Here is a 43,335-nt window from a genome sequence, read left to right on the forward strand (position 1 = left end):
AAACCCCGGAAATCTCAAATTAGGAACATTAGTAACTTTTTTCCTTTAAAATCAAATATTCCTTTCTTTGAGGTTATTAATCCATTTTAAATAAAATAAAATAAAAAAGATGAAACAAAAAACATTTTCGCAAATCGTAGTTTTATGGAAAACTGATAAAAAACAGTATGTTAAGAAATCTAGTTTTTCCGCTTATTCCTTGTTACTAGAAAATCATTTATTACCTCACTTTGGTCGTCATATTTTGATAGAAGAAGCTGAGATACAAGCGTTTGTTTTTGTAAAATTAGAACAGGGTTTAAGTCAAAAAACGATTAAAGACATCTTAATTGTCTTGAAAATGGTGCTGAAATATGGTGCAAAAAACAAATGGATTGAAAATCATTCGTTTGATGTGCAATTTCCTACTGAAAGAGAAAAAAATCAACTTGAAGTTTTAAGTCGTTCGCATCAAAAGAAAGTTATGCAACATATTCAGGAACATTTTACGTTCCGTAATTTAGGCGTTTTTATTTGTCTTAGTTCCGGTATGCGAATTGGTGAAGTCTGTGCCTTAACTTGGGAAGATATTGATACTGATAATGGAATCATTCATATTCGTAAAACTATTCAACGAATATATGTTATAGAAGAAGATGTTCGCAAAACGGAGTTGCTTATTGATACTCCTAAAACCAAAAATTCTATACGCGAGGTTCCTATGAGTAGGGATTTATTGAGGTTGTTGAAGCCTGTAAAAAAAATTGTAAATCCTTCTTTTTTTGTGCTTACCAATGATGCAAAACCAACAGAACCTAGAACTTACCGCTCTTTTTATAAAAACCTAATGCAAGAACTTGGAATGCCTGATTTAAAATTCCATGGCCTTAGACATAGCTTTGCAACCCGATGTATTGAAAGCAAATGTGACTACAAAACAGTTAGTGTTTTATTAGGACATTCTAATATTAGCACAACTCTAAATTTATACGTCCATCCCAATATGGAACAAAAAAAGAAAGCCATAGATCAAATGTTTCGAAATTTAAGGTAATTCTGAAAATACGATAACAGAAATACAAGATTCCACTAATATTTTTCTAATTTTAGAACCAATTTTGCACTATGTCTAAACAATCTGAACAAATACTAGAAGAAAAACTGATAGCTCAATTAAAAAAATTGGGCTATCAGTATGTTTCATTAGCTGATGAAGAAGCCTTAACCAGGAATTTGAAATCGCAATTAGAGAAACACAATCAACTTGTTTTTTCAGCTACAGAATTTGAAAAAGTACTAAACATACTCCGAAAAGGTTCTGTTTTTGAAAAAGCAAAACTACTTAGAGAAAAACAACATATTATAAGGGATAACGGAGATAATTTATATTTTGAATTTCTAAATACAGAGCATTGGTGTCAAAATCAGTACCAAGTAACGAATCAAGTTACTCAAGATGGAAAATACAAAAACCGATATGATGTTACTCTTCTGATTAATGGAATGCCCTTGGTTCAGATAGAACTAAAGCGTAGAGGTCTAGAATTAAAAGAAGCTTTCAATCAGGTTAATCGCTATCAACGACATTCCTTTGGAGAAAACTCAGCTTTATTTCAGTACATTCAAATTTTTGTCATTAGTAATGGTGTTAACACAAAATATTATGCTAATAATAGAAACCAGAGTTTTAAACAAACGTTTTATTGGACAGATGTAGAAAATAAACGCTTGACTAACATACTAAATGGTTTTACGGATGCTTTTTTGGAGCCATGCCATATTAGTAAAATGATTTGCAAGTATATAGTTCTAAACGAAGCCTACAAAATACCAATGGTTCTTAGACCTTATCAATTTTATGCTGTTGAAGCTTTAATTGAACGTGTTAAGAATTCTACTAAAAATGGTTATATATGGCATACCACAGGCTCAGGTAAAACTTTGACTAGTTTTAAAGCCAGCCAAGTTTTGATGAGTTTTCCCGAAGTGCATAAAGTAGTTTTTGTAGTGGATAGGAAAGACTTAGACTATCAAACTACTAAGGAGTTCAACAGTTTTAGTGATGGGTGTATTGATGGAACTGACAATACTTCTAATTTAGTTAGACAATTTACAGGTAATTACATTGATAAAAAAGGCGAAGCGAAAAACTCTAAATTAATAGTTACCACTATACAAAAACTTAACACCGCAATTAGTAAGCTCAATTATGAAAAGAAAATGAGTGAGTTGAAAAATAAGCGGATTATTTTCATTTTTGATGAATGCCACAGAAGTCAATTTGGAGAGACACACAATCGTATAAAATCTTTTTTTACTAATGCACAACTTTTTGGATTTACCGGAACTCCTATTTTTGCTGATAACGCCAATAAAAATGAGTTAGGTAAACGAACAACGAAAGATCTGTTTGAAGATTGTTTACATAAATATGTAATTACAGATGCCATAAAAGATGAAAATGTATTAAAATTTTCTGTAGAATACGTTGGTCGATATAAACAAAAAGGTACAGCAAAAGAAATAGATATTGAAGTAGAAGATATAGACATTCAGCAATTAATGGAAGATAATGGAAGGTTGGAAAAAATTGCCGATTATATTATAGCTCATCATAATCGAAAAACCCATAATCGAGATTATTCAGCTATGTTTTGTGTTGATAGTGTGAAATCTTTAATTAAGTACTACGATATTTTTAAGCGAAAAAAAATATTGGGTGAACATAATCTAAATATAGCTACTATTTTTAGTTATGCCTCGAATGAAGATGATCTAGACGCAAATGGATTTATTCCTGAAGAAGTTTCTGTTGTGGAAGAACCAAAAGCGTTGTATGGACTACAAGCTCACAGCCGTGAGAAACTGGATGAATATATAGCTGATTTCAACATGCTTTATGATACAAAATATTCAACCAAAACGAGTGAGGATTTTTATAATTACTATAATGACATTTCTAAAAAGCTTAAAGATCGGGAGCGATATCCTGAGAATACGAATAATAGGATTGATATTCTATTAGTAGTTAATATGTTTTTAACTGGTTTTGATGCGAAGAAAGTTAATACCCTTTATGTAGATAAGAATTTGAAATATCACGGATTGATTCAAGCTTTTAGTAGGACCAACAGAATATTAAATGAGCAAAAATCACAGGGAAATATTGTTTCTTTTCGAAACCTAAAAGACAAAACAGACGAGGCGATTACGCTATTCAGTAATAAAGATGCTATTGAGGTTATAATTATGAGGCCTTACGAGGATTATACTGTGAAGTTTAATGAAGCATTTAATTTACTTCTTGAATTAACACCTACAACTGATGATGTAAATGATTTAGAAAGTGAAGAAGATGAATTGAATTTCATCAAAGCGTTCCGAGATTTGATGAGAATAAAAAACACACTGACTACTTTTTCAGATTTCAATTGGGAAGATTTGGAAATGGATGAACAACTTTTTGAAGACTTCAAAAGTAAATATCTTGACTTATATGATAAGGTAAAAAGCAATCATCAGAAAGAGAAAGTATCCATTTTGGAAGATGTAGACTTTGAGTTGGAATTGATACATCGTGATGAAATTAATGTTACTTATATTATTCAGCTTTTGATAAAGTTAAAATCTCAATCAAAAAAAGATACTAGTAGTGCAGAGAAAGAAATTTACAATCTATTGAATACGGAGGCTACCCTGAGAAGTAAACGTGAGCTAATTGAAAAATTTATTTTGGAAAATCTTCCTTTAATAAACGATTCCAATGAGATTGCTACGGCTTTTGATCAATTTTGGAATCAAGAACAGCAAACAGAATTTTTGAAAATTGTGACAGAGGAAAACCTTTCTGCCGATAAAACAGAAAAGTTAATTGAAGATTATTTGTTTGCAGAGAGAGAACCTCTTAGAGATGAGGTTTTAGAACTTATTGAAGGAGAAAAACCAAGTTTATTACAGCGGAAAAAATTGGGTGATAAAATTTTACAACGTATAAAAGATTTTGTTGAGACTTTCATTAATGGTATGACTGGTATTAACTAGAATAGACATTTTTTTAATAGTGGCTATTACTAAATCAATAGAATTTAATTTGGTGATTTCCTTTTGTGTTAATTATCTTTTCAAAATAATGTAAACAATTGAATTTATTTGGTTTTATAGTTTTGAATTCTGGGATTGGAGGTGTGTGATTCTAGAATCAGCACTATAATTTTTAACTTTTTAATGTAGATTGTTTTTTTGATTTGATTCCGGTTTTTTTTAGTGATGAATTTCTGAATTTGATGTATGAAATTCGGGAATTTACTACTCTATCATTTGCTTTTTTCAAAAGAATGAAAGCTGTTGGATTTACTGGGTTTTACAGTGTTTGATTCTGGAATTGGAGGTGTTTAATTCTGGAATGCAGTAGTATAGTTTTTAACTTTATCTGATTGAACTAATTATCTGGAGTGTTACTTTTTTTGAGAACTAAATTCCCGAATTTAGACTGTTCAATTCGGGAATTAATTACTGTACTATTTGTTTTTTCAAAACAATGTAAGCGATTGAATTTACTTGTTTTTACAGTGTTGGATTGTGGAATTGGAGGTGTTTGATTCTGGAATCGAATGTTAAATTTACAGACTTAGTCTTTAACTTCATCAAGTGTAATAAACTCATTGACTAAAGCACACACTATAACTCCGATGAAGTTTTTTGAACACGTTTTTTCCATTAGATTTCTTTTGTGCTTTTCTACCGTTTTTGGACTAATGTTTAGTTCATAAGCTATTTGTGTTCCGCTGTACTCTTTTAAAGTTAGACGAACAATATCCATTTCCCTCTCGGTGAATACTAATGACTTTTGCGTATTAGTAATTATAGATGAATCTACAAGAATGTGCTGTATTATATCTGAGAGGCTTTTTTCGAAATAAAAACCACCATCGCTTAACTTTACAATTGCGTTTTTTAATTCGGATGGGTCCGTATTTTTGGTAAAGTAGCCGTGTACTCCTTGATCCATTACTTTTTTTATCGCTTCTTCTTCCTTTTGAAGTGTTAGAATCAATATTTTTATATCGGGATATAGATCGTTTATTTTTAGCGAAGTTTCAAAACCATCCATTTCGGGCATTTGTAAATCGAGTAATACTATATCTACTGGTACTGATTGCAATTTTTCAAGTAGCTCTTTTCCATTTGCCGCTTCTACTACTACTTGCGTATTTTCGAAACTACCCACAAGAAGACTCAGGCTTTTTCTAAAGAGTGTATGGTCGTCTGTGATGGCTATTCTTATCATTGGTGTTTTTTTAATTGAATTTGTATTTTATTTCCTTTTTCGGCATGAATTTGTATTAGTGATGCATTTATAAGTTTAGTTCTGGATAGAATGTTTTTTAATCCCATTCCGGAAGCGTTTTTAAGGTTTTCATAATAATCAAAAGGGATTCCGTTGTCTGCTATGTTTATTTCAATTTTATCGTTATTTTCCTGAAAGGAACAATCAACGGTGCTACTATTTCCGTGTTTTATGCTATTGGAAATAAGTTCTTGAATTATACGGTAGATTTCATAGGCATTTGATGCGGAAATAGGTATGTCTTTTCTGTAATAGCTGGAAGTTACAGTTATATTATTCCACTTGCTTACCTTGTTGAAATATTCTTCTAAAGTGGGTATGAGACCGAGATCTTCGAAGGTGGGAGGCATCAAATTATAACTAATATCTTGTACATCTGTTAGTACATTATCTAAAGCTGACTTGATTTCATTGAAAACGGGTTTATTGTTGGTGTCTTTTTCTTTTTGATCTAAAAAAGTTACATAATTACGGATTGCATTCAAATCTCCGCTGATTCCATCGTGAATATCAGAAGCAATTCTTTTTCTCTCTCTTTTTTCGGATTCCATGGAAGCCTTTAATAAGTTTTCTGATTCCGCTTGCTTGATTTTATGAAGTTTCTTTTGATATATAATCGTTAGAAACACCACTAAAAGTGTCATGAGTAACATTATTGCAGTGCCTATCCAAAAAAATACTTTTAGTCCTGTTTCATTTTCCATACGCCAATACTTAAAAGAATCCTTAATATCAATGAGGCTATTATATTGACAATCCAAAAATCGAAGAAATAAAGATTACTGTTGTAAATAAAATTACTCGCTATAAATAAAAATAATGTACTTGAATAATAAATGATTAAACCTGTAATAAAATAGAAGTTATCATTTTGCCATAGATTCTGTTCCTCCATTTTTTCAAATAAGTTTTTAAACCATAACGCAATAAAGGTAAAGACAAAGATGGTGATGGGAATTCTGTTTAATGCCGTTGTAATGAATTTATTTTCTTCACTAAAAAAATAGAACGATACAAGATAAACCGATATAAACAGAATGAAAAGCACTCTGAAAAGATTTTTGTAATCATGCTTTAATAGTTTAAAAAAGAAATAATACAATGCTATAAAACTCAAAAAAGGATACAGTTGAAACCAATACAATGTATTAATCTTTAAAAGCCCAGAACCAATAAATTCATATAGTGTACCTATCGCTGTTAGCCATAAAAGAGGAATAGCAGGATGGTTCTTATCATAAGCTTTCTTCTTTAGAAACAAAAAAAGTAAAGGAAGTAATCCAGCAAAAAGGGTTATATAGAAAACGATTTTATACAAAGTTTATTTTTATCAGATTGTGGTAAACCAATTCTTAATTTATGCGTTTATTCTTGAATTTTGTTGTCTTTTATTTTGCAAATTAAAGGCTTTATTTATCAATTCAAAATGCGGGTTTTCCCGTATTGTCTTGAGTAGTATATCTTAATAGATTTGTTAGCTAAATTATATTAAACAAATTAAAATGAAAAAGTATTTATTTGTTGTGTTACTATTGACTGTTTTTACAGCAACTTATGGTCAAAAAAAGAAAGTTGCCGTGGTCACGTTTTATGCAAACAAGATGGTTGAATTTAAGGAGCTTGGCATAGGAAGTGAGGAACTAATCAAGGATATACTTGATTTACGAGACAATCCTGATTTTAATCTAGCTCCTCTTTTAGAGCAATATCATTCTAATTTTTTTACTGATTATGCCACTACCTTTCCTTTTGAGTTGTTGCCTGAATCTTCTGTTGTTGACTCTGAAAAATATAAAAATTTTGAACCAAAATTTGAACTAAGTCAATATGATGCCAATAATTATTTGAATTATGGCAACTATAAATACATCTATGAAGGTTTTGCAGGAAAATATAATGAAGAAGGAATCACCAAATTATTTGCTGACAAAGCTGATGGCGTTTTATTTGTAAATATTGATTTTGCTTTTGAGAAAGGATTTGGCGTTGGCAAAACAATGTCTATTAAAATGAGGGCTACAACACGTATCGCCTTGTATAATAAAAAAGGAGAGAAAGTGTTTGCTTTTTCTGAAAGTGAGCGTTCTAAGAAAACCGGAGTCATGGTAGGTGGTATTCCGGTGGTTAAACCCGAAAAGATTTTACCAATGTGTGAAAGTGCTTTGGAAGAATTGATGGGAGATTTGAAAAAGCGTTTAACCAAAATTATTTCAAAAGCTGATAAAAAGTTATAAATGAAAGATATAGTAATTAAAAAAAATACCTTTTTTAAGGCATTGTTTAAAAGGAACTTATCTTTGTCGGAACTTATTATGATGGTACAAGCTACGCAATAAACGATAATTTATTGCTATTGGTAATGTTTGAAATTGAGCGTATTATTATACTATTTTATTAACTATTAAAATTTAATTATGAAAAAAAGAATATTTTTATTCTGTTTTATACAATTTTCTACTATTCCAAGTTTTGCACAATGTTGGGAGTCTGTTGCTGTAGGCTATGCTAATGTTTTTGCTATAGCCGATAACGGTACATTGTGGGCATGGGGCAAAAATACTTTTGGAGAGTTAGGTGATGGTACCAATGTTCTAAAGAATTCTCCTGTTCAAATTGGGACAGACAATAATTGGAAAGAGGTTTCACCTAGCATGGACGGCATTTACTCTTTTACACTTGCCGTAAAAACAGATGGCACTTTATGGTCATGGGGAAGTAATAATAGAGGACAGTTGGGAGATGGTACAACTGTGTTTAGAAATTATCCTATGCAAGTGGGTACAGATACTGACTGGAGTACCGTTGCTGCCGGTCTTAGTCATTCCATTGCTATTAAAGAAAATGGCACACTATGGGGATGGGGATGTTCTGAAAGGTTTGCTTTAATAGGGTTTCCAAGTGGACCAAATATTTTAGTTCCCGAGCAAAGAAGTCCTGATACCAATTGGAAGGAAGCTTCTGCCCATGATCGCGTGACAGTTGCGGTAAAAACAAACAATACAGTTTGGGGATGGGGTTGGAACCAAAGTGATATGTTGAATGCTCCGCCAGGTGCAACAATTGCAGGTGATGTTCAATATCCAGTTCAAAAAGTATCAGGAACAAATGTTAAACACACTAGAACAGGAAATAAAAGGAGCATGGATATTAAAACCAATAATAATGTCGGGCCAAATAATGAGCCTTATTATGTTAGAGATGCTGATACCGGTGTGAACACATCAGCCTATATTAGGTTTGACAATAATACTTTGTGGTATGGTGGGATAATGCTAGGAAGTACTAATCCAAATAATCAAGCACTAACGCAACTTTGTACTGCTACTAATTGGGTAGCAGTAAGTATGGGAAGCCAATGTGCAGCTGCCATAAATTCAAACGGTGAAATATGGACTTGGGGAAGCAATTTTCATGGTGGATTGGGCATAGGTGTTAATAGTACAGCGAGTAGTTCAACCGTTCCTGTGCTTATTCCTTGTCCAAGTATATTGAGTACTTTCGAGCATGAATTAAAAATGGCGTTGCAACTCTATCCTAATCCTGTTCAAAATACATTTACTTTAGAATCTGACGCGGTAATAGATCGTTTGGTAATTGTTGACATTACAGGTAAAGAACTTTATCATCAATCATTTGCTACTAATGTAGTTAATGTGAATGTTAGTCAGTTTAGTAAAGGATTGTATATTGTTCAGGCTTTTTCAGGAGGTTCTCAAAGTCAGATTAAATTTGTGAAGGATTAAGTTTGATGCATAAATTATAAATGAAAACAGGCTCAATCATCTAATGAGTTACGGAAAATTTCAAAAAGAAGCAGGTGTATATACTAGTTGGAGGAGAAAAAACAATCTTCCTAACTTGGATTGGAAAAAAGTTGATGAAATTATTCGGGACAAATGGATAAGTGACAAACGTTATAAAGAACTTATTGCTTTTATCAATGAAAATTGGGAATCTGGGAACGGTGAGGATTTTGTTCGCCCTTTGAGTAAACACTTAATTGACAACAAAGAGTTGAACTTTTACAAAAGATTGTGGAAGGGTATTCTTCGAAACAGACTTGAAAAACTATGGAGTCAAGTTGAATACCAAAGGTCAAATTACCCTAGTATCACATTAAATGACATTATAAATACGGACATCAAAAATTTTAATCAATTTTCCTCTGACGAATCATTAGAAAGAACACTCGCTTGGAGTAGACTCTATATAATTCAAGGAATTAATGAATTTATTACAGGTCTTAAAGAGTTAAATGATTTTGAAGAAGTTGAAAAGCAAAAATCGTTATTTTCAATCGTTTCTAATCTTGACAAACCCAAACCAAAGCCAACTACAGATAAAAGGAAGATTGATGAATGCTTATTTTGGCAATTGATTGACGAATCACGTAAAGTCTCAACTGACCAATTCAATTTTCTTGACAATTTGAAATCAACATTAGAAGCATTTCACCCCAAAGAATTGAGAAACTTTGACAAGTTGCTGATAACAAAAGCTAATGAATTAAATACTTGGGAACATTGGGCGTTAGTTTATATTGTTAGAGGCGGTTGTGGAGACGATGAATTTGATTATTTTAAAGTTTGGGCTGTTTCCAAAGGGAAAAATGCGTTTGATGCGATTAAAGATTTGAATGAAAGACAACTTTTGCAAATCTTTGACGAAGACCCGCAACTTGAAGAATTATATTATTTAGCAGAAATAGTATATGAGGAAAAAACTTCTGATTTAATGCCGCCTGTAAAAGTTAAGGCTACTAAGTTGACTGGTAAACAGTGGGAAGAAGATAAACTACATCAAACTTTTCCGAGACTATGTAAACTTTTTAATTATGGATGACAATAGAAAAACAAATCAGTTGAAGCAATGAAAATTATATTTACCATAGTAATAATACTACTTTTAGTCAGTTGTGATAAAGAACAAAGGCAGAAAGGTGATATTGATTTACAGACAATAGATACCATAAAAATTACCAAGAAAGAAACAAGCTATACCGATCAGCAACTGGAAATATTTTTAGACAGCATAGGTAACTTTACACCTTCTTATTTTGCAGACAATGTTTCCTTTGTTGCAGATTCTATTTTTAAGAATCAATTGCAAATGAATAAAGTCATTTCCCAGTCTGACTTTTCTAAACTTAAATTTGCAATCAACGAAGAAGATGAAATTTTAAGGACTATTGACATTAAAACCGCAAAAAATATTTTTGGTGAAATTCAGGTTGACAGTTCTTTTGTAGCTGATGGGAAAATACCGATTACATTTTTTTCGTTCGACAAGAGAAAAGAAGATTTTAATGAGTTTGCCATTTGTCTTGGTTATACTGATGCCGGAGAGTTTGGCTGGAGTTGTGTTTTGTATTTCTTTAAGAATAATAAAATTATTGCAAAGCACAACATTTATCATCGTTACGGTCTAGAACTAAACCATTATAAAGATAGCGATGGGAAAACAATTATTTATTATAAAGAGAATTTTGGTTCAGGAACAGGAATATGGCAATTCAATTTTTATTTCTATAAGTTTTACAACGATAAACTAATTCCGATTTTGAATGTACTTGAAAATGGAAATTTAAATTCTTGGGGAAGGCGTAATTTTTGGCTAGAAACATTTGTAACAAAGACAAATCCACTTACCTTAAAAATGGTTTATCATCAATTTTTTTATGGAACAAAAGGAGAAGGAGATGATTACAGAATTATTGATGATTCAACATTTATTCAATTTAAATGGGATGAAAAATCGAGAACACTAATAGGGAATTATGAAAAAAGCAAAACCAATAAATTTAAAATTCTAACATACTATCTTGATAGCAATGAATTGCTATTTATCAATACCTACTACACAGAATTGAAAAATGGCCTTAAGAACAAAACCAAACGTCATATCATATTAAATTATTTGAACGGAATAAAAAATCATTATGAGAATAAATAGAGAACTATCAAAATCACAAAAAATTAAGAATAAATATTCAAAAATGGGATTTGGTCTAAGTAGATATAAAAGTTTTTCATTATTCATATAAGTTATGACATGAAAATCTTCTTCATTGAAAAACATCACGTTGTGTTTTTTATAATACCTCGCACTTAAATTTTAACAACCAAACACAGATAAAAAACTTAATAAATAAAATTATGAATAATTTGGAAATACAAATCAATAAATCAAGAATTGCGTTTTTAATTTTTGCACATTTATTATCATTGCTTATTGGAATTTTAATAGTCTATAATCTTTATAAATTTGGGTTGATTCCGGTTGCCTTAATTTTAGTTTTATCTGTTTTTTTATTAATTTTTCCATTTGTTTTATATTTAAATCTTAAAGTAATAAATAGTACCGATGCCGGATTAATTGTAAACGACAATGGAATAACAGATAATATTCAAGTGGCTAAATTTGGTCAAATAGAATGGGGAAACATTAAAGGATATAGAGTGACAAAAATGTTTTTTTCGGATTTACTATTGTTAGATGTAATAGACAACAATATTCTTCTAAAAAAATTAACTAAGAGACAAAAAAATATTGCACAAAATAATTTAAAAAAATTTGGAACTCCTTGTGTTATAAATTTAAGTAATCTTAAACATGATAAAGAAGGGATTATAAAGATAATTAGTGAACATATAAAAAAGATTAATTAAAATAACGAGCAATCAAAAGCTTTCTGGATATAGTTCAATGAAAAAAATAACGATACTATTAATTTCGATATTAATTTTTGCTTGTTCTCAACGACAACAAAATGAAAAAAATATAGACAAAAATGTTGGCACTGATGACGACAGTATCTCAAACTCATTTGAAGCGAGTTATCGTAAAACAAACCCTGCTTTAAAGTACAGTTATGATAATATTTCACAAATTCACAATTATTCAAATAATTGGGACTTAGATAATGATGGAATAAAAGACGAAGTATATTTTGTGGGAACAGGAGGAGCTCATTTATTTTACTTCTTGAGAGTGGTTTTAAGTACTGATAAGAAACCTAGAGAGTTTACTTTTATTGAGACAGATTATCCAATCTTAACAGGAACAGACACTCTTAATTATAAAAAAGATGTTCATGGTTTTATAGTAACAAATTTAGGTGAAAATCTAACACCAACTATTATTATACGACTTGACGATCAAATTTATCGCAACAACAAAGAATTAAATAAGATGAAAATAAAGACAAAAAATGTCTTGATTAGTTTTGAAAATGGGAATCCTAAATATGACAGTTTATAATAGCTTTTTATAAAAGGTCACACGGAAAAAAATTAATGAAGAAAAGGCATATTTAGAAAAAAAATATAATCTAACAAATGAAAACTTATTAATATGAAAAACATCATCAGATTACTAACAGTAGTAGTTATCTTCATTACGACAAATGTATATAGCCAAAAATGCAAATATGATTATCAAAAGAAAGATGAAATTACAGGAGAAGAAACCAAAGGAAGCACCTTTGATGTAAAACGTGGTTGGAAATTTGGATTAAATAAGAATGGAAATCAATATTCTGTCGGAATTCTTATTAATTTAAACGGGAATGTGAGGGATATAATTACTCCTGAAAACACCATTATCTTTAAACTAGAGAATGGCGAAATAATTACTGTCAAAGCAAATCAAGACTATGTGCCTACAGCACAAGCTACCGAATATGGTATTGTTTCAATTTATAATTCACGCTATACTATTTCCAAAGAAGATTTACAAAAAATGGCATCTTCTCCACTAATTTATATAAGAATCAGCATTGGCCTTCAAACTTATGATGAGAGTCTTGTTGCTAAAAAAGGAAAGTCATTTCAGGAACAAGCAAGTTGTATATTGCAATAAGATTACAATTTGGTAATAATTATATCAGTAAGTGGAAGATAAATGCACACAGTTTGGGTAGAATTATTGTAATAATTTAATATATAAAACATAGTATAAGAATATAACATTGGTCAATGTAAAAATTGAAATGTTCGTGATTAAAAATTCGTTATAACTCAAAACCGGACCGGTATAAATTAGTTTATCAAGATTACATAAAAAGATTATGAAATATCTATTATTATTTTTCATTTCAATAACTTATGCACAAAGTCAAAAGTTTATTCTTTTAGATGAAGAAACACTTGAATTTATTGGTGAAGTAAACTATACGCTTTATCTCAATAATAAACCAATTTTTTCTAACTTAACCAGTAAAGACAGTATAACACGTTTGCCGAAAGAAATTAGCTTTGACTCAATAGCTTTTACTAAATTTAACTACAAAATAGCTGGTTTTAAAAAGGAAAATCTAACTGAAGTTGTTTTGCTTAACAGAACTGTTTATGAATTAGATGAGGTAATCATTTCTAACTCAAAACCGAAAGAGATTGTAATAGGTGAAGAATCAAGGTTTATAAAAAACAAATCTGCTGCTTTATCAAAAAATCTAGATTATGGAATTTTATTTCGTGAAAATGATTTAAAAAACATGATGATAAAAAGAATGACTTTCTTTGTTGAAAAGGTCACCTATAAAACAAGTTACAAGATAAAGTTTTATACTGCAAATGAGGTTGGGGATTTTATGACTTTATTACAATTACAGGTTAAAGAATTGCTATTTGAGAGTCCAATTTTAACAATTGAAAAGGGAACAAAAAATAAAGTTGAAGTAAATCTAGAAGAATATGAAATTAATCTATACAACAAAAATGTATTCATTTGTTTAGAATTACAAGATTACTTTGATGAAAACAATACTATCATTCAACCACAATTAAGTGATCAAACCCGACTAAAATATCAAATATCGAATTTAACTAACTATTACACGAAAACATACGATTTGAACACAAAAAAGCTAAGTAATGATATGATCAATATTAACGGGATGATTAGTCGTGATTTTGCATTTGTGTTTTTTAAAAAACCTCATAAAAGTCAACTCGTTGCACCTGCAATACTTTTATATGCTGTAAAGTAATTCAATTTTAAGTGTATAAATTGAAAACTGGAAATCTCTAAAAATATAAATGTTTTGAAACAAACTAAGTATCTATCATTATGGAATTGATTTGTGGGCACTTTATTGCGATTTATGACTTCAAGAACTTTTTGAAATGGGTTGTATAGTCAGTTTGTGTTTTAGTAAAGACATGTCCTCACTAACTTTTTTGTCCAAAACTTTTGCATAGTGTTGGGTAGTATGTAGATTTTTGTGACCCAACATTTTGCTAACGGTTTCAATAGGTACTCCATTTGTAAGTGTTACCGAAGTAGCAAAAGTATGTCTAGCCATGTGAAAAGTTATTTCTTTAGGAATATCGCATAAATCACCAATTTCCTTTAAATAGGCATTCATTTTTTGGTTAGTGAGTATTGGTAGAATGCTATTTTCATTTAAGCATTTAGGGTGATTACTATATTTTTCAATAATTTCTTCAGCTATTGGTAAAATTGGAATTTTAGATTTTATTTCTGTTTTTTGACGGTTTTTGAAAATCCATTTTTCGCCATCAATGCCGATACCAATATGGTCTTTTTTCAGTCCTTTTACATCAATGTAAGCTAGACCAGTGTAGCATGAAAAAATGAAAATGTCTCTAACTAATTGTAGTCTTTCAGATGATATTTTTTTGTTATAGATTTTCAATAGTTCCTCTTCGGTTAAAAAGTCTCTTTCTACTTCTTTCATTTTGCCTTCATATCGAGTAGTTGGGTCTTTATCCAACCAATCATTATCTAGGCAAATCTTAATGATTTTTATAAAATTTCTAACATATTTAACAGCTGTATTGTTATTGCATTTTTTTACACTTCTCAAATAAAATTCAAACTCGGTTACAAAGGCATAGTCGATTTTATTGATACTTATATCTCTCACGTTGTATTTCCAAAAGATAAACTCCTGAAGGTGTTTTAATGAAATTTTAAATCTCTCTAAAGTTCCATAAGCATAACCATTTCCAATCAAATCTTTAATTTTATCATTATGGCTTTGATAAATTGGAATGATCATTCGCTCACGTTCATGAGTTCCAGTCAATCTTGATTTAAAATTCTCCAATGATAATTCTTCGTTCTTATGAAGTAATTCCATTTGAATGTCAAAAACCTTTGATTTAATTAAATCCAGATAGTTATTTAATGACCTGGCTTCTTCTGAGTTGCCTTTCATTTTTGATTGTTCCGAGGACCATTTTGATTTTTCAATGAATTTTTTGGTACTGAATTCAAAGCGTTCTCCATTTACAGTTAACCTGAAATAAATTGGCAATTGACCGTTTTTGTTAGCTTTTGAAGTTTTTGCATAAATATGCACAGTGATTTTTGCTTTCATGGTGGTGACCTTTTAATTAGTATTCAATTTAATTTTTAAACTTTTAGTAAACAAGATGTACACTTTTTGAACCAGTATTAAACTGGTTGTTAGTACAGTGTTTACAGTGCTTGAGAGAATTTAGCGAGACCCAAAATTGTAAAAATTTTTAGGGTCTCGATTTTGTCCCTTTCGCATTAAGATTGAATGAATAATTTGGTATATGCCCCAAAGCAAAAAGCCGATAAATCTTAAGATTTATCGGCTTTTGTGACCATTTGTTTTTAAATGTGTGGGCGATGAGGGGTTCGAACCCCCGACCCCCTCGGTGTAAACGAGGTGCTCTGAACCAGCTGAGCTAATCGCCCGATTAGTGCTTGATTGCGAGTGCAAATATAGAACACTTTTTGGTATCTGCAAATAAATAATCAAAAAAAATTAAATTATTTCAGCAACAACAAAAGTGCTTCCTCCAACATAAATAAAATCATTGGGCATTGCCTTTTGGCTAGCTTCATAATAAGCTTCTGAAACAGAATTGTATACTTGACCTTTAAGTCCAAAATCAGATGCTTTTTCTTGTAGAATTTTGGGATTTAAACCTCTCAAATTTTTTGGGCTACAAAAATAATATTTTGCCTTTTTGGGAAATAAAGGTAAGATTTCATTCATATCTTTATCGTTAACGATTCCCATTACAATATGTAATTCTTCAAATATTTCGTTTTCTATTTGTGTTAGCACTTTGGAAAGTCCGTGTTTGTTATGAGCTGTATCACATATAATTTTTGGGTTATTTCCCAATTGTTGCCACCTTCCCTGAAGACCAGTATTTTCAATCACATTAAGAAATCCTGATTTTATAGCGTTCTCATTTATGTTGAACTCGGTAGTTTGTTTTAAAATGTGTAAAGTTTGAAGAACGGTTTTGCAATTTTGTATTTGATAATTTCCTTTCAAACTAGTGGGGTAGGTTTCTTTTATTAAGTCGCTGGCAAAGTATATTTCAGATTGGGTTTCAAGTGCTTTCTTTAGAAATACGGGTTTAGTTTGAGTATTGTATTCGCCAATAATAACCGGGACCTTATTCTTAATAATACCTGCTTTTTCAAATGCTATAGCTTCCAAAGTGGTACCTAAAAATTGAGTATGATCAAGTCCTATATTGGTAATAACAGACAATAAAGGAGTGATAATATTGGTTGAATCCAAACGACCACCCATACCTACTTCTATTATTGCAATATCAACATTTTCCTTTACAAAATAATCGAAAGCGAGACCTACAGTCATTTCAAAGAAACTGAAATGGTAATTTTCAAAAAAGCTTTTATGTTTTGCCACAAATTCTACCACAAATTCTTCTTTTATCTCTATGCCATTGATTTTAATTCGTTCTCTGTAATCTTTTAAATGAGGCGAAGTATACAATCCCACTTTGTAGCCCGATTCTTGTAGAACCGACGCCAGTAATGAAGATGTAGAGCCTTTGCCGTTAGTTCCGGCTACATGTATGGTTTTTAGTTTATTTTCGGGATTTTTCAGGTGGTTGGCCAATAAAATAGTATTGGATAAATCGGCTTTATAAGCCGAAGCCCCTTGAGTTTGATACATAGGTAACTGGTTAAATAACCAATTGACAGTTTCTTGATAATTCATGATTAAAAAATGAAACCCCACTAATGTGAGGTTTACAACTGTTTTTATTATTCTATTATTCTCCGTTTCTAAAGTTAAAAACTATAAATCCAACTTGGCTATCAGGTGCATTACTGTCTTCGTTCCATTTGTATTTATAGGCCGATTTGATAGCGGCTTCCTGTAAACATTTACTGGTTGTATTAGAACCGCTTGGGCTAAATTTGGCATTAATAACCGAACCGTTTTTACTTACTTTGACTTCAACAACAATAGTTCCTTCGTCGTTACAGTCGGCTTTTACGGCACCCGGATGGGTTAATCTTCTTCCGTTTAATCCCCATCGACCACTTCCACTTCCTGTACCTGCACCACTGCCATAGTAGCTATTTGCATAGATACTACCGTCTAACTTTCCTTGATTACCGGCAGTAGTAGTAGTCCCGTCTCCGTCATTAGCTTTTCCGTCATTTTTTGGGCCATTAAGTAAACTAGATAAAGCATCGGTAGTAGACTTTGAAGGTTTAGGAGTTTCTACTTTTTTAGGTGTAACTTCCTTAACTTCTTTTATTGGATTGGGTTTTTTGGTTTCTTTAATTACAGCGGCATCAACATCGTCTTGTGTAATAACGTTTTCGGTAGTTGGACTGGTTGTTGGATTTGATTCAGTGGGTTGTGGAGCTGTTTGTACAGTTTCGGTAGTATTTACATTACCAGATCCAAAATCGGTATTCCCAAAGTTTACAGCAATTCCATTTTCGGGTGGTGGGTCCATATAAGATAAACCTAAAAAAAGGATAAGTAAAAGCAAAATGGCCATTATAGCACTTGCTAAAACAAATGATTTTTTTTCGTGTTCGGTTTCTAGATATTTCATAACAAACCTTTTTTTACTTACAATTTCTTCCAAAAGGATAAAATTGGAGTCATTAATTTATATTACTTGGGTCTTACAGCCAGAACCACTTTAATTTGATTTCTATTGGCAATATCAAGAATGGCTACTGCTTTTTCAATTGGCACCCCTTCTTCTGCTCTCAGTATGAGTGATTTTTCGTCTTTATTGGGAAATTGAGCCAAAATTTTTGTTTCCAAATCTATTTCTTGAACCGGTTCTTTATCAATAAAATAAAGTAAATCTTTAGTAATGCTAAGTGAAACGTTTTGGTTTTTAGCCGTAATGCCTTTGGCTTTGGGTAAAACAAGATCAAGGGCATTTGTTGTAACCATAGTAGAAGTTAACATGAAAAAAATCAATAATAAGAATACGATATCAGTCATGGAAGACATGCTGAATTCGGGTGTAACTTTATTGCGTCCTCTAAAATTCATACTATGATGGTTCGTTTAATAAATCAAGAAAATCAGTGGCATTGGCTTCCATTTGATGTACAACTTTGTCTGTTTTTACCACAACATGATTGTACCCCATATAAGCGATAATACCCACTACTAGTCCGGCAACCGTAGTGGTCATAGCGGTTTGAATACCACCTGCTAGTGCTTTCACTTCAATCTGCCCCCCTCCGTTTGCCATTTCATGAAAGGCAAGAATCATACCAATAACTGTACCTAAGAAACCAATCATAGGAGCAGCTCCCGCTATTGTAGCAAGAATACTTACGTTTTTTTCTAATTTATAAATTTCAAGTTTACCTGCATTTTCTATAGCTGTGTTTATGTCTTCCAATGGTTTTCCAATTCTTGAAATCCCTTTTTCAGTGAGTCTGGCCACAGGAGAATTGGTTTGAGCACATAGCATTTTGGCAGCATCAATTTTACCGTTTAAAATATTCATTTTGATGTTGTTCATGAAATTAACATCAATTTTTGAAGCCGCACTAATAGCCATTAGCCTTTCAAAATAAAGGTATAGAGCTACAAAAAGGAGTAACCCTAAGGTTAACATTATGAGTTGTCCTCCAATTCCTCCACTAGTAACCAATTCCCAAATAGAAAGGGTTTTCTCTACAGGTTGATCTTCCATTAATGCATTTTGAGCGGTTGCTAAACTATCTGCTGATTGCATAAAATTTAAATGTTTTTAGATTGATAAATTGAATAACGTAATATTAGTGTTTTAAATTGTCCAACGAATGTAGTGTTCTATGAACATAAAAACAAGAGCACCGGAAATAAATCCGACAAAAGCCAACCAAGTAATTCTTTTTAAGTACCAAATAAAATCAATTTTTTCCATACCCATAGCAGCTACACCGGCTGCAGAACCAATAATTAGCATACTTCCACCTGTTCCGGCTGAATAGGCAATAAAATGCCATATTGGGCTATCTACTTCATAAGTATACATTCCCATAGAAGCAGCAACTAGCGGTACATTGTCAATTACAGATGAAAGTATTCCTAACAAAATGACAACAATATCCATATTTGGAATTGCATTTGAAAGGCTTTCTGCGGCATAACGTAAAGTTCCGGTATCATTACCTCCAATTTGTCCAAACACCAAACTTTCTAGACCAGCTACTGCCATTAAAATTCCTAAGAAAAATAATATACTTGAAAATTCGATTTTTGTTAAGGCCTTATGGCCTGAATATAAATATTTGTCTTTTTTATTAAAACCTTCGTAGGGTTTAACATATTCAGAAAATAACCAAACAAATCCTAAGCTGAACATCATACCAACATAGGGGGGTAATCCGGTAATCATTTTAAAAACCGGAACAAAAATTATAGAACCCAATCCCACATACAGCATAGTTTTACTACTTAAAAGGCGTTCTGAATCGACATCTACTTCATATTGTTTACGAGGTGTTTCTCCTTTGAAAGCTTTTAGTTTTGAAGCTATCAAAAAAGGGACTACAAAACAAACTACTGAGGGAACAATAACATATTCCGATAGTCCTATAGCAGTAACTTTATTGGCAATCCATAACATGGTAGTGGTAACATCTCCAATAGGAGACCAAGCACCACCGGCATTGGCAGCAATTACAATTAAAGAAGCAAACCAGATTCGATATTCTCTTTTAGGGATTAGTTTTCTTAAAAGGGTTATTAAAACAATGGTAGCTGTTAGATTATCAATTAATGCTGATAAAATGAAAGCTACGATTCCAAGTGTCCAAAGAAGTTTAACTTTGTTAGTAGTTTTAATTCTACTTTTAATAATGTCAAAGCCTCTATGTAAGTCAATGATCTCAACAATAGTCATGGCACCTATCAAGAAAATCAATATTTCGGAAGTTTTGGCAAAATGGTGCATTAAATTATCTAAAAATCCTTTGGTAGGACTACCGGCTTCGTCATGATTGATATTAAAAACATGACCGTGGGAATCAATAATGGAAAACCATCCGTTATTGAAGCCTAATGATAAAAACGCCCAGATAACGGCTGCCATCAAAAGAGATGGAACGGTTTTGTCTAACTTTAGCGGGTGTTCAAGAGTGATAGCTAAGTATCCGATTACAAACAATAAAATGATAAAAAGAGTCATTTGCAGTAGATTAGGTTAATTGTTTAAGAGCTATTTCAAAAGCAGTTGCACTGATGTTGGTTTTGGTATTATTTATTGCATGTGTTTTTTCTATGGCTTTTTTGATGGTTTCAGAAGTATCAAAGAAAATGGCTTCATCTGTCATTTGAACTTTTTTCTCCATAAAATAAGCAAATACGCGAGCCATTCCACAATTGGCAATGAAATCTGGAATCAAACTTACTTTTGCATCGGTTTCTTCCATTATGGGACCAAAGAAGATTTCTTTATCTGCAAAAGGGACATTCGCTCCACTTGAAATAACTTCTAATCCTGCCGAAATCATTTGGTCAACTTGATTTTGTTGTACCAATCTGGAAGCCGCACAAGGGGCAAAAATTTGAGCACCTATTGTCCAAATTTTTTGATTGATTTCTTCAAAAGGAATCATATTTGGAGATACCAATTTGTTTCCGTCTTTATTCAAGAAAAGCCGTTGAATTTCTTCAAATGTAAAGCCTTCTTCATTGATAATTCCGCCTTCTCTATCAATAATTCCTATGATTTTGGCTCCCATATCTGCCAAGTAAAAAGCCGCAGCAGATCCTACATTTCCAAAACCTTGAATTACGGCTTTTTTTCCAACAACAGTTCCGCCGTATATGTCATAATAATGTCTAACTGCTTCGGCAACACCATATCCGGTAATCATATCGGCTACGGTATACTTTCGATTGACATCCGGAGAAAACTTCGGATTTTCAATTACTTTGATTACCCCTTGACGCAGTTGACCTATACGATTGATTTTATCAGCCTCGGTTGGTTTGAAATGACCATTAAAAACACCTTCCTGCGGATGCCAAACTCCACATTCTTCGGTAATAGGAATTACTTCATGAATTTCATCTACATTCAAATCGCCACCGGTGCCATAGTAACTTTTGAGCAAGGGAGAAACGGCTTTATACCAACGTTGTAAAACGCCTTTCTTTCTGGGGTCATTTGGGTCAAAATTAATACCCGACTTGGCACCTCCAATAGCCGGTCCGGATACGGAAAACTTCACTTCCATGGTTTTTGCCAATGACAGCACTTCATTCATATCTAAGCCTTTACGCATTCGGGTTCCACCTCCTGCAGCACCGCCTCTTAGCGAGTTTATAACGGTCCAGCCTTCGGCTTCTGTTTCAGAATCTTTCCAATTGAATATGATTTCAGGTTGTTTATTTTCAAATTTTTTTAAAAGTTCTTTCATTATTGATTTGTGCGTTTGTTTTTGATATGCAAATATAAACTTTAAAAAAGATTTGTTTTTTTATATTGTCAAAATTATTCAGATTTTAAGATTCATTTTTGATTCATTTCGAGTTTTTGACCTCAAAGTATGATTTTTCTTTATCAAAAACGCATAAAAAAATCCTCTATTGAGGATTTTAAACGGTTTCTTCTTTAAGTTGCTCTTCTTTGATGTTTGAAAATGTTTGTAGTGGAATTCCGGTTTTTAAAGCAAAAGCCGGTTTTTTACTTTTTGACGTTTTGTTTTTCTTCAATTTTAAATAGTTCCCAATTTTGAGTTGGTATAAATCGTAAAAAATGACTACGGTAAGAAAAAGGCTTACAATGTAAAAAACTTGAAATCCGGTTTCAAAATACAAAAGTCCGGAAATAATAGCCCCTGCTAGATAAGAAGTTGCAATAACACTCAAAAGTTTGGCTTTTCCTCGCAATTCTTTATTTTCTCTAAATTCTTTTTTGGTAAACATGGAGAAAAGTATACCCAGATCTGTGGTAGTTCCCGTAAGATGGGTTGTTTTTACCGCAAAGTTTGAAATACTTGCGGTTAATCCGTTTTGTAAACCCATTGCAAATAATAGGATTCCGAGCATTATTTCTGTCTCAATAAGAGTTTCACGATAGTAAAACTGCCCATAATAGCCAACACTCAAAAGGCAAATAATTTCTAAAAATAAAGGCGTAGCGTGAGCTAAATAGGTGTTTGTTTTAGCAACATGAATGACAATTAAGTTTGAAATAAAACTACCTAAGAAAAACAAAAATATCCAAGCAAAAACGATGGCGGTTTGATACAAATTTCCTTTGACTATTTCTGAGGCTAAAATGGCATAATGTCCTGTGACATTTGAAGAAAATGAAAAGAAAATGAGTAATGAAGCCACGTTTACCATACCCCCTGAAAATGCCGTAAGAGCACCTAGCTTTAGGTTGTCTTCTAATGTACGGCTATTACTGAATTTTCTAAGCATGATTACGATTTTTCAAAAGTTAACTTGGCTATTCCTCTAGCTTGAATTTCGGAGTCAAAATTAAGTACCATTTTATGAGCTCCCAATTCTGTTAAATTGTAATTTTCAATGATATTGTTTTCATATTTCAATTGAAGGATGTGGCCTCTTCCTTTAATTTTCCAATCCACTATCCGTTCTTCGGTACCGGCTTTAAGAATTAATTTTCCATTAGGTAGGAATTGCCAAACTTCGGCTTCATGAATGAGTAGGTGTTGACCAATTATTTTTTTGACTTCCGGACTTATTTCTTTGGTTTGATTGGATTCGTTTAGATTTACACGTTCGTATTCCCAAGACAATTCGCTCCAATTCCCTACAATAGTTTTTTCCGGACTTTGTGAAGAAAAGAAAAGTAGAAATACGGTAGTGCTTATCAATAGAAAAACAGTACAATAAGTGATGATAATTTTCATAAAATACAACTAAGAGTGTGTTGGAATTCCGTTGAAAAACAACTCAGCAACTTTACCTTTTTCAGGAATTGAGTTGTTTTTTGGCCAACTGATATAATGTATGGGTAATTTGCTTTTGATTACAAATGGTTTTAAATCAAAACTTTTTCTCAAATCAAGATTCCAAGTATAATCTGCCGGTAAATAAAGACACGAAACTTGATTGGCTTCGGTATAACTTGTAAAGGCTGCTTGAGTAAAACCTGTAAAAATGTCTTTTCGAATTGAATTTATTTTTGAAGCATATGTGTTGGTAATAACTGAGCAGGCTTCTTTAAACTCATTAGAAACTACTTGGTTTAAAATTTTTTGTTTTGAAAAGAACAATAAGTCCCTTATTGAATCCGACAAATGTATTCCGTGTAGAAATATGATATCAAAAGTCTCATTGGGTTTGGATTGACTTAAAACCGTTTTCAAAACGTGTAAGGATTCAATTGAAAAATCGGTGGGTAATAAAATGGTTTTTTTCATGACGCTGTTTTTTTTACAGAGTCAAAATTATCGGTCGCATATTAGAGATGCATTAATCAAAAATTAGAATTCAATTAAAAAGAAGTTTTAAAATTAAAATGCGATTAGAGAATCTTAAAGAAAGATTAAAATGGTTAAATTTTGTACATCGGTATGTTAATTTGAACTGTGGTTCCTTGATTTTGAATGGATTTTACCTCAATTTCACCGCGATGCATTCGGATGATATTTCGAGTTAAAGGCAGACCGATTCCAAATCCTTCATAGTTTTTGGTGTTGGATGCCCTAAAAAAAGGGTCGTAAATGAATTTTAATTCAGATTCCGGAATTCCAATTCCTAAATCCTTCACTACCACAAATACGTGATTTTCTGAAGCTCCCAAAGCTACGCTTACCGTTTGATGATTGGAGTATTTACACCCATTATTAATGATGTTACTAAAAGCTAAATGTAGGAGTTGTTCGTTTCCGTTTACTTTAATCATGTTGGGGTTTTCAGGGAGCATACTCATGTCAAGATGCACTTTATTATCTTGATTGATTTTTTCTAATGTTTCTTTTACATCCATCAAAAGTTGGTCTATTCTTATTTTTTCAAACTTCTGAGTTTTACCATTAAAACCCGTTTGTGCCAAAAAGAGTAAAGCTCTGGTTTTATTTTCAAGTTTTTCGGCTTCTACCAACATAATTTTAATGGCTTCTTGGTATTCTTCCTGGCTTCTCGTTTTTGATAAAACTACATCAGCTTCACCAATAATTGCTGTAAGGGGAGTTCGCAATTCATGAGAAGCATTACTTATGAAATTATTTTGAGTTTCGAAGGAAGTTTCTATTCGATCAAGCATCGTATTAAAGGTAACCGCCAATTCGTTTAACTCGTCATTTTTGGTTGTGGTGTCAAGTCTTAAGTGGAGATTTTCTGAACTAATGTCGTTTACTTTTTCGGTCATTTTTCTCATGGGTTTAAATATGTATTTAGAGAAATACAAAGACAAAAGTGCCGATATCACAAAAGCGGCTAAAATGGAGAAAAATAAAGTACGTTTTAAAAAGGCAGAGTGATGGTGTTCGTAATAATTTTCTGCAGAAGCAACCACGATGAATGGTCCTTTAGAGCTATTGTATAAAATTCCTTTGTAAAAAAAGTTGTCTTTTTTAAAATCTGATTTTCCGTTTTCTATAACTTTTTGAAAAAAAGATAAAGGCAGGCCTAGTAATTTAGATTCGTCATAGAATGTTTCTACTTCTTCCAAAGGGAAAAAATAATCTTTTTCTTGTGGGAGTTTTTCAAAAAACTGATCTCGAAGTTCTTTTATTTCTCTACTATGAGATGCCGAGTTGTTGTCAAGTTCAATTTTTGCTGCTGTAAGGGCTCGAATTTCAAGTAGTCTAAAAAAATCATTGTGTGAATAATTCAAGAACGAGTAATATACAAATCCGCTGAACAATGAAAGTACAATCAAAAAAGGAATCAGATAAAGTAAGGTAGTTTTGGTTTGTGTTTTCATGATTTAATTCTCTTTCATTACATAACCCATTCCAATAACGGTGTGAATCAACTTGTTTTCTGAATTGGAATCAATTTTTTTTCTTAAGTAATTTACATAAACATCTACAACATTGGTTCCCATATCAAAATTTACGCCCCATACCGCATCTAAAATTTCACCTCTAGAGAGTACTTTTTGGTTGTTTTTTAGGAAAAAAAGCAACAATTTGTATTCTGTGGTTGTCAATGAAATGGTTTCACCTTTTCGGGTAACTGTTTTGGTATAATCATTAACGGCCAAGTCATCAATGCTATAAACATATTCTTCTTGTATCTCGGGAGTACCATTTGTGTTTTCTGTGCGTCTCAATAGCGTTTTGATACGTGCCAAAAGTTCAATAAATTTGAAAGGCTTTACCAAATAATCATCGGCACCAGATTCCAAGCCCAAGACAATATTCTCTGAAGTTCCCAAGGCTGTCAAAAATAAAATTGGTATTTGGCAGTTTGTTTTTCTAATTTCTCTACAAACTTCCAGGCCGTTCATTTCCGGTAACATAATGTCCAAAATTATGCAGTCAAAGTTGTTGTTTTGATGAAGCATTAAACCGGATTTGCCATCCAAAGCCACGGTAACTTCATAGCCTTCTTCTGTCAAGCCTTTTTTTATAAATGAAACAACATGAACTTCGTCTTCAACTAGGAGTATTTTTTTCATTTGTGTGAATATCAAGATCACAAATTACGAAAATTTATTGGGTGTGAAGGTTAAAATAGGATTAGAAATCCTAGTTACTTGTAAATTTTTCCGGAACAATGGTCGTTTTTTGCACCTGTGACACTGCTTAAAACATTGACTTCATTTCGCAATCGTAAAACACCCAATAAACCAAAAATCAATGCTTCTTTAAATTCTAAGGTTTTTAAATCAGGAACAACGATTTCTATTTCCGATAAATAGTATTTCATTCGCTCCAGCAAAAAAAGATGATAGGCACCACCGCCGGTAACCAACATTTTTCCTGATTTTTTTGGCAAAGCCAAACCAATTTGAAGAGCTATATGTTCAATAAATGTAGCTAATTTATCTTCGATCGAAATTGAAAATTCTTCCATCAAAGGTAGGGCTGTGCCGTTTACAAATTCCATTCCCAATGATTTTGGATATTTTGTTTGATAAAATTCAATTTGATTTAATTTTTCTAATAAAACCGTATTGATTTTTCCCAAACGAGCTACTTTGCCTTTATCATCATAATCAAAACCCATTTGATTGGCATAAAAATTTAGAACCGTATTTACAGGTGAAATGTCAAAAGCAATTCGTTTTCCGTTTTCTTCAAAAGAAACATTCGAAAATCCACCTAAATTCAAACAATAATCGTATTCAGAAAATAACATCCTGTCACCAATCGGAACTAGCGGAGCTCCTTGACCACCCAATTCCACATCTTGAACTCTGAAATCGCATACTACAGTTTGGTTCGTAATAGTCGCGATTTCGGGTAAATTCCCAATTTGTAACGTCAATCCGTTTTGAGGTTGATGCAAAATCGTGTGACCATGACTACACACTGCGTCTAGGTTTTGAAGTGAATTTTCTTGAACGAAATCGCATGTAATTTTGCCTAAATATTGGGTATAATCATTGTTGAGATTTTGCAATTCTTCATTCGAATAATGTAAGGCATGCTTCAATTTGTTTAACCAATGATTAGGGTATGAAACCGTTTGACAATTCCCAATTTGATAGTTCCAAACGCCGTTTTCAACCGAAAAATAAAGGTGAGCTAAATCAATTCCGTCGAGCGAAGTACCGCTCATGACACCAACAACTTGATAGGATTCTTTAAACATGGCTTAAAAATACGAAAACGTTTGAGAATTAGTGGTAATTGTACTATTTTTGCCCTCAAATTTATAAAAACAAACCTTCAAATTAACAGATATGGATTTCAATCTTACCGAAGAACATTTGATGATTCAACAAGCAGCCAGAGATTTTGCTCAACAAGAATTATTACCCGGCGTAATTGAACGCGACGAACATTCTAAATTTCCTACCGAACAAGTGAAAATGATGGGCGAATTAGGATTCATGGGAATGATGGTTGATCCAAAATACGGTGGTGCCGGATTAGACAGTGTTTCGTATGTTTTGGCGATGACCGAAATTGCCAAAGTAGATGCTTCGGCAGCGGTAATCATGTCGGTAAACAATTCATTGGTTTGTGCCGGAATGGAAAAATATTGTTCTGAAGAACAAAAAATGAAATATTTAGTGCCTTTAGCCAAAGGGGAAGTAATTGGTGCATTTTGTTTGTCAGAACCGGAAGCCGGAAGTGATGCAACTTCGCAGAAAACAACCGCTATCGACAAAGGTGATTATTATTTGCTAAACGGAACCAAAAACTGGATTACCAACGGCGGAACGGCTTCTACTTATCTAGTTATCGCTCAAACGGATATTGAAAAAGGCCACAAAGGAATCAACGCGTTTATAGTAGAAAAAGGTTGGGCAGGTTTTGAAATTGGTCCCAAAGAAAAGAAAATGGGAATCCGAGGAAGTGATACCCATTCCTTGATGTTCACGGATGTGAAAGTGCCTAAAGAAAACAGAATTGGAGTAGACGGATTTGGGTTTGCTTTTGCCATGAATGTTTTGAACGGAGGAAGAATCGGAATTGCGTCACAAGCATTAGGAATTGCTACAGGTGCTTATGAATTGGCTTTAAAATATTCGCAAGAGCGTAAAGCATTTGGGAAAGAAATTTTCAAACACCAAGCTATTGCTTTTAAATTGGCCGATATGTATGTAAAAATTACAGCAGCTAAATTATTGGTAATGAAGGCCGCTTGCGAAAAAGACGAGGGGAAAGACATTGCCCATTCCGGTGCGATGGCCAAATTATACGCATCTGAAATTGCCTTAGAAGTAGCCAATGAAGCGGTTCAAATTCATGGTGGAAACGGTTATGTAGCCGAATACCATGTAGAACGAATGATGCGTGATTCTAAAATCACTCAGATTTACGAAGGAACTTCCGAAATTCAACGCATAGTGATTTCGAGAGGTTTGGTGTAAAAATTTTTCACAAATCAACATATTTTAAAACCCTTTGAGTGCTATCTTAAAGGGTTTTTGTATTTTTAGCACTTATAAAAAAAGGTATGAAAAACATCATTATTACCGGAACATCTCGTGGCATTGGATTGGAACTGGCTTTACAATTTGCGAATGAGGGTCATCAGGTTTTGGCCATTTCCCGAAAAACGCCAAAAGAGTTATTGGAAAATTCCAATATAACTTGTCTTTCCGTTGATTTATCAGATGAAAAAGGATTGCATCAAGTAACCGATTTTTTGTCGCAAGCTTGGAAAAAAGTGGATATAGTTATTCACAATGCCGGAAGTTTGGTACTCAAACCTTTTTCGCAACTCACCCAGTCCGATTTTGAAAAAGTATATCAAGTGAATGTATTTGCTGTGGCAAATTTAACCCGAGTTTGTTTACCTTTTATGCAAAAAGGCGGTCATGTGGTTACGATTAGTTCTATGGGAGGCATTCAAGGAAGCATGAAATTTTCCGGTTTGGCAGCCTATTCTTCCAGTAAAGGAGCGGTGATTACGTTATCGGAATTATTGGCAGAAGAATACAAAGAACAAGGCATCTCCTTTAATGTTTTGGCATTAGGAGCCGTTCAAACTGAAATGTTACAAGAAGCTTTTCCGGGTTATCAAGCTCCACTTTCTGCCAAAGAAATGGCCGATTATATTTATGATTTTTCGTTAAACGGAAATAAATATTTTAACGGAAAAGTGTTGCAAGTAAGTTCTTCAACACCGTAATTATTTCAACAATTAAATGAGCGTAGTCCTCTTAAAATATCTCCCCGAACACGCAGTCGAACCGGTTTTTGAGTTAATCAAAACCCATTCCGTTCATTTGAAAATTGTAAATGAACGGGTGACTCGTCATGGCGATTATAGAAGACATCCTTCCGGAAAACATCAAATTACGGTGAATGCCAATCTGAATAAATACCGTTTTCTGATTACGCTGGTGCATGAAATAGCTCATTTAGCTGCTTTTGAAAAATATGGCAGAAACATAAAACCACATGGAAATGAATGGAAAATTACGTTTCAACGCTTGATGATTCCGTTTATTCGGCCGGAAATTTTTCCGAATTCGGTTTTGCCTTTGGTGGCCAATCATTTTCGAAATCCAACGGCCAGTAGCGATACCGATGCCCGATTGGCTTTTGCATTAAAGCAATTTGACGAACGAAAACCGGATATTCATTTTATGCACGAAGTGCCTTCCGGTAGTTTTTTTAGAATTAAAAACGGAAGAGTTTTTCAAAAAAAAGGACTTAGGGTTAAACGTTATGAATGTCTCGAAGTACAAACCGGAAAGTTATATTTGTTTAATGCCAATGCTGAGGTGGAGATTATTCCGGGTTGATTTATTAACGATTGAAGATTAACGATTTATGATTTTAGAATTGCTTAAAAACAAATCTTATTTTTTCTTGCTTTTGGCAGTAATTTCATTTTTGATTTTGTCTTTTATAGTAGATAAAAAGGAAACATTGGATTTTAATGTTCATGATACTTATTATGTAATTACTTTTCAGCATGCTTATATATTATTGTGTTTGATATTTTTCATTACAGGATTGATATACTTCTTTTTTATTTTTTTTGAAATTCAATTCATTTCAATACTCTCCTTAATTCATGTTTATGGTTCGTTGATTTTTTTAGGAATTTTTTTCTATTATTTAGGTAAAATAAATTCATCTTCCATTTTTGATTCTATTGATTACAATTTAAGAGCTATAATTTCATTATTAATTTTTGTTGGATTGCAATTCTTGATTGTATTTAATCTTTTAATTTCAATCATTAAAAAACTCAGCATCTCAGCCACTCAGTAACTCAGCAACTTTACTATATTTGTAAAAACTTAGTAACTTAGAGTCTCAACAACTCAGCAACTCATACAATGAATAAAAATTATTACGCAATACTAATGGCCGGAGGAGTAGGTTCCCGTTTTTGGCCAGTAAGCACAACCGAATTTCCGAAACAATTTCACGATATGTTGGGTTCGGGTGAAACGTTAATTCAAAAAACGTTCAGTCGGTTATCCAAATTAATTCCAACTGAAAACATTCTAATTTTAACTAATGAAAGGTACAATGATTTGGTTTTAAAACAATTACCTTTGGTAAGACCAGAGCAAGTTTTGTTGGAACCCGTTATGCGAAACACAGCTCCTTGTATTTTATATGCGTCTTTAAAAATTAAAAAAATGAATCCCGATGCCGTGATGGTTGTGGCTCCAAGTGATCATTGGATTGAAGATGAAACCGCTTTTGTTTCAAATTTGCAACAATGTTTTGAGTATTGTCAGAACGAAAATGCATTGATGACGTTAGGCATTCAACCCACTTTTCCCAATACCGGTTTTGGATATATCGAATTTGACAAATCTGATTCAAATCCAATTAAAAAAGTAAATCAGTTTCGTGAAAAACCCGATTATGCTACTGCAAAATCGTTTCTGGAAAGTGGAAATTTCCTTTGGAATGGCGGTATTTTCATTTGGTCAGTCCAATCAATTACGGAAGCTTTTGCAGCTTTTCAACCGCAAATGAATCAATTGTTTTCAGAAGGTTTTGAAGCATACAATACTTCAAATGAAATGCAGTTTATCAATAAGAATTATGCGAATGCCGAAAATATTTCCATCGATTATGCCATTTTAGAAAAAGCTAAAAATGTATATGTTTTACCGGCAACTTTCGATTGGAATGATCTAGGAACTTGGGGTTCATTGCATGAAAAATTAGGTAAAGACGAACAAAATAACGCTGTTGTCAATGCAAAGGTTTTACTTGAGAATGCGTCAAATAATATTATTCGTACCGAAGGTAAAAAAGTTGTTGTGATTGATGGTTTGAACGATTATATTATTGTAGATCAGGGAAATATTTTGTTGATTTATCCTAAAAATAAAGAACAAGAAATAAAAAAAATAACTTCTAAATTATCTTTTTCAGAAAGTTAAATAGACGTTAAACTCAATGAGATAGTTTTCCTGTTTTAACAAAATAAGTACTTTACCACAAAATAGAAACTTGTATGATTCCACTACTAGGCATAGATTTTACCTTACCGCTCAAAAACCCGGTGTTGTTATTTTCATTACTACTGTTCATTATTTTATTTGCTCCAATTCTTTTAAATAAATTAAGAATTCCGCATTTAATAGGGTTAATTATTGCCGGAGCCTTAATTGGACCTAATGGTTTCAATCTTATTGCTCGAGATATGAGTATTATATTATTTGGAACCGTTGGCTTACAGTATATTATGTTCTTGGCAGGTTTAGAAATTGATTTGGCCGAATTTAAAAAGAACAGTGGTAAAAGTCTCGTTTTTGGATTGCTAACCTTTTCTATTCCCATGGCAATAGGAACCCTTGCCGGATATTACGTTTTAGAGTTTTCTCTTCCCACTTCCGTTTTGTTAGCCAGTATGTTTGCTTCACATACGTTGATAGCCTACCCTATAGTAAGTAAGTTGGGTGTAGCCAAAAACAGAGCCGTAAACGTTACAGTGGGTGGAACAATGATAACCGATACGCTTGCTCTATTGGTTTTAGCTGTTATAGCCGGAATGCAAGTAGGTGAGATTAATCAGGAGTTTTGGATTCGTTTGGGAGTTTCGGTTGTTGTTTTTGGGCTGGTAGTTATGCTGGTCTTTCCGCTAATAGGGAGATGGTTTTTTAAACGATTTGATGATAATATTTCCCAATACATTTTTGTATTGGCGATGGTTTTTTTGGGATGTACATTAGCAGAATTAGCCGGAATTGAAGCGATTATTGGAGCGTTCTTAGCCGGTTTGGCTTTAAACCGACTTATCCCGCACACCTCTCCTTTAATGAACCGGATTGAGTTTGTTGGAAATGCTTTATTTATACCTTTTTTCCTTATTGGGGTGGGTATGCTTATAGATTATAAAGCTTTCATTAAAGATTGGAATACCCTCCAAGTAGCGGGAATTATGACTGCTTGTGCTATTTTAGGTAAATATATTCCGGCTTGGATAACTCAAAAAATATTTGGTTACTCACGAGATGAACGCAGATTGATTTTCGGTTTGAGTAATGCTCAAGCCGCGGCTACTCTGGCAGCCGTTTTGGTTGGATTTAATATTATTGTAGATTACAAGCCTGTAAATTCTTATGAAGAAGTACACTTGAAAAGTAATAAGTTAACCACAGAGGATAATTCACAAATTGTTTTTTCTAATTTTCAAAAGGGAGATTATCCAAAGGTGGGTTCTGAAGCTTTGGTTCAAAATTTACCCGCAAACGGAAATTATAAGTTGAGTGACAAAACAGAAATGAAATTTGTTCAAGGCAAATTAGCAGAAATCAGAATTCCGAATCGACTTTTAAATGAAAATGTTTTAAACGGAACCATTTTGATGATTTTGATAACATGTACAATAGCTTCCTTTGTTGCTCAAAAAGGAGCTTATAATTTAGCTTTGGCAGAGGACAACGAAGAGGAATCTGATGATGTAAATACTGTGGAGAGCGATGAAAAGATTTTGATTCCGATGAAGAATATGGAAACTGTTGATGAACTTATAAATTTGGCAGTAACCATTAAATCCAAGAAAAATAAAAACGGTCTCTTTGCTTTAAATGTTATTAGTAACAATGCCACCTCTTCCGGATTGGAAAATAAAGCAAAGAAAATTGTAGATCGTGCAGCGGTTGTGGCTTCGGCAACAGATAATCAACTCAATATGTTGATGCGATACGATTTGAATATTTTAAATGGTGTAGCAAGTGTTGTAAAAGAACACAAAATTTCAGATATTATATTAGGACAAACCGAAACTTTAGGCTCGTCAGATTCTTTATATGGCCCATTAACAGATGGAATTTTAGCCAAAGCTAATACAACTACGTTTATATACAAGTCTGTACAACCATTGGCTACAATCAAGCGTTTTATTGTAGTTATTCCTGAACGTGCAGAGAGAGAAATAGGTTTTCCGTTTTGGTTGTTGAAAATCTGGAATTTAGGAAAAAATACGAGTTCCAAAATTGTTTTTTACGGTTCTGAAACTACTATAAATTTAATTAAAGACATCCATGCAAAGCATCCGGTAGAAGCCGAGTTTAATTTGTTTTCTGATTGGGACGACTTTTTAATTTTGTCTCGCAATATTAATAAAGATGATGCTTTAGTGGTCATAATGAGTAGAAAAATGAATTTGTCTTTCAATCCCATTATGAACAATATTCCAAACTATATGAATAAGTATTTTGATAAAAATAATGTCTTGTTAATTTATCCTTTACAATCTTCATTCTCAGATACTAAGTTGGATTTGAAGAATCCCGGTGCTTTGGATACATTTACCGAAAATTTAGAACGTTTAGATGAGGTTCGTAAATTAATTGGGAAGCTCTTTAAGAAAAAGTAATTGTGTTAAATAAGAAGTTGAATTGAAGTATTTGCATTTTTTTTCTTACTTTTCAAAATATATTTAAAAAAAGTACGATGAAAAAAAAGCTACTCTTATTACGAAATTTCTTGTTTTTACTTTTTTTTCATCTTTGTTGTAGTCATCATTCTTTAGCTCAACTCAATGATTTTACACTTCAAGTTACTCCCACAAACGAAACCTGTACTGCAAATGGAACCCTAACTTTTTCGGTTTCCGGAATTACAACAGGGGCCAATGTAACTTACTCTGTTTATAAATTACCCGATTTAATTACCCCTATAGCTGTTTTAAATGCAACAACTTTGAGTGGCTTAACTTCTGGCACATACACTGTTATAGCTACTCAAACTTTGGGAGCATTAAGTAACTCCAGAGTACAAAATGCTGAAATACAAGATGTAAGAACGTTGCTCACCTATCAATTGATTGGACAAAATGAAGTTTGTGGTTATGATGGTGTAATTCGAGTCAATGTTCTCACTGGCACAGCATTATCTTACGAAATTGTCACCGGTCCTGTAACTGCTCCTTCACAAACCAGTAATGAGTTTACCGGTTTAACAGGAGGAACTTACGTAATTAGAGTATTTGATGCTTGTGGAGATGCCACAGTTCAAACCTTCAACTTGTTTACTACATCAACAAGCTTAACAGTTAGAGTAGATTCAATAGCAGAATGGTTAAACTGTACCTCATCTACCGTTTCACTAACTGTTTTGAGAGGGAATGGTATTATTATTTATCCGCTAACGATACAGTTTATTATAAATCCTCCTAATACCGCTCAAATTATTTCTAATCAAACCTTAAATTCAGGCTTTGTTGATGATTTGATAATTGTTCAAGGGTATCAAATTTATGAGGGTGAGACTTATAATTATTCTTATACCATTACAGATGCATGTGGAAATGAAGTCACAGGAAATGGGACGTTGGGTCATTCTAATCCTTCACCTTCAGTAGTATTACTTGATCGAAATTGTGAAGAAATTTCATATTATATTGAACATGCTCAAAGTGCAACAATTATAAGTGCTCCTGCCAATTATTTGTCTAATTCAATTCCCTATGTAATGCCTATTGGAAGTATTGGATATCCAGTTACCGGTTTTTTAGTTCCGGGTTTATATGTAATTTCAGGAATAGATATATGTGGAAATGAATTTCAACGATCAATTCAAGTTGAAATTAGTGATCCGGATCCGCCGGCAGCCAGAGAAATTGATTCGGCTTGTGAGGGAAAATCGTATATTATTGATGGGGCCGTAAGTGCAACAATTATTAGTGCTCCCATTTCATACACTTTGAACAGCATTCCTTATGTTTTACCCATACAGACCAATGCAGGTCCTATTACGGGATTTTTATCTCCCGGAATTTATACGGTTTTAGTAACAGACAGTTGTGATAACGAATTTGAAATATTCATAGATGTTGGCAACCCAAATGCAGTGCAACCCATAGTTTTTGTAATTGAAGGTTGCGAAGTAGGTTTTGGATCTCTAAATCTGAATGGGTTAAATTCATTCCAATTGGCGGTTTTAATAGAAGCTCCAGCAAGTTTTCCTTTTCCAATTCCTTATGATGTAAGTTCAAGTATTAATGGAAATGGAGATTTAATACTAACAAGTTTACCTGCCGGAAATTATGTTTTTGAGTGGGTAGATATTTGTGGAGCTCAATCTTCCAGCCAAGTTACCATACAAGGCTATTCATTTTCAACCCAAGTAGACGTTTTAGAAAATTGTGGTTCATTTGATTTAGGGTTGTATCATACCAGTAATAATTTTGCAGCCCCATCCTTCTGGTTGCAAAAATACAATCCGATAACCGGAACTTGGGGGCATCCACTTACCGGAGTGGTGTATGTAGATGGCGAACAATTGACCGCAACAAACTCAATAAATTTGATGAATAACACCATTAATTACAACTTGTCTTTTTTTGGACAATTTCGAATCATGAAACGGTATCAAGTAGTGAGTAATGGAAGTATGGCTCAATATTGTAATGAGTTTTTATACGAGTTTGAATTTACCGGATTACCTCAAATTAATTCCATATTGAGTTTTTCTTGTGGTAATAATTTGAGAGATGTTATTGTAGATGCTTCAGGAATACCTCCTTTGATTTACAGAATTACAGAGAAAAACGGCAGCCCTTTTCTTATTGAAAATGGTACTTCCAACACTTTTTTGTCACTTGAAACCGGAATATATAATTTCCAAATTGAAGATACGTGTGGAAGTTTAAGAAATGGGGTTTTTGAAATTTCTGAATCTATAGCTTTAGAAATAGTTCCTTCTTCTGTATGTGTTGGCGAAACGGTAACGCTATCAACTCCAAGTTTTCCTTTTCTAAACTATCAGTGGTGGCTTAATGACAATTCTTCTGTTATTATAAGCACTTCAAGCACGTTAGAAATTCCAAATTATACTCCTTTACTTCACAATGGTGTTTATCATGTTTTGATAACCAATCCAAATAATCCAAGTAGTTGTATTAACTTAGAGTTAGAATTTGAAATTAATTCAACAGATCAATTACCGGAAGCAGGCGAGGGTACAAATGGTTCATTTTGCGGTCCGCAAGGTACTTTGGACTTGTTTACGTTTTTAACCGGGTCATTTTCTTTAACCGGTGTTTGGACTGAAATTACATCAAGCGGGATGCTTTCGAATAATCAATGGGATACATCAAATTTGAATTCCGGTGAGTATAGGTTTCGCTATAGGGTAGAAGGTAATTGCGATAGTTTTGATGAAACATTTGTAAGTCTAACCCTTTTTGAAATACCAGAGAGTCCAATTGCGTCTGTAGATTCTATACTATGCGAAAGTAATTCTCTTCAACTGTATGCTACTTCAATTCAGAATGCGGTTTATCAATGGGTTGGACCTAATGGCTTTTCATCAAATGAACAAAACCCAATAATCAGTTCTATTTCATCCTTTCATAACGGAGTTTATTCGGTTTTTGTAGAATTAAACGGATGCCCTTCTTCTGTGTCCAATGTTGAAGTTCTTGTGAATGAAATTCCTGAGTTTAGTCTTGAAAGTCTTTGTATTACTGATCGAATGACAATAACGGCAACTCCTTTAAACTCCTCCAGTGGAGGAGAGTTGACTTATTCCTGGACAGGTCCGAATGGGTATTCTAGTTCTCAAAACCCCATTGATATTACTGGATTGCCTGTAGGAACTTATTCTCTGATTTTAACTAATGAATGGGGATGTTCGTCCGAAGATTCTATAGATGTGACGCGAACCATTTGTACCATTCCCAAAGGACTTTCACCCAATGGAGACGGGCTTAATGATTCTTTTGATTTAACAAATTTAGGTGATAATCTGAAAGTAAAAATTTACAATCGTTATGGAATGGTTGTATATGAGCTCAATGGTTACGTAAATCAATGGAGAGGTCAGGACATGAAAGGAAACATATTACCTAGTGCTACATACTATTATTATGTTGAATTTGAAACAGGTGAAGGGAAAACCGGTTGGGTTTATCTTTCCCATGAAAAATAAATTACAATAAATCGTTGTTTTGGGCTTTTCGGATTTTTTTAAACAAATTTGACGAATACACAAAGTCAACAATGGCTTCGTTATCGGTTTTAAATATTTCGTCTTTGGTTCCTTTCCAAGCTAAAACTCCTTTTTTTAGGAAAATTATTTTTTCACCAATTTCCATAACCGAGTTCATGTCATGGGTGTTAATTACCGTTGTAATGTTATATTCTTGGGTAATTTCTTGTATTAAATTATCAATTACAATAGCTGTTTTAGGGTCTAAACCCGAATTGGGTTCGTCGCAAAACAAATACTTCGGATTGTTAACGATGGCTCTTGCAATGGCAACTCTTTTTTGCATTCCACCCGAAATTTCAGAAGGTTTTTTTTGATGAGCACCTTCCAGATGTACCCGGTCTAGAACAAAGTCAACACGTTCCTTAATTTCGGCATCGGTTTTTTGAGTAAACATTCGAAGTGGAAATCCAACATTCTCGGCTACAGTCATACTGTCAAATAAAGCACTGCCTTGGAAAACCATGCCAATTTCTGTGCGAAGAGCTCTTTTTTCGTCGGGATCTAATTCGGAATAAATTCTTCCGTCAAACGAAATAGTTCCTGCATCAGGAGTGTGAATACCCAGTAATGATTTTAATAAAACGGTCTTTCCGGATCCACTCTGACCAATAATTAAGTTGGTTTTTCCGGCATCAAAAACACATGAAATTCCTTTTAAAACCTGAACTCCATCAAACGACTTTTCAATATTTTTTATTTCTATCATTTGCTCAAGAGTAATTGGGTTAAAATGTAGTTGGCAAGAATAATTACTACAGAGGTCCATACGAATGAAACTGTACTGGCCTTGCCTACTTCTAATGCTCCGCCTTTCATATAAAAACCATGGTAGGAGGGTATAGTAGCCAAAATTAAGGCAAAAACAAATGTTTTTATAAATGCATAGGTAACATGAAAAGGGGTGAATTCTGTTTGAAGACCTTGAATAAATTCATCACTCGAAGTGAATCCTCCATAAACACCGGCAATCCAACCTCCTAAAACCCCTAAAAACATACTTAATCCAATTACAAAAGGATAAAAGAAAAGAGCTATAATTTTAGGGAAAACCAAATAATTTAAGGAGTTAACACCCATTACTTCCAAAGCATCGATTTGCTCTGTTACTCGCATGGTTCCAATGCTGGAGGTTATAAACGAACCCACTTTTCCGGCCATGATTATAGAAATAAAAGTAGGTGCAAATTCTAATATTACCGATTGACGTGTAGCAAAACCTATTAAATATTTTGGGATAAGCGGATTGGTAAGGTTTAACGCTGTTTGTATTGTAACAACACCACCTACAAAGAAGGATATAAATGCTACAATTCCCAGAGATCCAATAATAAGATCATCTATCTCTTTAAATATAAGATGTCTCATCACACTCCACTTTAGAGGTTTGTTAAAAACTTCTTTGAGCATCAAAAAGTAACGACCAATGTGAGTAAGCATTTTAATCATAAAGCAAAAATAGGAAAAAGTTTCGGCTTAGAGTTTGATTTTATTTGGAATTAGAATAGTTTCTCCCGCATTTTTCTCCAACGATAATTTTGAATAAATCTAGCTTGTTCAGCAGTAACCAAAAGTGGTTTGTGGGCACTTTTAGCTTTCCAATATCCTTTTAGATAATCCACAAATAATAACGGTTTTTTCTTGAGCCCAGCTAATTTTAACGAAGCAATTGCTGTAATCCAAAAACCATAACCCAAACGGTAAAAAGCTTCGCCTTGTTTGAATCGTGCGGCTTTATTGTAATTGGCTCCAGTGGGTTTGAGGTGTTTTACGTGTAAGGTTTCGTTGGTTACCACTTTCCAGTTGTAAAATTTACAAAGTAATTCGTCCACGGTATCCCAGCCCATTTCGGGTTTTAAGCCCCCAATTTGTTTGAAAGTTTCTTTTCTGTAGGCTTTTAAGGCTCCACGAATGTGGTCTTTGTCCGTTAGGCTTTCCAGAATCCATTCACCGTTTTTTTCGATGTAACAAAATCCACCTGCCATTCCAACTTGAGCATCAGATTCAAAATGGGTAGAAATCGTTTCAAAATAATGGGGAGGAAAAATCAAATCGGCATCGGCTTTTACGATAAAATCATACTGATCATCAAGGGTTTCTAATCCTTTGTAGAATGCTTGAATTACTTTGCTTCCCGGAAGATGAATCGCTTCGGAAGTTTGGTTTACCAATGAAATAAATGAATATTTGTCAACAAATGATTGTACAATTTCTCTTGTTTTATCCGTAGAACCATCATTCACCACTACCACTTTTGTAGGCAAAACGGTTTGCTCCACCAGCGATTGTAAGGTTAGTGCAATGCATTTTTCTTCATTGAAAGTAGGGATGATGATGTAGTACTTCATTGAATAAATCTCAATCAAAAATTAATTATTTAAACGATACATGATTTTTTGAGTTATAGGAAGACAATCTGTTTCTAAACCATTATTTTGGATGTATTTGATTTGGACTTTACTTAAATCCTCTGCCAATCGAATTGCAATTGTATATTCTTCTGCTTCTTTGAAATATTCATTTACAAAGTAGCCTCCTTCATCATCTTCATCAATTTCGCCGTCTAAATTCCAATTCTTGTTTACTGCAATTCCATAATATTCAGTATCACAGGGAAGAGTTTCTGTAATTAAATGAAATTCAATAGTTTTGGAGTCAACTATATTGATGCCCACTATTTGGTGAGAATTTGTATCTGAAAATTTGAATTGATACGAGAATTTTTTTTTAAATACATTTGAAGAGTCGATGTTGTTTTGGGTATGAGAATTTGCGTTGTCTCGAACTAAAATGTTTTCAGTGCCCAAATTCTCTTTCTTTTTACAACTCATAAAAGAAACAAAAAACAGCAAAAGAATTATTTTACAGTATTGCATTTGGTTAATTACTTTTCACGAATTACTAATCACTTTCTAACTGCATAAACTAAATAATACCGATTGGTAAAATACCGCAACAAAGGTCTGATACCTATTTTTTTGGTAGGATGCGTAAATTTTACACGATCTACAATGGTAAAGCCGTTTTTTTCTATCAACCAATCCAATTGCCAGTCTTCAAATTCGTGGTAATGACGATCCCACATATCGGTTTTACTTCTGTAAGCCGATGAAAACCAAAGGCGTAATGGAATGGAAATGAAAATTTTATCTGATTTTACGTTTTGTAAAACGGTGAATGGATTTAGTAAATGTTCGAATATTTCAAAAGCGGTTACTGTAGTATAATTTTCATTTTGCAAGGCGGATTGGTCGATGTCTAAATCTTCTCCGCTCGTGTTTTTTACCGTGAATCCATTTTGAATCATGATTTTGGAAAACGGATTTTCAACCCCTAAATCTAAAATGGTTTCCGATTTAGAAAGATGTTTTTCTAAAAACTCTAGTGTGATTTTAAATCGTTTATTGGGAAATGTTTTTTCGTACATGGTTTGGTTTTCGTGACACAAATGTACTAAATAATTTGTTGTTGGCACGTGGTAGCCCTGATTGAAGTGTAAAGCCTTGAGCTGCAAAAACTGATTTTTTCTTGCTGACCCAAAGCGACTCTAAGAAGCTCTTGGGACAGTTTAGAAAAAACAGTTTTTGCAAACAAGCTTGTAACGTAAAGCAGGATTGGCTTCCCAAAAATTACATTCTATACACAATTGCATTTATATTCATTCCGGCTCCAACTGAAGCAAAAAGAAGTACATCGCCTTTTGATATAGACTGGTTTTCGAGTTGGTTTTTGATGAGTAAATCGTATAGTGTAGGTACGGTAGCCACACTGGAATTGCCCAGTTTATGAATACTCATAGGCATCACACCTTCGGGAGGATTTTGTTTGTAATGTCTGTAAAACCTCTGAATGATGGCTTCGTCCATTTTTTCATTGGCTTGGTGAATCAAAACTTTTTTAACTTCTTGGATGGGAATGCCACTTTTTTCAAGGCAAGAAACCATGGCTTTGGGAACTTGACTTAAAGCAAATTCATAGATTTTCCGACCATGCATTTTGATATAGCGAACGTCTGGATGATGTTGATCATTAAACGACTTTCCAAAAAATAAAAAATAAGCTTCATCATAGGTAAATGTAGCGGTTTCATGTGCTAATATTCCACCATCCTCTTCTGTGGCTTCTATAATTGTTGCACCGGCACCATCCGAGTAAATCATAGAGTCGCGGTCGTGCATATCTACTACGCGAGATAAGGTTTCGGCACCAATCACCAAACATTTTTTAGCCATTCCGGCTTTGATGAAAGCTTGAGCTTGAATAACACCTTCCACCCAACCCGGACATCCAAAAAGCATATCGTAGGCCACACATTTGGGGTTTTTGATACGTAAATCAAATTTAACTCGAGTGGCCAAACTCGGTAGGATGTCGGTTTGTATCGCCCCTTTTTTCACGTTGCCAAAATTATGTGCAAAAATAATGTAGTCCAATGTTTCCGGGTCTATTTTGGCATCTTCGATGGCTTTTTTTGCCGCAATTGAAGCTATGTCAGACGTGTTTAAATCATCTGTTACGTAGCGTCTTTCTTCAATTCCGGTAATGTCTCTAAATTTTTCGGCAATTACTTCGTTGGGTTGCGGAAATGGAGTTCCGTCATCATTAAGAAAAACGTGTTTAGCAAAATCGATGTTGGTTACTACTTCGGTTGGAATGTAACTTCCGGAACCGGTTATTTTGATATTCATGGTAATGTAAAATTGACTCCTAAATTATTCAATTAAAACGATTAAAATGATTTAATTTTTATTTTAATTAAATTTTTGCGAATCCGTTTTATTTTCAATCTTTTTTTTATTGATTTTTAAATTTTTATCCTTTTTTTTGCGTTTGATTTTTTTTAATTTTTTTTACTAAAAATACTATGATAAGAAAATACATTTTTTTGTTGATTTTATTGAATTTTGGGATTAGTATATCGCAAAATGATTTGTGTTCAAATGCAATTGAATTAACTCCCAATTCAAATTGTATAAATACTTCCGGTAGTTTTAGTGGCTCAACTAACACCGGAACCACTACTTCATGTTTTGCGAATTCTCTTCAGGATGTTTGGTATAGTTTTGTGGCATCTGATCAAATGATGAGTATAACCCTTGTTAATCAGGCTAATATTAATTTGGGATTGGAAATCTTTACGGGTTCATGTTCTGGAACAAGTTTTGCTTGCGATAATAGCTCGAGTAGTCTTACAAGTGAATTTTATCAAAGCAATACTTTTACAGTTGGTCAAAGGTATTTTATTCGAGTGTTTCATGTAGGAACTTTTGCAATTTCCTCTAATTTTACCATTTGTATCCAAAATTATCCAACACCGGCAAACGATTTGTGTTCCGGAGCTATTGCATTAACACCCAATACGAATTGTGTTTCAACTTCAGGAACGTTTAGTGGTTCGAGTAATACCGGAACATCAACGACTTGTTTTGCGAATTCACTTCAGGATGTTTGGTATAGTTTTGTGGCTACCGATCCTACAATGAGTGTATCTGTAACCAATGGCGTGAATTTGAACTTAGGTTTTGAAATTATCACGGGTTCCTGTTCAGGAACGAGTTTTGTGTGTGACAACAGTTCAAGTAGCACCACTAATGAGTTTTATTTGAACAACAATTTTACGGTGGGTCAAACGTATTATGTGAGAGTTTTTCAAACGGAAGCTTCGCTAATCACATCGTTTTTCAATATTTGTATCCAAAATTATCCAACACCGGCAAACGATTTGTGTTCCGGAGCTATTG

At 33.2% G+C, this 43,335-nt stretch carries 39 protein-coding genes and 1 tRNA gene; 17 read left to right on the forward strand and 23 right to left on the reverse strand.

The features are described from left to right. Positions 1-109: 109 nt before the first annotated feature. Positions 110-1,033, forward strand: coding sequence for a tyrosine-type recombinase/integrase (locus tag V7M80_RS09490; RefSeq protein ID WP_333695656.1), 924 nt, complete (start codon positions 110-112; stop codon positions 1,031-1,033). 71 nt (positions 1,034-1,104) lie between these two features. Further along, positions 1,105-4,020 (forward strand): type I restriction endonuclease subunit R, encoded by a 2,916-nt coding sequence (locus tag V7M80_RS09495; RefSeq protein WP_333695657.1) that lies wholly within the window; start codon positions 1,105-1,107, stop codon positions 4,018-4,020. 586 nt (positions 4,021-4,606) lie between these two features. Here the strand turns inward: V7M80_RS09495 and V7M80_RS09500 are convergent. Genes V7M80_RS09500 through V7M80_RS09510 form a run of 3 tightly spaced genes read right to left on the reverse strand, consistent with a single transcriptional unit; the run spans position 4,607 to position 6,644 of the window. Further along, positions 4,607-5,266 (reverse strand): response regulator transcription factor, encoded by a 660-nt coding sequence (locus V7M80_RS09500; RefSeq protein ID WP_333695658.1) that lies wholly within the window; start codon positions 5,264-5,266, stop codon positions 4,607-4,609. Next, complete coding sequence (locus V7M80_RS09505; RefSeq protein ID WP_333695660.1) at positions 5,263-6,030, reverse strand: sensor histidine kinase; 768 nt, start codon at positions 6,028-6,030, stop codon at positions 5,263-5,265. Before V7M80_RS09505 ends, V7M80_RS09500 begins: the two co-directional genes overlap by 4 nt. After that, on the reverse strand, positions 6,009-6,644 hold the full coding sequence (locus tag V7M80_RS09510) for a hypothetical protein (protein ID WP_333695661.1): 636 nt from the start codon (positions 6,642-6,644) through the stop codon (positions 6,009-6,011). The genes V7M80_RS09505 and V7M80_RS09510 overlap by 22 nt, the downstream gene beginning before the upstream one ends. Positions 6,645-6,828: 184 nt before the next feature. On the opposite strand from V7M80_RS09510, the gene V7M80_RS09515 reads away from it, so the two are divergent. The 8 genes from V7M80_RS09515 to V7M80_RS09550 all read left to right on the forward strand — a co-directional run bounded on the left by V7M80_RS09515 (position 6,829) and on the right by V7M80_RS09550 (position 14,315). Then, positions 6,829-7,560, forward strand: a complete 732-nt coding sequence (locus tag V7M80_RS09515) for a hypothetical protein (protein ID WP_333695663.1) — start codon at positions 6,829-6,831, stop codon at positions 7,558-7,560. 180 nt (positions 7,561-7,740) lie between these two features. Beyond that, the gene (locus tag V7M80_RS09520) at positions 7,741-9,069 is read left to right on the forward strand and encodes a T9SS type A sorting domain-containing protein (RefSeq protein ID WP_333695664.1); all 1,329 of its coding nucleotides are present in this window, start codon (positions 7,741-7,743) and stop codon (positions 9,067-9,069) included. A 43-nt stretch (positions 9,070-9,112) separates the two neighbouring features. Continuing rightward, positions 9,113-10,168 (forward strand): DUF4240 domain-containing protein, encoded by a 1,056-nt coding sequence (locus V7M80_RS09525; protein WP_333695666.1) that lies wholly within the window; start codon positions 9,113-9,115, stop codon positions 10,166-10,168. A gap of 27 nt (positions 10,169-10,195) precedes the next feature. Further along, the gene (locus V7M80_RS09530) at positions 10,196-11,278 is read left to right on the forward strand and encodes a hypothetical protein (protein WP_333695668.1); all 1,083 of its coding nucleotides are present in this window, start codon (positions 10,196-10,198) and stop codon (positions 11,276-11,278) included. Between the two features lie 203 nt (positions 11,279-11,481). Further along, the gene (locus V7M80_RS09535) at positions 11,482-11,994 is read left to right on the forward strand and encodes an STM3941 family protein (protein ID WP_333695670.1); all 513 of its coding nucleotides are present in this window, start codon (positions 11,482-11,484) and stop codon (positions 11,992-11,994) included. A gap of 37 nt (positions 11,995-12,031) precedes the next feature. Then, positions 12,032-12,586 carry a hypothetical protein gene (locus tag V7M80_RS09540; RefSeq protein ID WP_333695671.1) on the forward strand — a complete coding sequence of 185 codons (555 nt, stop codon included), beginning with the start codon at positions 12,032-12,034 and terminating at the stop codon, positions 12,584-12,586. 93 nt (positions 12,587-12,679) lie between these two features. Further along, complete coding sequence (locus V7M80_RS09545) at positions 12,680-13,186, forward strand: hypothetical protein (RefSeq protein WP_333695673.1); 507 nt, start codon at positions 12,680-12,682, stop codon at positions 13,184-13,186. Between the two features lie 208 nt (positions 13,187-13,394). Further along, positions 13,395-14,315: a hypothetical protein gene (locus tag V7M80_RS09550; protein WP_333695674.1), complete on the forward strand. Its 921-nt coding sequence runs from the start codon at positions 13,395-13,397 to the stop codon at positions 14,313-14,315. A 120-nt stretch (positions 14,316-14,435) separates the two neighbouring features. Here the strand turns inward: V7M80_RS09550 and V7M80_RS09555 are convergent, their stop codons facing one another. The 14 genes from V7M80_RS09555 to V7M80_RS09620 form a co-directional block, all read right to left on the reverse strand. Then, on the reverse strand, positions 14,436-15,671 hold the full coding sequence (locus V7M80_RS09555; RefSeq protein WP_333695676.1) for a site-specific integrase: 1,236 nt from the start codon (positions 15,669-15,671) through the stop codon (positions 14,436-14,438). A 272-nt stretch (positions 15,672-15,943) separates the two neighbouring features. Beyond that, a tRNA-Val gene (locus tag V7M80_RS09560) sits at positions 15,944-16,018 on the reverse strand. Between the two features lie 70 nt (positions 16,019-16,088). Beyond that, the gene (locus tag V7M80_RS09565) at positions 16,089-17,309 is read right to left on the reverse strand and encodes a bifunctional folylpolyglutamate synthase/dihydrofolate synthase (protein WP_333695678.1); all 1,221 of its coding nucleotides are present in this window, start codon (positions 17,307-17,309) and stop codon (positions 16,089-16,091) included. Between the two features lie 55 nt (positions 17,310-17,364). Next, on the reverse strand, positions 17,365-18,165 hold the full coding sequence (locus V7M80_RS09570; protein WP_333695680.1) for an energy transducer TonB: 801 nt from the start codon (positions 18,163-18,165) through the stop codon (positions 17,365-17,367). Between the two features lie 62 nt (positions 18,166-18,227). Beyond that, on the reverse strand, positions 18,228-18,620 hold the full coding sequence (locus V7M80_RS09575) for an ExbD/TolR family protein (RefSeq protein ID WP_333695682.1): 393 nt from the start codon (positions 18,618-18,620) through the stop codon (positions 18,228-18,230). A gap of 1 nt (position 18,621) precedes the next feature. Further along, complete coding sequence (locus tag V7M80_RS09580) at positions 18,622-19,317, reverse strand: MotA/TolQ/ExbB proton channel family protein (RefSeq protein WP_333695684.1); 696 nt, start codon at positions 19,315-19,317, stop codon at positions 18,622-18,624. Positions 19,318-19,368: 51 nt separating this feature from the next. Then, the gene (gene nhaD / locus V7M80_RS09585) at positions 19,369-20,754 is read right to left on the reverse strand and encodes a sodium:proton antiporter NhaD (protein ID WP_333695685.1); all 1,386 of its coding nucleotides are present in this window, start codon (positions 20,752-20,754) and stop codon (positions 19,369-19,371) included. Between the two features lie 10 nt (positions 20,755-20,764). After that, positions 20,765-21,991 (reverse strand): Glu/Leu/Phe/Val dehydrogenase dimerization domain-containing protein, encoded by a 1,227-nt coding sequence (locus tag V7M80_RS09590; RefSeq protein ID WP_333695687.1) that lies wholly within the window; start codon positions 21,989-21,991, stop codon positions 20,765-20,767. A 178-nt stretch (positions 21,992-22,169) separates the two neighbouring features. Then, on the reverse strand, positions 22,170-23,000 hold the full coding sequence (locus tag V7M80_RS09595) for a YoaK family protein (protein ID WP_333695689.1): 831 nt from the start codon (positions 22,998-23,000) through the stop codon (positions 22,170-22,172). A gap of 2 nt (positions 23,001-23,002) precedes the next feature. Further along, positions 23,003-23,455 (reverse strand): hypothetical protein, encoded by a 453-nt coding sequence (locus tag V7M80_RS09600; protein ID WP_333695690.1) that lies wholly within the window; start codon positions 23,453-23,455, stop codon positions 23,003-23,005. Positions 23,456-23,464: 9 nt separating this feature from the next. Beyond that, positions 23,465-23,968 carry a hypothetical protein gene (locus tag V7M80_RS09605; protein ID WP_333695691.1) on the reverse strand — a complete coding sequence of 168 codons (504 nt, stop codon included), beginning with the start codon at positions 23,966-23,968 and terminating at the stop codon, positions 23,465-23,467. A 134-nt stretch (positions 23,969-24,102) separates the two neighbouring features. Further along, a complete protein-coding gene (locus tag V7M80_RS09610) occupies positions 24,103-25,476 on the reverse strand; it encodes a sensor histidine kinase (RefSeq protein WP_333695694.1) in 1,374 nt (457 codons plus the stop codon). Between the two features lie 3 nt (positions 25,477-25,479). Then, the gene (locus tag V7M80_RS09615; RefSeq protein ID WP_333695695.1) at positions 25,480-26,175 is read right to left on the reverse strand and encodes a response regulator transcription factor; all 696 of its coding nucleotides are present in this window, start codon (positions 26,173-26,175) and stop codon (positions 25,480-25,482) included. 74 nt (positions 26,176-26,249) lie between these two features. Next, positions 26,250-27,314: an anhydro-N-acetylmuramic acid kinase gene (locus tag V7M80_RS09620; protein ID WP_333695697.1), complete on the reverse strand. Its 1,065-nt coding sequence runs from the start codon at positions 27,312-27,314 to the stop codon at positions 26,250-26,252. A 91-nt stretch (positions 27,315-27,405) separates the two neighbouring features. On the opposite strand from V7M80_RS09620, the gene V7M80_RS09625 reads away from it, so the two are divergent. The 6 genes from V7M80_RS09625 to V7M80_RS09650 all read left to right on the forward strand — a co-directional run bounded on the left by V7M80_RS09625 (position 27,406) and on the right by V7M80_RS09650 (position 37,534). After that, positions 27,406-28,542, forward strand: a complete 1,137-nt coding sequence (locus V7M80_RS09625) for an acyl-CoA dehydrogenase family protein (protein ID WP_333695698.1) — start codon at positions 27,406-27,408, stop codon at positions 28,540-28,542. Positions 28,543-28,628: 86 nt separating this feature from the next. Then, positions 28,629-29,306 (forward strand): SDR family NAD(P)-dependent oxidoreductase, encoded by a 678-nt coding sequence (locus tag V7M80_RS09630; protein ID WP_333695700.1) that lies wholly within the window; start codon positions 28,629-28,631, stop codon positions 29,304-29,306. Between the two features lie 16 nt (positions 29,307-29,322). Next, the gene (locus tag V7M80_RS09635; protein ID WP_333695701.1) at positions 29,323-29,925 is read left to right on the forward strand and encodes a SprT-like domain-containing protein; all 603 of its coding nucleotides are present in this window, start codon (positions 29,323-29,325) and stop codon (positions 29,923-29,925) included. 543 nt (positions 29,926-30,468) lie between these two features. Next, on the forward strand, positions 30,469-31,536 hold the full coding sequence (locus V7M80_RS09640) for a mannose-1-phosphate guanylyltransferase (RefSeq protein ID WP_333695702.1): 1,068 nt from the start codon (positions 30,469-30,471) through the stop codon (positions 31,534-31,536). A 74-nt stretch (positions 31,537-31,610) separates the two neighbouring features. Next, positions 31,611-33,977: a cation:proton antiporter gene (locus tag V7M80_RS09645; RefSeq protein WP_333695704.1), complete on the forward strand. Its 2,367-nt coding sequence runs from the start codon at positions 31,611-31,613 to the stop codon at positions 33,975-33,977. 77 nt (positions 33,978-34,054) lie between these two features. Continuing rightward, entirely contained in the window at positions 34,055-37,534 is a 3,480-nt protein-coding gene (locus tag V7M80_RS09650) for a gliding motility-associated C-terminal domain-containing protein (protein WP_333695706.1), read from the forward strand. A gap of 1 nt (position 37,535) precedes the next feature. Here V7M80_RS09650 and V7M80_RS09655 read toward each other — a convergent pair whose 3' ends face one another. From V7M80_RS09655 to V7M80_RS09680, 6 genes are all read right to left on the reverse strand, one after another. Further along, positions 37,536-38,303 carry an ABC transporter ATP-binding protein gene (locus V7M80_RS09655; RefSeq protein WP_333695708.1) on the reverse strand — a complete coding sequence of 256 codons (768 nt, stop codon included), beginning with the start codon at positions 38,301-38,303 and terminating at the stop codon, positions 37,536-37,538. Then, a complete protein-coding gene (locus V7M80_RS09660) occupies positions 38,300-39,043 on the reverse strand; it encodes an MlaE family ABC transporter permease (protein WP_333695709.1) in 744 nt (247 codons plus the stop codon). Before V7M80_RS09660 ends, V7M80_RS09655 begins: the two co-directional genes overlap by 4 nt. 50 nt (positions 39,044-39,093) lie before the next feature. Continuing rightward, positions 39,094-39,942, reverse strand: coding sequence for a glycosyltransferase (locus V7M80_RS09665; protein WP_333695710.1), 849 nt, complete (start codon positions 39,940-39,942; stop codon positions 39,094-39,096). A 21-nt stretch (positions 39,943-39,963) separates the two neighbouring features. Further along, positions 39,964-40,470, reverse strand: coding sequence for a hypothetical protein (locus V7M80_RS09670; protein WP_333695711.1), 507 nt, complete (start codon positions 40,468-40,470; stop codon positions 39,964-39,966). Positions 40,471-40,499: 29 nt separating this feature from the next. After that, positions 40,500-41,021: a methyltransferase gene (locus tag V7M80_RS09675; RefSeq protein WP_333695712.1), complete on the reverse strand. Its 522-nt coding sequence runs from the start codon at positions 41,019-41,021 to the stop codon at positions 40,500-40,502. Between the two features lie 202 nt (positions 41,022-41,223). Further along, positions 41,224-42,282, reverse strand: a complete 1,059-nt coding sequence (locus tag V7M80_RS09680) for a 3-oxoacyl-ACP synthase III family protein (RefSeq protein WP_333695713.1) — start codon at positions 42,280-42,282, stop codon at positions 41,224-41,226. A gap of 176 nt (positions 42,283-42,458) precedes the next feature. Here V7M80_RS09680 and V7M80_RS09685 point away from each other — a divergent pair. After that, on the forward strand, positions 42,459-43,335 hold an 877-nt coding region (locus V7M80_RS09685), incomplete at its 3' end, for a hypothetical protein (RefSeq protein WP_333695715.1).

This window comes from Flavobacterium sp., from assembly GCF_036759525.1.
In the GTDB taxonomy this organism is placed as follows: domain Bacteria; phylum Bacteroidota; class Bacteroidia; order Flavobacteriales; family Flavobacteriaceae; genus Flavobacterium.

Coding starts and splice junctions, on each gene's coding strand:
- V7M80_RS09495 (WP_333695657.1), top strand. CDS start 1,105: ATGTCTAAACAATCTGAACAAATACTAGAAGAAAAACTGATAGCTCAA.
- V7M80_RS09535 (WP_333695670.1), top strand. CDS start 11,482: ATGAATAATTTGGAAATACAAATCAATAAATCAAGAATTGCGTTTTTA.
- V7M80_RS09660 (WP_333695709.1), bottom strand. CDS start 39,043: ATGATTAAAATGCTTACTCACATTGGTCGTTACTTTTTGATGCTCAAA.
- V7M80_RS09635 (WP_333695701.1), top strand. CDS start 29,323: ATGAGCGTAGTCCTCTTAAAATATCTCCCCGAACACGCAGTCGAACCG.
- V7M80_RS09555 (WP_333695676.1), bottom strand. CDS start 15,671: ATGAAAGCAAAAATCACTGTGCATATTTATGCAAAAACTTCAAAAGCT.
- V7M80_RS09565 (WP_333695678.1), bottom strand. CDS start 17,309: ATGAATTATCAAGAAACTGTCAATTGGTTATTTAACCAGTTACCTATG.
- V7M80_RS09530 (WP_333695668.1), top strand. CDS start 10,196: ATGAAAATTATATTTACCATAGTAATAATACTACTTTTAGTCAGTTGT.
- nhaD (WP_333695685.1), bottom strand. CDS start 20,754: ATGACTCTTTTTATCATTTTATTGTTTGTAATCGGATACTTAGCTATC.
- V7M80_RS09600 (WP_333695690.1), bottom strand. CDS start 23,455: ATGAAAATTATCATCACTTATTGTACTGTTTTTCTATTGATAAGCACT.
- V7M80_RS09515 (WP_333695663.1), top strand. CDS start 6,829: ATGAAAAAGTATTTATTTGTTGTGTTACTATTGACTGTTTTTACAGCA.
- V7M80_RS09545 (WP_333695673.1), top strand. CDS start 12,680: ATGAAAAACATCATCAGATTACTAACAGTAGTAGTTATCTTCATTACG.
- V7M80_RS09640 (WP_333695702.1), top strand. CDS start 30,469: ATGAATAAAAATTATTACGCAATACTAATGGCCGGAGGAGTAGGTTCC.
- V7M80_RS09675 (WP_333695712.1), bottom strand. CDS start 41,021: ATGTACGAAAAAACATTTCCCAATAAACGATTTAAAATCACACTAGAG.
- V7M80_RS09625 (WP_333695698.1), top strand. CDS start 27,406: ATGGATTTCAATCTTACCGAAGAACATTTGATGATTCAACAAGCAGCC.
- V7M80_RS09645 (WP_333695704.1), top strand. CDS start 31,611: ATGATTCCACTACTAGGCATAGATTTTACCTTACCGCTCAAAAACCCG.
- V7M80_RS09680 (WP_333695713.1), bottom strand. CDS start 42,282: ATGAATATCAAAATAACCGGTTCCGGAAGTTACATTCCAACCGAAGTA.
- V7M80_RS09590 (WP_333695687.1), bottom strand. CDS start 21,991: ATGAAAGAACTTTTAAAAAAATTTGAAAATAAACAACCTGAAATCATA.
- V7M80_RS09630 (WP_333695700.1), top strand. CDS start 28,629: ATGAAAAACATCATTATTACCGGAACATCTCGTGGCATTGGATTGGAA.
- V7M80_RS09505 (WP_333695660.1), bottom strand. CDS start 6,030: ATGGAAAATGAAACAGGACTAAAAGTATTTTTTTGGATAGGCACTGCA.
- V7M80_RS09605 (WP_333695691.1), bottom strand. CDS start 23,968: ATGAAAAAAACCATTTTATTACCCACCGATTTTTCAATTGAATCCTTA.
- V7M80_RS09595 (WP_333695689.1), bottom strand. CDS start 23,000: ATGCTTAGAAAATTCAGTAATAGCCGTACATTAGAAGACAACCTAAAG.
- V7M80_RS09570 (WP_333695680.1), bottom strand. CDS start 18,165: ATGAAATATCTAGAAACCGAACACGAAAAAAAATCATTTGTTTTAGCA.
- V7M80_RS09525 (WP_333695666.1), top strand. CDS start 9,113: ATGAGTTACGGAAAATTTCAAAAAGAAGCAGGTGTATATACTAGTTGG.
- V7M80_RS09665 (WP_333695710.1), bottom strand. CDS start 39,942: ATGAAGTACTACATCATCATCCCTACTTTCAATGAAGAAAAATGCATT.
- V7M80_RS09550 (WP_333695674.1), top strand. CDS start 13,395: ATGAAATATCTATTATTATTTTTCATTTCAATAACTTATGCACAAAGT.
- V7M80_RS09580 (WP_333695684.1), bottom strand. CDS start 19,317: ATGCAATCAGCAGATAGTTTAGCAACCGCTCAAAATGCATTAATGGAA.
- V7M80_RS09540 (WP_333695671.1), top strand. CDS start 12,032: ATGAAAAAAATAACGATACTATTAATTTCGATATTAATTTTTGCTTGT.
- V7M80_RS09490 (WP_333695656.1), top strand. CDS start 110: ATGAAACAAAAAACATTTTCGCAAATCGTAGTTTTATGGAAAACTGAT.
- V7M80_RS09520 (WP_333695664.1), top strand. CDS start 7,741: ATGAAAAAAAGAATATTTTTATTCTGTTTTATACAATTTTCTACTATT.
- V7M80_RS09615 (WP_333695695.1), bottom strand. CDS start 26,175: ATGAAAAAAATACTCCTAGTTGAAGACGAAGTTCATGTTGTTTCATTT.
- V7M80_RS09500 (WP_333695658.1), bottom strand. CDS start 5,266: ATGATAAGAATAGCCATCACAGACGACCATACACTCTTTAGAAAAAGC.
- V7M80_RS09620 (WP_333695697.1), bottom strand. CDS start 27,314: ATGTTTAAAGAATCCTATCAAGTTGTTGGTGTCATGAGCGGTACTTCG.
- V7M80_RS09650 (WP_333695706.1), top strand. CDS start 34,055: ATGAAAAAAAAGCTACTCTTATTACGAAATTTCTTGTTTTTACTTTTT.
- V7M80_RS09575 (WP_333695682.1), bottom strand. CDS start 18,620: ATGAATTTTAGAGGACGCAATAAAGTTACACCCGAATTCAGCATGTCT.
- V7M80_RS09670 (WP_333695711.1), bottom strand. CDS start 40,470: ATGCAATACTGTAAAATAATTCTTTTGCTGTTTTTTGTTTCTTTTATG.
- V7M80_RS09655 (WP_333695708.1), bottom strand. CDS start 38,303: ATGATAGAAATAAAAAATATTGAAAAGTCGTTTGATGGAGTTCAGGTT.
- V7M80_RS09610 (WP_333695694.1), bottom strand. CDS start 25,476: ATGAAAACACAAACCAAAACTACCTTACTTTATCTGATTCCTTTTTTG.